Here is a 57,671-nt window from a genome sequence, read left to right on the forward strand (position 1 = left end):
GTTCATAATTGGCAATTTTTGCATTCGAATGAATATAAACATCAAACATCGATTCAGTATTTAGCCTTTAGGGAAGCGATTATTAAAAAAGACTTTAATACGGTAGCAACTATTACACAAACTGCAAAACTTAGTACCCATCAGACAAATATGTTGCTTGCAGCAACGATAGAAGATAGTCAACAATTGACGTCTATTTGGCAAAACAGAATAGATCCAACGCCACCAGAAACTCTTTATTCATTTACTGATTTACCATTAGCACAATGGCAAACATTAGCTGATAACGGCTTTGATTTTTCATTAAAAGACATGAAAAACAACGATATGTATTTTTATGCAAGTATGCATTCAAATGCAGCAGTTGAGTTTTTAATAAGCCTTGCAGTTGCGCATGATTTTTCTAAACCTGGGCTTGATATCCTTGACCAAGCACTTGAGCAAAGTTACAACACGCAAACCCTCGCTGACTATATGCCAAGTGCATTAAAACTAGTTAGCCAATATGAGCCTAATCACTTTCGTCGTGCTAAGCGACTTAAAGTGTTTACGCCTAATGTCTATAAAGAGCTTATTAAACTTGAGCCAAAGCTTGCCCCTAAGGATGGCACTCAAATGAATCACTACCAGTACAGCCCTTATTAAGCTCCCCTTTACCTATTCGAGCCGTAAATTAACCTATCTGTTTACGGCTCAGCCGCGTATAATACGCACTTTTTGTGGGGCGCAAAAAATTGAATATTATTACGCTAAGCGTTTTATCGCTTGCAATGTCGACTGATGCTTTTGCAGCTTCAATCACTAAAGGCAGTACGCTTAAAAATCCTCGCGTTTTAAGTGCAATCAAGCTTGGTTTATTGTTTGGCTGTATCGAAGCCATTGCACCGATTGTTGGCTGGCTGATTGGCAGTGCCGGTGCTGATTACGTTGAAGCGTTTGATCACTGGATTGCCTTTGTGCTGTTAGTGGGTCTAGGCATTCATATGTTACTTGAAAGTCGTAAAGATGACGATAATGAAGAGGAACTTGCTCCTAATAGTAAGCGCTCTTTTATTGCTACTGTGTTAACCGCCGTTGGTACCAGTATAGATGCGATGACAGTCGGTATCAGCCTTGCTTTCATGAAAGTAAATATTTACTTAGCTGCCGCCATGATAGGCCTAGCAACCACAATTATGGTTACCATAGGCGCACTACTTGGTAACGTAATGAGTGGCTGGGTTGGCAAAAAAGCCGAAGCAATCGGCGGTGTTGCACTTATCTTTATCGGCTGTGGCATCCTTTACAGCCACACCATGGCTTAACCTAATAGCTTATCAAACTCTTCTTTGGGCATGGGCTTATGAAAATAGTACCCCTGCCCAAACTCACAGCCTAAGTCGATTAAACTATTTAAATGCTGTTTTTCTTCAATACCTTCAGCCACTATTTGTAAATTCAAAGTATGCGCTAAGCTGGTGATCGTTCTAACAATGTCCATACTTTGCGTATCATTGAGCATATCTCTCACAAAAGATTGATCTATTTTGAGTACATCGACAGGAAAAAGCTTTAGATAAGACAAACTTGAATAACCCGTACCAAAGTCATCTATAGCAATAGTTAACCCCAAGTCAGCGAGCTTATTAAGCATGACTTTTATTTCATCAAAATCATGCATCAACGCGCTTTCGGTTACTTCAAGCTCTAACAGTTCACTGGCAAGCCCCGCTTGTTCAATGGTGTCAGCAACTAGATTACAAAAATTACCATCGGTAAACTGTTTTGCAGCAATGTTTACGGCAACCTTGATTTTATGCCCTTTATCGGCCCACTCTTTAGCCGCTTTACAGCTTTGCTTAAGCACCGATTTACCCAAGGCATGAATAAGTCCGGTTTCTTCAGCAAGGGGTATAAAATCCAGTGGTGAAATAAGCTTATTGTCGTTATCTCGAAGTCGTACTAAAGCTTCGACCCCCATGATCTTCCGGGTTGCGAGCTCTAGTTTCGGCTGATAAAACACCTCTATTTTATCTTGCTCAATAGCATTTCTTAACAGCTTTTCAACGCTTTGACCCTGCTTAAATTGATACTCTAAGTCATCGGAGTAATAGCAAAAACGGTTACGTCCCTGCTCTTTAGCACGGTACATTGCTGCATCTGCATGAGTCATCATCTCTTCTGCTTGAGTGGAGTCCGCAGGGTTAACACTCACACCCACACTAACCGATAAAGTATACTCTTGGCTATCAATACGAAATGGCTCATTCATGGTGTTAATAATATCGCTGGCAATGGCATCAACTACAGAGGCGCTCTTTACATCGGGTAATAAGATTACAAATTCATCACCACCAATTCTTGCCAATGTCGTATTAAGATCAATTAAAGACTCAAGCCGCTTTGCAACATCTTTTATGATTAAGTCACCTTGGTGATGCCCTAAAGTGTCGTTTAAGTACTTAAAGTGGTCGATATCAATCAGCATTAACGCTACATTCTTATTCATGCTACTTGCAACCTTACAAGCATGAGTGACCCTGTCGTGTAATAACACCCGATTAGGCAAATCTGTTAGCAAGTCATGATTTGCTAAATGACTCATTTTCACAGCCATCGCGATTGATTCACTGACATCATGAAACACAATAATACCGCCGATAATGTTACCCTCAACATCACGTATTGGCGCAGCTGAATCTTCGACCCTATAAACTCGCCCATCAAGCCCAGTTAATTGACTATTTAACGCCATAGCAACTATACGCTGCTCTTTTAAAGCAACAGATATAGGATTGACGAGTGTTTTGTTCGATGTTGCATCAACGAGCTTCATTACCTCTTCAATATGGCGCCCTTTTGCCTCTTCAACGTGCCAACCTGTTAATCGCTCAGCAATGGGGTTCATAAAGTTAATAATTGCATTATTATCCGTAGCAATTACGGCATCACCAATAGAATTAAGCATAACCCGTAAGCGTTCAGATTCATTCGATAACAGTTTTTTTGTATGAGTAATTGAAGTGATGTCCGAAAGAGTAAGAATAACACCTACAACTTCATGCTCTTTTATTCTTAAATTTATTTGCGCTCGAACATATTCAATTCTATTGCGAGGGCTGGGCAACTGAATATTTAAAACTTCTTGCTCAATTCCTTCAGTTAAGCAGCGATGAAAAGCCTAATATAATTCATCGGGTAATACATCTTTGGCGAAACAACCTAACATTTGCTCGCTGCTTTTTGAAAACCAATGGGCGGTTTCATCATTACTAAAGAGGTTTTCCTCTGTATTTGACCAGTAAGATATATACACAGGTACTTGCGCAACGAGTGTCGAAATATCATTTTTTGCAGCCAGTATTTGTGCTTCTTGGTGTTTAAGCTTTAATTGATTTTGCACTCTGAGCCGGCAAATATTTAAATCAACGGGTTTATGAATAAGATCAATTCCGCCGCTTGCAAAACTCTGATATTCAAAAATTTGCTCATTATGAGAGGTGACAAAAATCACATGACTTTGTACGGTTTTAGGGTTGTTTTTAAGCTTTTGACATACTTCAAAGCCATTCATGCCGGGCATTTCAATGTCGAGCAAAATCACATCGGGCTGAAAGAAAGCGGCTTTTTCAATGGCTTGAGCGCCATTATCACAACAAACAATTTCACCAAGATCGCTCAGCGACTCCGCCATTATTAATAAACTAGTTGGCTCATCATCAACAACAAGCACTTTGTTGTGTGAATTATTATGATGAGAAAAAAGCATATCCATCGCCCTCAGAATCTATACCTAAAAAAACTCTAGTCCTATCTCACCAGTCTCGCCAAAAAAAATAACTTTTTTTAAATTATTAAGTTGTAGAAAATCCCAGAATCCAGTCTATGCTTTATTCATCGCGTGGAGGGAATAGTTTGCAACCGGTAGCTAGTCGCACAGATTTAAAGCTAAATGATTCTGTTATTTTGATTGTTGATGATGAACCAATTAATACAACCGTAATAGAAAGTTTGCTCGCGCCCTTCTATAAAACGCACACCACAGATTGCGGTGAAAACGTGCTGCACCTGTGCGAAACCCTAAAACCTGATTTAATACTGCTTGACGTGATGCTTGGCTCCATGAGCGGTCTAGATGTTTGCATGCTATTAAAAAAACACTCCCAGTACAACGATATTCCGGTGATTTTTATCACCGCCATTATGGATCAAGATGACCAAAATAGGTGCTGGCAAGCAGGCGCCGTCGATTTTGTATCAAAACCGGTTTATGGCGCCACATTACTTAATCGCGTAAAAGCACATTTGACCTTAAAAAAACAAGCCGACTTACTCAAAAGTCTTTGTGAGCACGACAGCCTAACAGGTTTAAACAATCGACGATTTTTACAAAACACCCTTGATCAAAACATTCGTTTAGCCGTCAGAAACGATAATGCCCTTTCAGTATTAATGCTCGATATTGATTACTTTAAACAATACAACGACTCTTTTGGTCATCAACAAGGTGACGAATGCCTAAAACGTGTTGCTGATGAAATCAAAAAAAGTGTTAACCGCCCAACCGATACTACTATTCGTTATGGCGGTGAAGAATTTTTATGTGTATTGCCAGACACCGATATTCAAGGGGCACAATTTATTGCTCATAAGCTTTTGGCAAACATTCGTGAACTAAATATTGAACACCCACATGCAACCTCTGGAGTACTCTCTATTAGTATTGGTAGCGCAACATTTCCTGGGCATGAAGCCATCGACACTGACGAGCTAATTCGCTGTGCCGACAAAGCGCTCTATCAAGCCAAGCATCAAGGGAGAAACCGCTGTGTTTGCATACTTGCTGAACCCAGTTTTAGTTTTTAAGCTAAACCAAACCTTACTGTCGACTCACGTTTTCGGTATGGAGGGCTAAACCATGGATTACGAAGTATTACACCAGAAAAAAGCAACAACCTCTGAAGGACGCTTTTTAGTGCCATTAGCGATTGCTTTTATCGGCGCCATTATGTGCTCAGCAATCTTCTTTTTCGAGCTACAACTTCATAAAAATATTAATAACAGTGTTGCTGAACGACTGAGAGAATCAAGCGCTACCGCAGATGTGCAGATAAATGAGAGTATTAATAAATACAAAAACGATTTACAGTTTTTATACTCCACCCCACCCATAGCAGGGCTTGCAAGAGCCGCTGCGAACGATGGCAATGATCCGCTAGATAGCACCACCTCAAAGCAATGGAAAAAACGTTTAGAAACGATATTTGTCGCGTTTTTACAATCCAACGCAGAATTCGAGCAATTACGTATCATCAGTACGCAACAAGCAGGACAAGAACTGATCAGAGTAGACAGAGCTGCCGGTGGCATAGTTGTAAAAGCTGATAATCAGTTACAGGATAAAAGTGGCCGTGACTATTATCAGCAAAGTTCGCAATTGTCACTGGGTGATATGTATTTATCAGCAATAACACTCAACCGTGAATATGGAAAGCTCGACTATCCTTATAAACCTATGCTACGTATTGCCTTACCCATTTTTAATGAAAATATGCAGCGCTATGGGCTGATTATTGCAAACATTAACACCTCTCACCTATTTGCATCTCTTAATGCGATGGTACAAGCACCAAACTCATTGATCCTAACAGACAGCGAAGGCTACTTTTTAGTACACCCAAATGAAGACTTACGCTTTAGCCGCGACTTAGCGCCAAACAAACGTTGGGACTCAGTGTATAAATCTGAACCCGCCTATCTAGAAAATATACTCAGCATTAGCTCTAACCTTGCAAGCGGACAACAATACGAAGCATTAAGTAAACGCATTCCATTTACTGGAGATTTAGAAACAGGGTTTATAGATGCCCACATTATGCTTCCTCATTCTGAAATAAATGCGATGGAACGCGAACAGAGGATCAGCACTTATGCATTTTTGTTAGGCGTATCTGCTTTTTTGGTGTTTGTACTTGGATTTTTGCATCGAAATTTAAAGCGTAACCGCGAGCTTGCCGAGGCAAGAGCGGTATCTTCAGCCATTATTAGCGGCTCAAAAGATGCCATTATTGCAATAAGTGATATAGGTCTGGTGTCTAGTTGGAATAAAGCAGCCACTGAATTGTTTGGTTTTCAACGTGAACAAGTCTTAGGGGCAGATATAAACAAACTGAATCTATTTCCAAATATTAACATTAAAGAGGTATGTAACGAGGTTAAAAGCCGACGAAAGCAACATGAAATTGAAGTCGACTATCAGCAAAGCAATCAACACACGACTCATTTAGCACTCGCTTTTTCAGCTATCTTTGATGAACATCATCAACACAACGGCACAGCCATCCTCATTCGCGACACTACCGTTGAAAAGCAAGCGAGCGACAAAATTAAGCAAATAAATAACGAACTCGAAATTAAAGTCGCACAAAGAACTGCCCAGCTAGAAAAAGCCAGCCAAGTTAAAAGCGCTTTTATATCAAATATCAGTCATGAGATGCGAACACCACTAAACGGTGTTATTGGCACACTCAATTTAATAAAACGAGAGTCACTAAGTAATCAACAACAGCATTATTTAGAAATGACAGAGGTAAGCGTTAATAGCTTGAACGTACTTATTAACGACATTCTTGATTTATCAAAAATTGAGGCTGGCAAACTCGACTTGGACAAAAAAGCGTTTAACCCTATTAAGTTTTTTGAAAGCTTAAGTGGCAGCATGGCTGTTAAAGCACAAGAGAAAAACCTTGAATTTATTTTAGATATTGCCGATGTTGAGTACAGCTCGATTGTTACAGACCCTCATCGCTACTCACAAGTGATTACCAATTTAATTAATAACGCAATTAAATTTACTAAAACGGGCTTTATAAAATTTACCGCCACAAGCAAACGACTTAGCGATGATAACGTTGAGCTATGCTGCACAATTCAAGATACCGGAATTGGTATTGCGCCTGAAAACCAAAATAAATTGTTTAGTGCTTTTACCCAAGCCGATAATAGTGTTGCTTCACAATATGGCGGCACTGGACTTGGTTTATCAATATGTAAGCAACTAGCTAGTTTGTTAAATGGACAAATTTCCTTTGAATCAACTGAGGGGAAAGGCAGTACTTTCACATTTACCATTCAGTTAGACAGCCAAAATGTAGAAAAACGCCAACCAAGCAGCCGCTTAAAAGACAGCGTGTTTGCTGTGTCAGTTAAACAACCAGAGCTTGAACGAAGCTTAACAAAACTAATCTCTCATTGCGGTGGACAGCTCACGAATGTTGACCTAGAAAGCTTTGAGGTAAGCGATAACATGCCCTTTGATACGCTAATTTTAGAGCCTGGCAATCCGTTACTCGCAAAACTTGATAGCTTTACTGAAAATACCTATGACCATAGCCTGCCCTTTAAATTAGTGGTGCTTATAAACCCAACCGAACCACCACCGCAAGCTAAATTCTGCACCTTTATGCGCTTATCTAAACCTGTGCTTATCTCTGAGTTTTTACTTAAACTAGCTGATGAACGACTCATACAAGAGCAGCCTGCTCAAGACACAACACCACTTCGTCGCGAGACTGATACGCAAATTCACATAGATGTTGATATTGCAGGCGCAAAAGTGCTCATTGTTGATGATAACGATATTAATGCTGCAGTTGCCAAAGGCACATTAATGAGCTTGGCACTGCGCTTTGAAATGGCGTCGAATGGTCAGCAAGCCATTGAAATATTAGCAAGTGCACCTGAAGACGACCCATTTAACTGCGTGTTAATGGACTGCCAAATGCCTGTGTTAAATGGCTATGATGCTGCGGCACAAATACGCAAAGGGGCTGGTGGAGAGTACCATAGCGAGATCCCAATTATTGCCATGACAGCCAATGCCATGCTCGGTGAGCGTAAAAAGTGCTTAAATGCAGGTATGAGCGATTACATCACAAAACCAATCAGTGCCGATAAGCTCATCACCACTACGGCGAAATGGGTTGCATCAACGTACCCTAAACATCATACAGCGCCAAAAACGATTGCCGTGCCTGAGGTAAATCAGTCGCCCGCTATACTGCAAGAAGAGTTAATCGATGAAGAAAAACAGCATTGGAATCGCGAAGCTGCCCTCGGTCGTTTGATGAATAACGAGGTGCTATTAAACAAAGTGAGTAAAATGTTTTTAGAAAGCTCACATAAAAAAATAACGCTGCTAACACAAGCAATCAAAGACAAAGACTACCATGCGATTGCAACCACCAGCCATGCGCTTAAAGGAACCTGCGGCGATGTGGGCGCAGCCAAATTGCACCTGCACTTTACTGAACTAGAGGTACTGGCCGCAAGTAAGGGCAATACGCTAAAAGATATTCAACTTAAGCTACTCGAAATCGAAAAAGACTACGAGATTTTGTTAGAAATTTTACAAAAGCATACCGTAGCCAGGGTCGGCTAATTATATTAATAGCAAATAAATGGGCTTTGAAAATCAAAGCCCATTTTTCATTAAAGCGCCGCATATTTGTCTTCTAATTTTCATAAAGTGGGAGTATGTTTATACAAACCACTAAAGGAATGACGCTATGACCGCTAAAACGCTGATTTTCAACTTTGATGGCACAGGCAGCGAGCCTCGTGATGCTGAACAATTCAGCGCTGCACACTTCAAAGAAGACGCCAGTATTTCTAATATTCTTAAACTTCATTTACTTTTTGGTGGCGCACTCAATAGCGAACCCGAAACACCATTTCCAACCCAACTTAGCTTTTATTATCAGGGCATAGGCACCCAAGGTAGCCGCTTTCGACGTTTATTCAATCAAGCCCTTGCACCAAGAGGTGATGATGTTGCCAGCATTTTAAATCGTGCAATGAGCGACTTTAAGAGCTACTACACTGTGGGTGATAAAATACTTCTGACTGGTTTTAGCCGGGGTGCTGCACTGGCAAGGCGCTTTGCCAAATGTTTAGAGCCACTTATTAGTGATGATGTTTACTTATGTGTATTTGATACCGTTGCATCAATTGGTTTTTCAAAGGTAACAAAAGCAACCCGCGGTGCTGAGCATGTCATTTTTGAAAACTACACGCTAGCAAATAATGTTAAAGCAGCCCTTCATTGCGTTGCTCTCGATGAAAAGCGCCGTGCATTTGAACCGACACTTATAAATAAAGCACCGCACGTTCAAGAGATCTGGTTTGCGGGCGCTCATTCAGATGTTGGCGGCGGATACTATCGAGATGGTTTAGCCGACATTTGTCTTCGATATGCGATTGAGTGGCTTATTGAACAAACCGTAACGCTAAACCTGCTCACCAGCGCAGATATCAATTACAACACCTTATTACCTGAAGAGCACAGTAACCTCATCGCCCAAGATGATGTGACCGTTACCCCTGATCCGCTGGCACTTAGTCATCAGCAAAATTATTTTTGGTTTAACCCCCTGTTTAAACTAGTAGACCGCGAATGCTGTGTTCTGGTTGATAACGAACAAAGCACGTTCGCGCCAACCATTCATTACACCGTCGCAGAGCGCATTAACCGCCTAACAAGCTATCGTCCAGAGTCGTTAAAAAGCCTTCACTACGATGTGCTATACAATGATGAAACGCGCTTAAATTTTAAGGGATTAAGCCCGCATATTGCGCTTGATAAGCAAAATATGACGGTGCTGAGTATTGATGAGAGTAAAGATGTATTTGTGTATGGTGCCGAAAAGTACAACCACACAGGCTTAATGTTGGAGCAAGGCGGTACTTATCGCTTCACCCCTTACCCTGAGCAAACCTGGTATGACGATGGTATTAGCTGCGGTCCAGCAGGCTGGCATCGAGATAATATCCAACTTGGTGTAAAAGAAATTCCAATGGCCGTGCTAGAGCCATTTAGACGTTTACCACACGCACAATGGTTTGCACTGATTGGCGCTATCGATAACAACGACGATCACTTATTTGAGATTGCTGAGGGTGCCGATATTCGTATTACTAAATCTGGCGAATTTTGCCCTTTTGCCAACGACCTAAACCGCTTTTATGGGGCGAATGCGGGGCGGATTAAACTGCGCGTTACTCGTTTGGGTTAATTACTTAATTACATACCGAGCGGTAATTTCGATTATCGCTTGCTGATTTTTTAGAATAGCAGAATCAATAGCGGCTCTTTCTTCTGCTGACAAGTTAATTTCATTAAGCATTAGATGAACACTGTCATTGTGGACAATATAAGGGTAGATTTCGATACCCCGCAGTTTATTTTTTTGAATTAAATATAAACCGGCTAATTCATCATCAACAAAAAAATCGACTCGCCTAGCAACTAGCATAGCGAGGCGCTGGCGTAAGGACGCCACAGTAACGAGTTGTTCTTTGTATTTAGCTTGTTGAGCTAACTGAGTAAATTCTGGGCCATAATAACTACCGCTATTAGTCAAAATTACTTGCTGATGATCAAGCAGCCCTTGTAAGTCTAGAGCGTCTAAACGGTTATGGGGATACCAAAACAACCGCATCACCTCATTACGGTAAGGCTCTGAAAAGAAGCTAAATGAATCACGCTCTTTGCTATAGCTAGCAGCTGGCAACACATCAATTTTACCATGTTTTAGCTCAGCAAAACCGCGCTTTGAAGACGGCATAATAACGAATTTAGCACAAAAGCCCGCATCCTTTAGTATTAGGTTTACTATATCAATATCAATGCCAGTCAGCTGATCATTTTGGGTAAATGCATAAGGCGCCCATTGCTGACTAATGCCTACCTTTAAGGTTTTCTCACAACTAAAAGCAGAAGCACTTATTAAAGCAGTAAGAATTAATAACAGCACTTTTAAAACCATCAACGATGAAATGGTCTCCTCCCTTTCGGCATCGCAATGTGCCAAACTTGGAATTGAACGATTCAAGTAATAAAGCGAGGAGACCGAGATGAATATTACAACAGTTGGATTAGATTTAGCAAAGAATGTGAGTCATGTGGTTTGCTGTAATCAAGTAGGTAAAATTGTTAAGAAAAAAATCCTGAGAAGAAAAGAAATACTGAATTATTTTGCTCAACTAGATGATTGCCTAGTTGGAGTCGAGTCATGTGCCAGTGCACATTACTGGGCAAGAGAACTCGAAAAACTGGGGCATCGGGTAAAACAAATAGCGCCTCAACACGTAAAGGCTTATGTCAGAGGTAACAAAACAGATTTTAATGATGCATTAGCCATAGCCGAAGCTGTTGTGCGACCAGAAATGCGTTTTGTTAGAACAAAAACCCAAACCCAACAAGATATTCAATCGCTGCATGTACTACGCAAGAAATGTGAGCGAGACAGAACAGCGAATAGTAATGAAATACGAGGCTTATTGTATGAGTATGGGATTGTCATTCCATTGGGAGTACATAATGTTTATAAGGCCTTGCCTGAGTTATACGATAGAGAAGCAAATAATGGGTTGAGTGAGTTGTTCAAGGAATTATTGGAACAACACTATAAAAAGTTGTCAGAGCTTAAAGCGCACCTGGATGTTTATACTCAAAAAATCCATGACTTAAGTAAAGATGATGCCTGTGTTCGATTACAGAGTATTCCGGGTATTGGCCCATTGATTGCCAGTGCGTTTTATCAACATGTGGGCAATGGCAGTGAATTTAACAATGGACGAGCGGTATCAGCTTCCATAGGTTTAGTTCCGAGGCAACATAGTTCCGGCGGTAAACAAAATTTACTGGGTATCAGTAAACGGGGCGATGGGTATTTAAGAACCTTATTGATACACGGTGCCAGAGCCGTTATGCGAGTCAGTGCGAACAAAGATACGCCACTGGCAAAATGGATAAAGCGAATAGAGCAAACGCGAGGCAGGAACAAAGCTGCGGTTGCGCTTGCCAATAAGTTAGCTCGCGTTGGTTGGGCGATATTAAAACACGGCGGTCGTTACAACGATGATTTGGTAACGGCTTAACAATGAATAACGAGTTCACTTCAGAGGATTGCTGAATAAACATCAAGTGATGACAAACAGGTAAAACCGACATATCGAAAACCTGATAGGGCGTGTGAGTTTGATAAACTCGTGTCAACGATAAGGACGATATGTGCGAAGTTCATCGAGGCTCGAAACCAAAGTGTTTCAATTAAGAAGCCGGATATACGAACGCAAACCTATCCCTGTCAAAACTCATTGTTTATTCTTGCAATGTTGGAGGAGACCATATACAAGCTCTAGGTCATCCCAAGTAAGCACTTGAGTCGCACTATCAAAGCCCGGTTTTGTTAAATAAAACTGCCAAAAACTCGGGTTATGCGGCGTACTCGCTAAAAAGCGCACTAAAATATCGCCATTTGCATTAGGAATAACCTCACTGCGTTGCCAATGCGCTGAAGGTAAATCCATACCGCGTTTTTCTGGGTCGCCTGCTGCACATAGTCGGCCATCAGGTACACTTAGTTTAACTGCCGCAAGGTTTGTGTAATCAATGGTATTAGCCGAAAATTCAATGTCTTGCACAAACTGCACATGCCCTGCTTCAACAAACGCTGCTCGACAAGCAAGATTAGGAATACCCGTGCCATCAGCAGGCCACCAGTACCCGCCATCAGCATTACAAAATGCTTGGCGTGCCTTTGGGCTTTCTAAGAATCCGTGGGCATTCACATGGCTTGATGCACAGGCAATCAGCATGCTGGTTGCCACTGCCGATAAAGACAATGCCTTTGATTTCATTACTTTCATTGTTGTTCTCGCTGTAGAAATGCGGAGCAAAGTCCTTGCTCCGCTTAGTTGGTTAAAGCGTGCAACTCACCGTCCAGTCAGCAGATGTGCCTGGCTCTGTGCTCGTCCACCACTTTGCTTCGTAAATCACGTTGTTGTGATACATTAGGTCGCCGCCAACAGCATGGCTTGGATTACCAGCCCAATCAGTTTGCGGCCAATTTGGATACACAGGGATGCTCGCTACATCAACACCATTACAGCTTCCCTCGCCACCCGTACCACCACCGGTGTCACCGCCAGTATCACCACTGCCGGCAGTGCCATCCGGTAGCATTAGGTATTCGTATTTGAAGGCGTAGGTTTTGCCATTTTTCTCAATAGTGAAGTTAGTTGGCCCTGTAATTGGCATGTAGTACATAACTTGTGCTTCAACGGTTTCACCTGTGTTAAATGACTTTTCGATACCGCCCCACTCATTCACTAAAGTGATTGAAAAACGATGGAACTCATTTTCAAAGCCGCCGATATTATCGCCAGCCGCATTAGAGCCATTCGCTTCAACAGCCATACCGAGCTTTTCTTGTGCATTCCAATTTGATTTGAAAATCGCAGAGGTAGAAACGGGCACATCAAAGCTGATTTTCGCGCCGCTTAAGTCGATATCTGAGTTATTGGTGAATGCGAATGTAGGTGCAATTGGGTAGTTATCATCACCAATTGGGAAGTCTTTCACTACAAAGCTTACGTCAACAGCTTCGCTAGGAATGGTGAAATCGACATTGCCTTGATGCGTGTTATAAGCCACACCACTTTGGTTAAATTTATCGTAAGCAAGTGTTGTTAAGCTTGAGCCCATGAAGTACTCACCTTTCGCTGAGTCATAATCATAGTCACCGGCAAGCTCCCAGAACATGATGCCACCAAGGCCATTGTTGATAACATAATCAACTTTGGTTGCCATTGATTGCTCATCTTCGATTGATAAGAATACCTTTTTCTCTGCATTCCAAAGCCATGGAGCAACAGCTACATCATCGTAGAAACGTGTATAAGTTCCTGTTAATACATCGTCTGCATCGGTTTCTGGCGTTAGGCCATAGATTTCAAGGTAAGAAGGGTTAATGCCATTTTCGAGATTTTTCGCATGCCATAGTGGGTTCGAACCTGCTGGCATTTCTTCACCAACATCGTTCTTATCGTGCCATAGGTTATCTATGCCAAGTGCACCATTACCGCATTGGTTTTTCTCACCAACGCCAGTCCCTTTCGCACATTTTGATTGATCTGGCAGCGCTGCTTGGCCCCATAAACCATTAGTACCGCCCGACACATCTTTAAAGCCACGGGTGTAATATGGAATACCAATATTGATCCGACCTGCAGAGACCGCACCGCGGAAGTAACGCACAGCCCAATCCGTATTTAAGTAGCCAATACCTTCAAACTCAGCGGTGGTATAAACGCCCCATTGCGCTAATTCAGAATCAAGACCGGTATCAAACAAGGCTGCGTTATGGCCTACATGTGAATTCCATGCACCATGTAAGTCATAAGACATGATGTTAACGTAATCGAGATACTTCACGCTTTGGAATGTTTCCATACCACGTAATAAGTATCCTGAAGATGGCGAAGCAATCGTTAACAAGTAATGCTTACCAGCCTTTTCACCTGCAATATCAAGTTCTTCACGTAGTTTTTGCATCAATACACGATAAGAGGCATTAAGACCTGCGCGACGTGCATTAGAGATAGGAAAATCATCAGGGTGGCCTGAGTCATTCATTGACGATGGGTATTCGTAATCAATATCGACACCATCAAAACCGTAGGTTTCAATAAACTCAACAGCACTTTTCGCAAAGGCATCAATCCCCGCTTGGTTCACTGAGCCATCGGCATTAGTTGTCATCGTGTAGAAACCACCGCTATTTACGCGAGTACCGTCTGCACCAAAATAACCACCGGTTTCAGCCCAACCACCTACAGAGATTAAGGTTTTTACATCTGGGTGTTGTTTTTTAAATTTATTGAGTAAGTTAAAGTGACCTGTGTAACTAAAACTTGGATCCATTTCAGCGCCGGTAACGCCCGGCCAAGTCATGTTTGTCGCTGGGTTGCCAGCTGCATTTGGATCACCTATCGATACTTTGTTATTGCCATCAACATGCGCAAAGGCATAGTTAATATGGGTGATCTTGTCCCATGGAATATCATTAACTAAGTAACTTGGCTGACCATTGGCACCATTTCGCCAACTAGTAAAGTAACCAATAACACGGCGTGGGTGATCTGCGCCCATTTTCTCACGGCCATTTGCATCATATACGCTACAGTATGGGGTATTCACACCTGGGGTTTGATATAAGCCTTGCGGTTTACAATCTGTACCTGGTTCTGTTGCTTCAACAACATTAACAACTTTACTTTGTGTCCCCGTCGCGCCTTCGTTATCGGTCACCGTTAAGGTAAATGAAAATTGCCCAACTGCAGGTGCCTGCCAGGTATAACTTGAAGAAGCAGCACTTGCTTGATGAACTTCGGTGCTGTTTTCAGTTAACGATAACGCAGTTACTTGGCCATCGTTATCAGTGCCAGAAAGCGCAAACACCACACTGTCACCCACCGTTACTTGCGATGGCAGTGAGCTAAATTCAATGCTCGCCACCGGCGATTGGTTAACTGGCTCAACGTCATCAGACACACTCACTGAATGTGCAACGGCTGCAGAGGTTAGGCCTAAATCATCCGTTGCGACCGCACTAATCACATGACTGCCTTGGGTTGCTTGCCAGCTCGCTGAGTAAGGTGTGCTTGTCACAACACCCAGCGATGTTCCATCAACAAAAAACTCTACACTTGCCACGCTACCATCAGGATCAGCGGCAACCGCACTTATGACAACGCTGTCACTAATGGTAAATAAAGAACCCTCTGCGGGTGTTAAGCTGCTAATTTGAGGCGCTTGATTCTCATTGACAACGCTGTCACAAACACCCAATAAACGCCACTCTTGATCGACACCAGAAGTCTCCACAGGATTAGTTTGCGTCCACCACTTGGCTTCATAAGCGCTACCTTGTGCCTGAACCTGATCACCACCAACATGTGTTTGCCCTTGTTGCCACACTTCTAAGTTGCTGCAATCAATCGCAGCGTGTGCTGTAAAGCCATATAAACCCAGTGACAGTGCACTCAGTTTAAAAGCATTTTTTATTAATTTATGCGAGCTCATTCGCTCCCTCCGCCCAAAGTTTTATAACATTTATTTTACAAATCCAACTTTAAAGTAACACAAAGTGGTAGTTCGTCAAGTCCAAATCTACCTATAACAGGTAAAATAAACGCACTTTTTGGTGTATGATTTAGTTAGAACCACTAAAAAAGAATTAATTATTTTTATCAAAAAGCAAAAACGAGAATGATTCTACCGAGTAAAAATGAACATAAAATTAACAATAATTTAACCATGGAAAGCGCGGTACTTCTAGCTTGTATAAAAAACAAGCAACGCTTGTGTGAGGGTAGGCGAAAATAATTATCGTATCGATTATAGGTATATAACGAATAAATTAGTTTTCAGGTAAAAATTTCTATAAAAATTGAGTGAAAGTTATTCTTAACACAAATTTTAGTCGTAAAAAAAGCAAACACTCAGTGTTTGCTTTTCACAAAAATCCTATTTGATCACAACTTAATTAAGCAGCGATTAAATAGGACTCTCGTCCTGCATGTTTTGCCTTACGTTGATATGCACCTTTACCTTTTTTAGGTTTCTCTACTTTTGCGGTGAACAGCTTAGATGTCACCATTGCGGCGTACACATTATCGTTAATTACACCACGACCTGTATCAACTTGGCCTTGTGTGCGTTGTTTCTTTTTGCTCATTTTTTGCTCCTATTTAAAGTGTTGCGAGTATATACCTACCTAAGCGCTACGCAAGCGGTTTTTAAGAAAAAAACGATGATTTCCCCACTTATTTTGTCTTAAGCGCTTTTACTAAACACCATGCCTTGGGCGTTGTTTCCTAAAAGTTTGAACTATCTTGCCAGCCTGTGATCAGATCATCTATATCCTACTAGCCCGTGCAACAACAATGAGCAAAATCACAAACTGGTCTCACTATAATCAAGCCCTCGTTAACCGCGGTAATATTCGCTTCTGGTTTGACGAAAAAGCAACGCGTCATTGGTATAACGAATGTACTCACGGTGGGCGTGGCCGCTCTAATCATTTCTCTGATCTTGCTATTGAAACTTGCTTAACACTCAAAGCTGTCTTTGGCTTGTCGTTCAGGGCACTACAAGGGTTCACACAATCGGTATTATCTTTGATGAAGCTTCCGCTTGAAGCCCCAACCTACAGTTGTCTGTGTAAGCGCAGTGCTGAGTTGAATATTAAATTTCGCAGTAAAGTCCGCACCACTGGATTTGTAGATATTGTAGTTGATAGCACAGGACTTAAGGTGTTTGGCGAAGGTGAATGGCATGCACAGAAGCACCACGTAAAGGCAAGAAAAAAGTGGCGAAAACTGCACCTTGCGGTGGATGCCAACACGCATGATATTGTGGGGGCGCAAATGACGCTCAGTAACGTCACCGACGGCGAGACCCTCCAAGATTTGATAAGACCATTACGCCGGCGTATAGATAGAGTGAGCGCTGATGGTGCTTATGATAGCCGCCGCTGCTATGCAGAAATTACTGAAAAAGGCGCGATACCTGCTATCCCGCCGAGAGAGAATGCACGGCTGTGGACTGATAAGCATCCACGCAATGAGGCTGTCATGTTGTGCAATAAGTTAGGAATCGCACAATGGAAAAAGCTCAGTGGATATCATGTGCGCTCATTAGCAGAAACAGCGATGTACCGTTTTAAACAGTTGATGGGGGCTAAGCTAAATGCGCGTGATTACAATCGCCAGCTGGTTGAAGCGATGATCAAAGTGAAGGCGCTAAATAAGATCAACACCCTTGGTCTGCCTAAATATCAGTAAGTTAAGTGAGTTTGTTAGAGAGCTGTATTTGATCAACAAGGCCCATGCCTTGTTGTCATTTTTCTGACTAAATTCGTATTTTGATTGCATTCACTACCTAACTGCTGGCAAAACTAGCGAAAACAATCATAGTTAATTAAAAACAAACAGGATTACGATGACTGACTTTCTCCTAATAGCCTATATTTTCCTTATTGCAGGCATTATTGCCGTGCCTATCGCCAGCAAGTTTGGGCTTGGCTCAGTGCTTGGCTACTTACTCGCGGGTATTATTATTGGGCCAACACTGACATTTTTAAATGTTGATGTGATTGCCATCCAGCATTTTGCTGAGTTTGGTGTGGTAATGATGCTGTTTATTGTTGGCTTAGAGCTTGAGCCCAAAGCGCTTTGGTCAATGCGAAAACAGCTTATTGGTCTTGGTGGCGGACAGGTGGTTTTATCAGCCGCAGCCTTTACTGGTATTAGTTTAGCATTTGGTCATGCTTGGCAATCGGCACTCACAATAGGTTTAATTTTATCGCTCTCATCTACCGCAATTGTACTGCAAACGCTTTCAGAGCGCGGGCTATTAAAATCAGATGGTGGCCAAGCCTCATTTAGCGTATTACTCACCCAAGATATAGCTGTTATTCCTATGCTGGCGTTTATTCCATTGCTAGCTTTGCCAGAATTAGCACCCGTCATGGCAGATACAGCCCATGCAAGCGAAGACGGTCATGCTGGCTTAAGCTTAGTGGCGGGCCTTGAGAGCTGGCAAGCAGCACTGGTTACTTTAGGTATGATAGCGCTCGTCATTTTTGGTGGTAACTATTTAACCGCCCCCATTTTTAGATTTGTAGCACAAGCACGGCTTCGTGAACTATTTACCGCAACGGCTTTATTCTTTGTTATTGGTATCGCTTTGATGATGTCATTAGTTGGCTTATCACCTGCGCTTGGTACCTTTTTGGCAGGTGTAGTGCTTGCAAATTCACCTTATAAACATGAGCTCGAAAGTAATATCGATCCCTTCAAAGGGCTATTACTTGGATTATTCTTTATAACCGTTGGCGCGAGTATCAACTTTCAATTACTCGCAGATAACCTTACCACCATAATGCTACTAACCGGCGCACTGATTGTAACTAAAACAGTTGTGCTATTAATTTTAGGTCGTATTTTTGGTCTTAGAGGCGCCTCACTTTGGTTGCTAGCACTGGGGCTTGCACAAGCTGGTGAGTTTGGTTTTGTACTACTGGCTTACAGTGTGTCTAATAATGTTTTAGCCACAGCCGTTGCCGCCCAACTATTACTGGTTGTTACTTTATCCATGCTGCTTTCGCCAGGCTTATTTATTCTCTATCAACGTGTGATAGCACCACGCTTTATTTATGAACAGGCCAAGCAAAATGAAGAGGAATTTCCTGATGATAGTCATGTAGTCATTGCCGGCTCAGGAAGGATCGGAGGTCTTGTTGATCGTATATTACAAGCTGGCGGCTATAAAACCACTGTGATTGATTACAACTACAAGCAACTCGAAGCGCTAGAGCGTGTCGGTATTCGTAACTTTTTTGGTGATGCAACTCGACCTGACCTACTAAGTGCAGCAGGCATTGAAGGTGCTAAATTGCTGGTTGTCGCACTTGATGATGCAGAGCAAATAACTAAATTAGTCCGCTATGCTATGCAAAATTATCCGCATTTACATGTAGTTGCCCGCGCAGTTGATCGCCACCATGTTTACGATTTATGGGCTTACGGCTGTCGCGATATTATCCGCGAAACATATGACAGTACACTGCGCATGGGTCGCTCTTCCTTTGAGGCACTGGGTATTGAGCGAGAAAAAGCCCAAGAAATGATCAATATCTTCAGTGAGTTTGATAAAGAAATGCTACGCGAAGCCGCCGATGTCTACGAAATCGGCGTACCATTCGAAGAAAACCATGCCTATATCGAACGTATCAATAAAATATTCGATGAAAAAGAACCCGAAATAAAACATCAAATGCGCGAGATTTGCGAACGAGTTACAAGTAACTAGGTGCGAGGTTAGAGGGGCTAGGGACAAGGTACTAGGAGCTAGGTGTTAGGTGTTAGGTGTTAGGTGTTAGGTTCGAGAGTAAACGCGATATGAAATCGCTACTACAAATTTGATATCGTTTGTAGGAATGGCTTCAGCCATGAACTCTCAAACACCACACAAATGTAAAACGATTTGACGTAGCGCCATGCAAGCATAACGCCTACGTAGCAGTAGCTTTATGCCGCGACATTGGTGAGGAAGACCTGCTGACTTGAGATATGAGGTGTGAGATGCGAGAATAAACGCGATATGAAATCGCTACTACAAATTTAATGTCGTTTGTAGGAATGGCTTCAGCCATGAACTCTCAAACACCACACAAATGTAAAACGATTGGACGTAGGCGTGAAACTTGTTTCGCGCGCCATGCAAGCATAACGCCTACGTAGCAGCGGTTTTATTCCGCGACATTGGTGAGGAAGACCTGCTGACTTGAGATATGAGGTGTGAGATGCGAGAGGAAACGCGATATAAAATCGCTGCTACAAACTCGTTTCTCGTAACTTACCGAAATATAAGGTATTAAATAATGTAATAAGGAGTATTACAGTATGGAAACGCTTAATAAAAAGGAAAAGCTGCTATCTATTTTGTTCGGATTGGCAGCAATTATTAATTTAACTGTCGGTGTTAATTCGCTTATATTACAAAGTCTAAACTGGTTCGAATTCATTAGTTGTCTAGCAATTTCACTTATAATTTTAGCGGGTAGCTTAAACCCAAAGCTATTCTTTAAATCGCTAAAAAAATTATTTTCACCACACTTCACTTTAGAGCCAATAATAAACTCGACTGTCTACTACACAATTATAGTTGCAGGTTGGATTTTGTTATTTGGAAGCATTCTACTAGACAGATTTTGGAGTGTTTAAATGCAGGTGGAAACCCAAAAAAGTGCGAGAGAAACGCGATATAAAATCGCTGCTACCGGAGTTTTTCAAGTTAGTTGTCGCCTCAAGTTAAATTTTATGCCGCCCGCATTTCTTCTTTTTTCTCAGGGTTTAAATTTACTTCATTTATCATTGACCAGTCTCGTGACTTTCCTGACCAACGACTTGGGTTATTCAATTTAGCTGCGTCGTTTACCTGCTGACGCTTAGCTAATATTTCTTTATCTAAACCTGAATGACGTTGGTTTGGCGTCACAAATTTTATACCACTGTGTAGGTGCTCATTATTGTACCAATCAACGAACCCACTTACCCATTCTCTTGCTGCGCTTATATCTTCAAATGCCTTTTCTGGGTATTCTGGGCGATACTTTAACGTTTTAAATAACGACTCAGAGTATGGATTGTCATTACTTACTGACGGTCGACTAAATGATGGCACAATCCCTAACTCCTGTAATGTTGCCAGTAATGTCGCGCCTTTCATTGGGCTACCATTATCTGAGTGCAACGTGACTTGCTCGCGCTTTATTTGCTCCCGACTGCAAATATCCTTCATTAAATCTGCGGCTAATTCACTTAACTGTGTGTCGTAAACCTGCCAGCCAACAACCTTTCGACTAAAAATGTCCATCACTAAATATAAGTATAAAAATTGCCCTTTTACGCTCGTTGGTAAATAGGTGATATCCCAAGTGTATACTTCATTTGCACGCACTGCTTTCAATGCTCTTGGCTTTTTCATCGGCTTAGCTGGCTTTACTTTTTCTCTATGCGTTAATAAGTTATGTGCCTTCATGACACGATAAAACGAACTTTCAGACGCTATCCATATGCCCTTATCAAGCAGCTTAGGGACTATTTTACTGGCCGGTAAATGCCCATATTCGGCTGAATTAACCGTATTAATAATGCGCTGCCGCTCTAACTCTGTGAGACGGTTTGGCGGCTGTTTTTTCGTACTCGTCCGTTTGTCAGTCATATCGTCTGCTTCAATCCATCGCTGAACGGTTCTTAGTGTCAGTCCAAGTAACTCACATGCCTTTTCTTTCCTTGCCCCTGAAGCCTGTGCGTTTGTGATAAGCGTTATTAATTCATGTCGCTCAGTCGCTGTTGTTAATCGTCCTCGTTGAAACCCCAAAGTGCATCCGCTTTTTTTTTGAGCACAAGCAGAGCGGCAGTTTCAGCTAAGGCCTTATCTTTGCGATTCAGTTCTTTTTGCAGTTGCTTTATTTCTTGCTTAAGCTGTTTACTGTCTGACTTTACTGTTTTATTTGAAGGTGGTGTTACTAAGTCTTTCTTCCATTGCTGAATATGATGCGGATAAAGCCCTATATTACGGCAGTATTCATTTATGGCGGCTTCATCTAAACTTCCACACTCAATGACCGCGTTGAGCCTTTCTTCTAAACTCCAGTCTTGTGGTCGTTTTTCTGCTGTCATTTGGCTACCCGTCTGGTGTATTTCAAGTTGATGCTTTTTTGCCAGTGCTATCCAACGTTGTAACGTTGAATAACCGACACCTAAATCATCTGCAATATCTTCTAAGCGAACATCATCACATTGAGATAATGCTTTTTCAACAGCTTGAACTTTAAATTCTTGTGTAAATTGACGTCTCATTTTATTTGCCTCTGCTAAATGTTAGAGGCGACAACTATCCTGACACAGGGGGCTACAGACTCGTATCTCGCATCTCTTGTCTCATGTCTCGTATCGCACCTCGAAACACGCAAACTTTCCCCTTTACTCTCGCAAACTTCCCCTCTTTCCCCTCAATAACTATTTCAAAGCTTTACAGCCAATCGATTTGGATAGAAAAAGTCTTTACTATCAATGCATTTTATTTTGCTTATGTCTGTGTGCAATGGGTTGATTAAAAAATTGTATTCGTCAGGACATATGCTAGAAGGAACTTGAAGTACGGCTGCGTCCATCGATGCTAGCCAATCAGAACCTAACGCTTGCGTCTCTGTAATGTAGGGGTGATCATCCCATGCTTTTGGAAGTTCGCTAGCTACTAGCCTAATAATCTTGAGATCATCAGGGATTTGAATCGTTGTAATACTCAGGTTTGTACTTAAAATATCCGTTGTGTCATTCACTAATCGCTCAAGCATTGCTAAAGAGCGTGAACTTGCCGTATACACAATAGGTTTACCAACAAAATGCCACCGTCCTTGTGCATACAAACCACCCAGCCCAGATAACGCGTTAGCTAGATCATTATGTACTTTGGGTGCTATTCGGTAGCAAATCATTAAGCGGTAAACCCGTACTCAAGCCCTAGTATCACGCGTTTAATAAGCTCACGACCGCGGATTGTATGGATCACCGACTTTGGCTCTTGATTAGCAAATTGAATATTAGGGGTGCTAAGCCATTCGTTCCAGCGTTTAACATCACCAAAATAAGCAATCCCTTGTGACGAAATACGTGCCACTTCTAACGCATTTTCACTCAACTTGGCATTCAACCGCTTTCGGTCTTTACTATATCTTTCGAGTGTACGCATAGTGGTACCGATTGAGGCTGCTAAGCTATTAGCGTCCCAATTTAGCTCTTTAGCGAGTGATTTAATCGCACTGACTGTCACGCCTTGTGTTGCAACACTTATTTCATCAAGAGTATTTGAATTGATAGTCACTCGACCATCAGTCACCACACCTAAATAATCAGTTTCAACAGCATTCATTTTCCACCTCGCCAAAAAGACAACTGTCACTTATTATAGCGACAAATGTCGGATACTACAATTAAGCAAAAAAATAGCGCCTTGAGGCGCTATTTAAGTTTCACTTCAACTTAGGAATTAAAAACTAAAACTCAGTTTTGCGTAGTAAGTCATACCATCAAAACCATAAGGTAATGCACGAACAGGGTATTTGAATGCTTGATTAGTAATAAAATCAAGAGCTTCGTCTTCGCCAAGTTCGTCTGGGGTTACATCAAAGATATTATCAATACCCGCCGATAGCATCAGTTCGTCAGTTAACTGATAACCAAGGTTAACATCAACTAATACTGCTGACTCAACAGTGCTTGTGTCTTTAAACTCACCTGTAGGTGATAATTGATCAGGCAAACCAATGTGGTCATTACCAAAGTATTTAACGTCTGTTTCACCATAATAATTAAAGCGTAGCATGCTGTTGAAATCGCCACGATCGTATTCAAATGTTAACGTTGCACGCTCACCTGGTTGACCGTCTGTTAAGAAACTACGTTGTAAATCATCAAGGGCAATTGACTCAGGAATCCCTTCCGGTGCATTCACATCATCAATTTCAGTCTCGTTAATGTTACCTGCAAACGTTGCTGAGAAATTACCATCGTACAAATCAGTGCGATACGAAGCGATGATATCAACACCTTTGGTGGTTGAATCAACCGAGTTTGAGAAATAGTTAGCTTGCTGTGCCCCTGTTGCATTAAGTGCAGCGACAGCTTCGGCACTAAATGCCACATCATCCGCAGACATTAAGCTGCCAAGAGTAATTCTGTCTTTAATTGCAACATGATAAAAATCTACGGTCAGTGATAAATCGCTTGTTACGTTATAAACAAAACCTGCACTTAAGTTTTCTGAGCTTTCAAGACCGAGGTTATCAACACCCAGTGCTGAGGGGAAATCAGAGCCTGCTGTTGCCGTAAATGATTGCAGTAATACGCCACCAGCACCTAAATTTGTGGTGTAAGCTGTATACGCACTTTGTTGTAGAGATGGTGCTCTAAAGCCAGAAGAAATAGCACCACGAACAGCAAAGTCATCGGTAATTTCATAGCGTGTTGCGAGCTTACCAATGATGTCATCACCAGCATCAGAGAAGTCTTCATAACGAAGCGCTGTGCTTACTTGCCATGCGTCCGTGATCAGCGTTTCGGCATTTACATAAAATGCATAGCTGTGACGGCTCTCTTCATTTGACGCTTCAGGGCGCAAACCGTTATATGCCTGGAAACCACACTCAGCGAATACGCTACTGTCGTTTACCGCAGGGTATGAAGTATCTGAATTAGCTAAACCACACGCATAAGAGGCTTCTTCGCCCGGCACGATCTCATAGTTTTCTTTACGATATTCAGCCCCCACAGATACATATAAAGGCTCGCTGCGGCCAATATCGACAATACCATTGAGGTCTGCATTTATAGTCGTTTGGTCAAATCTAAAACCCCCTGAGTACCCGCCGTTAGGGCCTGCATTTGCAACAATATCAGCATCGCTTGCATCAGGGTTATTCGCCACATATTCAGCAGCATACGACGCATTTAGCGTGTTTTTAGATGTGAAATCATAGCTATTTTCACCATATACGGCAGATACGTCATAGCTCCAATCTGGAGTTAACTCACCGCGCAGTCCAAGTGAAAACGAAATATCTTCGGCTTCGTTATCTATGCGAGGTAAAAAGCCATCGCCATATACTTGCACAACGTTCTTCGCTGCTTGGTCAAAATTACGGTAAAAACCATTACCTAGCGCAGTACGGTTTGAGTATCCGCCAAATGAGTAAAGTTCGGTCTCACCAAAAGGTAACGCCATATTATAAAACACAGAGGTAAATTCGCTATCAGCATTACCTTGTCCCCAGCGAACATCATCAGATAGCGTCCCAGCGGGCACATCAACTGAGCCACCAATATCACGCTCTGCGCGGTTGGTGCCATCCGCATCACGGTATTCCAAAGAAAAGTTAATGAAACCGCCTTCATCGCCTAAGTCGAAGCCACGGTTTAAACCCATTGAAATAGTGTCACCATCGCCTTCACCCGTGCTACCAGCTTGCACATAGCCCGTTGTAACACCGGTTGAATCGTTTAACGATAAGTTGATAACACCGGCAATCGCATCAGAACCATATTGCGCAGCAGCACCATCACGAAGTACTTCAACGCCTTTTAACGCAGTAAGAGGAATCGCATTCATATCGGTACCCGCAGCACCGGCACCTACAGTACCATTTAAACCAAAAATAGATTGGTTATGACGGCGTTTGCCATTGATAAGCACTAACGTTTGGTCTGGCTGTAAACCACGAAGAGTCGCAGGTCTAAATAAGTCAGAGCCATCTGACACTTGCGTACGAGAAAAGTTAAATGAAGGAGCCGTCGCTTGCAGACTTTGGCCCAGTTCAGTGAAACCACCTTTGTTTAAGTCGTCAGCATCAATCAAATCAACCGGCGATGTTGATTCGGTAGCCGTACGATTGGCAACTCGTGAGCCTAATACTGAGATTTGTTCGATGTTTTTATCTGCTTTAGCAGCAGATGCTTGCTCTGCTGCCTGCACTGAAGTCGCAGAAACAGCCACACTAACCGCAACGGCCAGCATACTTAAAGAATGTGTTGTCATGTGTATCCTGTTGATATTCCGGCTTTCCTTAAAACAAAAAAACGCCCCTTTTGGAGAAATTAAGAAAAGCACTAAGCACGTGTTGTTGATTTTAGAAATCACGATTTTTGAAAGTTAACTCAAGCCTGCGAGTTAACTCTTACATAACATCCTATCAACAAATACACAAAAGGGAAGAAAAATAAGGTACGACTTAGGTATAAACATTCCCATTTGTAGTATTAATAGGACTTTACAAACAGAAATTATTCGTTTTTCAGTAGAAATAAGCAAAATAATGCAACTATCAGCTTATCTCTACTGAGAAGGGAAATGTTTACTGATCTTGCTCAAGCATCGCCAGTTTTTCATCTTCAAGCATTAACGCCATAGTGGCAATCTCAGATAAGCTCTCGTCTAGCGCATTAAAGAAGGTGACAAACCCTTCGCCTAGTTTTTCTGGTTCAGGGTGATTTGCCAGCGCCTGATCCCACATCGCGAAGGTCGTTAGTAAATCGAGAGTTGCTTCAAAATTATCAATAAACAGCTGACCATCTTCGCTTTCATTATCTTGCTGATCATCAGCTTTAAGTAAAAATTGTAAGTCGCTGTGCCAAATATCTTGGTTCACAATATACGCCGCAATATAGCCGCTACAAAAGTCCTGCAATGCTTGGCTTGGCTCATTGCTGTTTACTTCATTTGGGTATAATTCTGCTAAGATTTTCTTTTGTTCAACTTGTGCTTCGGTGATGTTATCAAGCAATTCAATCATCGCATCGCGAGGCTCTGAATCTGTCATTAAAGTGTTAAACACCGACTCATCATTGTCAGCAATATAATTTGCTAATTCTGATTCCCCAAAAAACTCTGAGCAGGCCAATAGACCAGACATATAGCCAAGCACTTGGTCCAAACTAACTTGATTAGTCTCGCTTTGACTCGCGAGGTAGTTTTTAAACACATCCGAACTTTGTTGATTTAGCATATTGAGCCTTTGCATGTTGGTTTGCTATGGGTGTATTCCTACCCTAGCGAATTCACAAATTTTTGCAACAACTGAAATACTGTCAGCTAGTTACAGTTTTCCTGACCTGACTTTGCACAGGAAACACGCAGCTAATTCGTGTGCCCATTCCTTCTGTACTTTGAATATCAATACAGCCTTGATGTTCATGCACTATGGCATACACCATGGTCATCCCCATGCCGGTGCCTTCTCCAACAGGTTTTGTGGTGTAAAAGGGATCGTATATTTTCGCAATGGTTTCTTCTGACATGCCGGCGCCATTGTCTTCAATATCTATATAAATATGCTGTTCGAGCTCATATACTGCAACAGATATTTCAGCATTTGATTTTTGATTATCACAGGCTTGTTTTGCATTAATTAGGATATTGACTATCACTTGGCTTATTGCAGGTAAGTTACACCAACTTTGTGATATAGGGCTGTACTGGGTATGTAAATTACAATCACGCAGTTGGTTTGCTAATAGTTTTACGGCACTTTTTACTGCATCTGTCATATCAGCAAATTGCTTGTCGTGACCTTTGGGCCGCGAAAAATCTAATAAATTAGCAACAATTTTACTGATCCTTTGCAATCCTTGTGAGGTATCGCTAATTAAGTCAGGTAGCTCTTCGGCTACAAAGCGAAATGAATGCAATTTATTTAGCTCAGTTAATTGCTTACAGAATGTTACTTTATCGGTTTCACTACAAGCAAACTCATCGCACACAGCGAGCAAATCACTAAAGTAATCACAATAGTTTTTTAAACAATCAACATTACTGATGCTATATGCAAGCGGGTTATTTATTTCATGCGCAACCCCTGCGCAGAGTGTTCCTAAAGTAGCCATTTTTTCAGCTTGAATAAACATGGCTTGATGGTGTTTTAAATCAGCAATTTTTTGTTCAAGCTCACTGTTTAATGCCACTAAAATCCTGCTTTTATCTGCAAGCAATTGCTCAGCTTCTTCTCTGGCCGCTTTTTCTAATAAGTAGGCTTGCTTAAAGTCATCCATTTTCATCTCAAACTTTATTTGTCTCTTTTAAAACCTAGCACAAGGCTGGATTTAAGGCTATGTTATTGATTAACGATGATTCACAGTAAAGCGCTATGGCTGAAAAAGTTAGCAAACAACATATTCAGGTTTTATGCATCGATGATGACGAAATCGTCTTGCGGACTCTTTTGCGATTGTTATCAGCGAATAACATCACTGCAAAAGCCTGTGCAGATCCACTTGAGGGACTAAAAATTTTAGCTACCTATAGTTTTGATGTGATTATCTGCGACATGCGAATGCCAAACATAGATGGCGCTGACTTCTTTGCGCAAGCACTCAATATAGACCCTGAGCCTCAACGGATTTTGTTAACTGGTTACTCAGATATCGACAACACTATTGCTGCGGTCAATAAAGGTAGGATCCATGCTTACATTCAAAAACCTTGGCAAAATGAGTTACTGCTGCGCAACATCAGTGATGGCATAGAAAAAACCTCATTAAAGCGCCAAAGCAAGCAGTTAGAGCAAAAAATAAAAGCGCAAAATAGCCAGTTAAAAGAGCTAAACAACAACCTTGAGCAAATGGTCGAAAAACGCACTCTACAAATTCGAAAAGTGCTCAAACAACTAGAAGAAGTAAACGAACGTGAAAAACACGAGCATCGCAGTACCTTTGAGATTTTATATAACTTTATTAATGCCAACCCATACCTTGATGGTATGCAAGCACAAAACATTGCCACTACCAGCAAACAAATTGCTGAACATCTTGGTTTAGATAAAAAACATATTGAAATGGCAGAAATGGCAGGCTACCTAGCACAAATTGGCTTGCTTGCCATGGAGCCAGAGCTTTATAAAAAGCCAACCAGAGAGCTTACAGAGAACCAAAAAAAGTTATTTTACACACACCCTAGTACCGCTCAGCTAATGCTAATGCCCGCTCCCCATTTACATGATGTATCTGAAGCAATTTATTACCAATTTGAACACTACAATGGCTCCGGCACACCTAAGGGTTTAAAAGGTAAAGAAATTCCAATTACGGCAATGATATTAGCTGTAGCGCGTGATTTTTGGCAAGCAATTGCTCATATCACAGTAAATGACAACAGCCGTTATGAAAGCGCACTCGATCAGCTACAATTATATAGCGGTACTCACTACCATCCAAAGATTTTAGAAGTGTTAGGGAGCCTTAAAATCAGCTGTGCTAGTGATCAAAAAGTGGGCACTATGAAGATTCTCACGGCACAGGATCTTAAAAAAGGCATGGTACTCGGCCATGCACTTAGAAGCTATGACGGTATCTTGCTTTTACCAAAAGGGCATGTGTTCGGTGCCAAATCAATTGCTAAGCTACAACAACTTGAAACGAAAAAACCAAATCCTTTCAGAATCATGATCAAAAATTAGCGAATAAAGTGATCACATATTCAGCTTACTTCGTTACAATGTGATTTATATTACGATTACTTCTAAAGGAGCACTCAGTGTCGCGATTTTCCGCCATAACCGATAAGCCACATGATGGCCGATTCAACAAAAAAACGGGCATTTTATTGACCAACTTAGGTAGCCCAGATGCACCTACTACCGCGGCACTTAGAACTTACTTGCGCGAATTCTTATCAGATCCTCGCATCGTTGAGATCCCACGTTTTATTTGGATGATCATCCTTTATTGCTTTGTACTTACTTTACGCCCAAAACGCTCAGCGGCACTTTATAAAAGTATCTGGACTGAAAACGGCTCACCATTGACTCACATTACCCGAGAGCAAAGCAAAAAGCTGGCAGCCCTTTTAAAGGAAAAAGGACACCAAGACACCGATGTAGTTATGGCGATGCGCTACGGTAACCCATCAATCGAAGCTGGCCTTGAAGAGCTTCGCGAAAAAGGCATCACACGCGTTATTGTGCTGCCAATGTACCCGCAATATTCAAGCACCACCATTGGTTCAACGTTTGATGCGGTATCAGATGTACTGCGTAAGTGGCGCTGGGTACCAGAGCTTCACTTTATTAATGGTTATCACGATAACCCTATATACATTGATGCTTTAGCTGCTAGCATTAGCGAAGATTTAAATGCCCACGGCACACCACAAAAGCTAGTGTTTTCGTACCACGGTACACCTAAACAGTTTTTAGAAAATGGCGACCCATACTATTGCTTTTGTATGCAAACTACTCGTTTAGTTGCCGAAAAACTTGGGTTTGAGAAAGACTTTGCTGTAACTACATTCCAAAGCCGTTTTGGTAAAGCAGAATGGTTAAAGCCTTACACTGACGCAACACTTGAAAGCTACCCTGCTGAAGGCATTAAAGATATTGCAATCATCAGCCCTGCATTTAGTGCCGATTGTCTAGAGACATTAGAAGAAATAGAAGGTGAAAATCGCGAAATTTTTGAACATGCAGGCGGTGATAAATACCGTTATATACCTGCATTGAATACCCGTGATGACCATATCAATGCCATGTTTGAAGTGATAAAACCATTACTTAAATAACGAAAGGCCCCAGCAAATTTGGGGCCTTTTTTATTATACACTGCCTTGCGACTCGACAACTAAAACTCGCGCTTCTCCCTTAGGCTTTGCAACATGCTCCGTGCCAACACTGGCAAAAAAGATATCCCCTGCATTGAGAAGCTCAACGCATACTTCACCATGCTGCTTATAAAGCATTTCGACCTGACCACTTAACACCACAAAAACTTCTTCACCATCATTGATATGCCATTTGTAAGGTTTATTTGTCCAATGCAAACGTGTTGTAATACCTTTCATATTGGCAATATCTAATGCCCCCCAAGCTCGATCAGCTGTGAATTCGCGACTTCGTATAACTTGCATCGTTTAAATCCCTCAATCTTTACGAGTCATAACCAAGGTCACCGTACCTGCAACAATTCCCCAAAATGCAGAACCGACCGAGAATAAAGTTAGGTTTGAAGCTGTGACTAAAAAGGTCACGATAGCGGCTTCGGTATAATACGCCTCAGTTAATGCTTGCTGTAAGCTACTGGCAATGGTTGCAAATAGGGCAATGCCTGCCAACGCCAAAATCAATGCCTGTGGCAAGCTTGCTACCAAACCAACTAGCGTAGCTGCAAGGAGCGCCATAATAATGTAAAACACACCACCAGCAATGCTTGCCCAATAACGTTTGCTTGGGTCTTTATCCGCCTCAGGGCTCATACAAATGGCAGCGGTGATGGCCGCAAGGTTAATGGCATAGCCACCAAATGGCGCAATAATCACATTTAATAGCCCGGTAACATTTAAAGCGGCCGACACGGGTGCTTTATAATGGTGTGCTTTTAACACGGCAATACCTGGTAAGTTTTGCGATGTCATAGTCACAATGAATAGCGGCAAACCAACGCTTATCATAGCGTTAAGATCAAACTCAGGAGCAATATAAGCAAACTCGCTCATTCTCCATTGCCAACTAGTTGTATCTATTTGACCCGTTAGGCCTGCCATTAAAAAGCCAGCCACAACCACGGCAAGCATAGCAAAACGCGGGAAATAGCGTTTCCCGCACAAATATACGGCCACCATTAAACCAATCACTAAAGGTAGCTCGTTCATAAAATTAAATACACCAATACCAAAATTCACCAGCACGCCAGCAAGCATGGCACAAGCTAGTTGGCTTGGTATCTTATTCATCATTTTTTCGAATATGCCAGTAATGCCAGACAAAAACACCAGCACCGCAGAGAACATAAACGCGCCAACAGCTTGATTTAAGCTATACCCTTGGGCACTTGAAATAAGTAGTGCCGCACCAGTTGTTGACCAAGCGATAAGAATGGGCACTTTATAATAATAAGACAAAGCAATTGAGCTCAACCCCATAGCAAGACCGAGCATTAGCACCCAACTAGCAACTAAATCAGGCGTGCCACCTAAAACCATAACAACCTGATAAATAAGCGCTATTGAGCTGGTAAAACCAATAATAACGGCCACTAACCCCGCAGTTGCTCGACTGATGAGCTGACTCATGTACACATACTCCATGGCAATTAAAAATCTACCATATCCTATGATTTGCTAAATGGCACTGTACACTTTTGTAGTATTTTAAGATTTGATTACTATACAGATGAGACAAAAAAGGCGTGTTAGTAACACGCCTTCTACAAAATTAAACCACCTCTAAACAAGGCTCTTTGACCACGGTAGGCTTATCGAAAATACCTAAGCGAATGCGAATAAAGTGCAAAATTTCTTTGGCTACATCAATACCCAGTGCACCTTCTAAGCCTTCAAAACCTGGGCTTGAGTTTGCCTCACAAATTTTGAAGTGTTGCTCATCAAACAATAAATCAATGCCCGCTACATCAAGATTAAGTACGTTAGCAGTTTGTGTAGCAAGCCATTCAATTTCTGGTGTAATAGGGAATGACTTACCTGTACCACCGGCACTCACATTGGCTTTAAAGTTTTTACCCTGCGAGTTACGCTCCATACACGCGACAGCACGGCCACCGATAGTAAGTACTCGCAAATCACGGCCATGGCTGGACTTAACAAACTGCTGTAAAATAATGTTTGCTTGTGGATTTGCAGCCTCAATAAGCTGCATTAAGTCATCAAACTCTTCTTTTGATTTTGATAAAAATACGCCACTGCCCTGCGAGCCTGATAAGGTTTTAATAACCACAGGAAAGCCAATTTGCTTTTCAACTAAATCAATATTCACTGGGAACTTAACCAGCATAGTATTTGGCGTTGGTAAATTACACTCAGCTAGAATTTGCTGCGCGAACAGTTTGTCTTTAACTGTTTCAATTGATTGCGAGCTATTTACACAGTAAACACCCAAGCGCTCAAGGTGGCGAATAATCGCCAGCGCAAAATACGTTGTACTTGCACCCATGCGAGGAATAACAAAATCTGGTAGTTGTACTGACTGGCCATCAATTAAAATACTTTTACCATCTTCACGAGTGATAGTGAGATCAAATTGATCAGGCGAATAAACCTGTAACTCTATACCCTCTTCTTTTGCTGCCGCAAGTAAACGTTCTACTTCATAGGTTTCTTGCTTTAACAAACCTTGGCTATCTTTATAAATGATCCAGCCGCGCATGGTCGGTACCTCTAATCTTGGAGTTTCAGTGACAAAAAAACGCGGATTATGCTCAGCATTAGCAATCGAGTAAAACAAATTAATTTTATCGACACGATAATAAAAGCAACTACTTACTGATTATCTATTGACCAACTTGTTAACTTAAGGTAAAAACTAACAGTAAGTTAACATAAAAACCCGTAAGAGAAACATGTGAACAGGACGCTTGCATTAATCTTTATTTTGCCGCTTACAGCCTTTGCACTGAATGAATGGCATATTCAAAGTGATGGTTTTAAAACAAAACCCAGCACTCAGCAGTTTGTTGCCTCTTACAAAGCTGAAGCAGTTCAAATAGCCCCGCAGCCAATTGTGAACTTAACTGCGCCCCTTAACCAGTTATCTGACCGCGCACACGATTACCTATATAAACAAGGCCGTTTACCCGAACAGTTAGCAAACACCGCATTCAGCGAGTTTGATTTAGATACCCTTAAAACCTTACAACCCGGCGATAACTTTATTTTAGTAATAGACGAATATCTTAGTTACACCGTAGAGATCAGTAACATTATAGAAGCCAGTAATGGCGATAGAAGTGTGTTTGGGAAGGTCAATGCTCATGCTAAAGCTGACTATCAAGCGGTGATGACCCTCACAGAAAATACCCTACAAGGCCAATTTGATGCCAATAACCAAAGTTATAAATTTCAAAGCCATGGTGAATATGGCTGGGTGACAAAGTTATAGGTTACGAGTTTCGAGATGCGAGATGTGAGATATTAGTCTGTAGCAGCGATTTTATATCGCGTCAAAGAGCCTAAATCCTAGCGCCCAGCGCCAAACGTTTTCACTTGTAGGCGTGAAACTTGTTTCGCGCGAAATAAATTTCACGCCTACGATATCGTATTTAACCTTGGCAAGGTCAGCCACAAACTAAATTAAAACTTATGACTTAAAGCTTACAGCTTCCTTTCCCCTCACAGCTTTTCAACTACCACTGGGAATAAACTTGCGCCGTCACTATCGATTGGGCTTAAAATCTCAAGCCCAAGGATTTTGGCGATAAGCGGATATACATCTAAATTACTTACTTCATCTACACGTAGGCCTTGTTTAAAGGCAGGTCCGTTGGCAATAAAAGTTGCAGCCATATCTTCGCTATAGGCATAGCCATGAGTGCCCAAATAGCCTGCCATTTTACTATCAGTGAACACACGAGGTGCATCGGTTTGCAAAATAATATCGCCAACTCGCGGGCCTTTATTATAGTGATAACCACGCTTTTGCTGTTCAGTTAGCACGATGTAACGACCCTCAGCCGCTTTTGCGAGCTTTTTACTAAACCCACTGATGTCGGCTTTACTATCTGGTTTTGCATAATATAAAACACGTGGACCGGTGTTTTGCACTATAAAGTTTTCGTCTTGAGGTAGGCTATCAATTTTAATACTAAGGTTTGGATCAACAGACGCCATACCATGATCAGACACAATCACTAGATTAATGTTTTCATCAAGCGCTTTTAAGCGGCTAGATAAATCCGCCATTAAACTATCTAACTTTTGCACCGCATCATAGGTTTCTTTAGCATCAGGACCAAACTCGTGTCCCATGCTATCTACCAGCGAAAAATAACTGATCACCAAACGTGGGCGCTGTGCTTTTGGCAAGCTTAACCACTGAATAATTTGATCAACACGCTTTTGGTAATCACTGTGTTTAGAATAATGATAAAAGTAATCAGGCAGCATGCCGTTAAAGCGCGCATCTGACTCAGGCCAAAAGTAGGTTGCTGCTTTTAATCCTTGCATTTGTGCGAGGTTCCAAAGCGGAATGCCACTAAACCATGTACTATCGTCTTTCCCTTTACCCATTTTGTAGCAATCGTTGCGCTCAGTATCACAAAAGCGGTTTTCAACAATGCCATGATTAACAGGTAATAAACCGGTGATAATCGACAAATGATTAGGGAAAGTTTTGGTCGGATAAACAGGGCGCATTTTAGTTGCTCTAACGCCCTGCTCACTGATTGCTTTTAAATGTTTTGCATGGTGTTTTTCAATGTAATCCCAACGAAACCCATCTATCGAAATAAGTACGACCGATTGTTCTTGCTCCGCTTTTACTATCGAGCTGAACGCTAATAAACTTGCTAAAACTAATTGCCAAATACGCATGCGAAACCCTTTTTAATTCAATTTGTTGATTTGCTCAGTGACTTTATCAAACTGTTTTGAAAATTTTGTGATCATGCTTTCTAGCTTTTTCACACTACGTTTTAAACGTGAACCATTTACTTTAAATCTGTCACTTCCGACATCATTTCTATACAGCCAAAAGGCTTTCCTTTCTAATTAAAGATAATAAAGAAGTGCGTAAAACTGAATAATATATGAATAAAGGTCCTTATTTAAAGTAATAACTTTAATAAAAATGGATATTTTAATTTAAGATACAAGCTGTTAGATTTAATTTAATAACTGGCAAAATTTTGCTAACAACACGCAAAAGCCCGATTTTACCGCTTTGTGGGAATGAGAAATGATCGATTTTGGTAAGAAAATAACTCCAGCACGCGAAATGCGTTCTACCAATAATTTACACACTGCGCTTGAAAGTGATCGGGGCCGCATTATTAACAGCGCTGCAATTCGCCGCTTGCAACAAAAAACCCAAGTTTTTCCACTCGAACGCAACGCCGCAGTGCGCTCAAGACTAACTCACTCGCTTGAAGTACAACAAGTAGGCCGTTTTATAGTACAAACAATTTTTAATAAGCTTAGTGATGCAAAACAAAAAGAGTATGGCCTAGCGGGGCTTGAACGACCGCTTGAAAGCCTAGTAGAAATGGCGTGCCTAATGCACGATATCGGCAACCCGCCATTTGGTCACTTTGGCGAGGCAGCCATCAACCAATGGTTTGAAAAACACTTAGACGCACTAACACCAGAGCGCTGTAAAGGTATTGGCATTAGTGTGATCTTTAAACACCTAGCACAAGACATCAAAAGCTTTGAAGGTAATGCCCAAGGTATTCGCATAATTCATTCATTACTATCACTAAACTTAACCTACAGCCAAAGTGCCGGAATTTTAAAATACACCCGCCCGGCCAGCATGACGAAAAAAGACAGTCCGCAAGATAAAAATTACCTGATGAAAAAAGTGGGTTATTACTTTAGCGAAAAACCTTTTATAGATGCACTGCAAACTGAGCTCGAAATTGAGCAATACTGCCGTCATCCTGCTAGCTATATTATGGAAGCTGCCGACGATATTTCGTATTGTTTAGCCGATATTGAAGATGCCGTAGAAAAGGGCATTATTAGTGTTGAATCGCTATGTGAAAAGCTAAAAGATCAATACACCCGCACACTCACTAACCTAACCATTAACGATACTAAGCACAGTGACTTTGCCGAAAAAGCGATTGATTATGCATTAAGTAAAGCTCAAGAGCAGCCCTACAATTTTAACAGTGAGTTTTTTATCTATCTGCGAGTTACTTTGCTACACCCATTGGTAAGTTACGCGGCAGACCGGTTTATTAATAATATAGAAGCCATTTATCACGGTGATTTTAATCAGGCTTTATTAGAAGACCGCAGTCACTTGCACGCCGTTACGCTCACTTTAAAACAGGTAGCTTTAAAGCATGTATTTTGCCACAAAGAAGTAGAGCGATTAGAGCTGCAAGGTTACCGTATTATTAGCGGTTTACTCGATTGCTATAAACCTTTACTTACCCTTGATGCAGAAGCTTTTAAGCGTGTTTTAAGAGGCGATCAAAACTATTTAATTGAAACACGCCTAGTTAAAAAGCTGTCTAATAAACATTTAAATAGTTACCAAAAAGCCATTGATGCCCTAAAAGCCGAACCAGATCATTTTGCCGCCTACGAATTTTATTATCGCTGCCGCCTAATTCAAGATTATATCAGCGGTATGACCGACCAATTTGCTTACGACGAATACCGTGCGCTCATGGTAATTGATTAGCTAATACGAATAGTCGTAATTTGTTAACCTAATGTGGATAAATTACCCGTCTCAGCTTAGAATTAATTAACTGTCGGCTCATCAATTAAACCTTACTGGTCTGAACTTATGCCAATTATTAGAACAACTTTTTGCTTATTACTCCTAAGCTTAAGCTTTACGAGTAAAGCGCAGTACAACGAAGCTATGTGTATTTTGTTAAAACAGCAAATGCACGAGTATCGCTTTAATACCAGCAATAAGAACTACCGATCTGCTGCCAGAAACTATGAAAAAAACTGTAAAAATCCCACCCCTGTAAATAACGCAGCTGGCTTTGAAAAACTAGAACAACAAACTAAAGAAATCGTTCCTGTTAATTCAGCGACAGCAGCCAACCCTAATGTACATTCTGGTGCAATTCTAGCTACGCCTGAAGAAGAGACTACACCAGCTGTTGAGCAACCTTCTGAAATCAACGAACAGCAAACTCAGCCAGAGCAATTAGCTGCAGAACCCCAAGTTCAAGAGCCTGTATCACAGCAACAGCAAATAGAGCAAAGTTCAACACTTGCAGAGCAAACAGAAATGCCAGCAAAAGTTGATCGAATTACGATTTCTGATGCTCCTGAAGAACCTGTAGTAGAATCAACTACCAACCCTGCAATTCAAGAGCAAGCTGTTGCAGTTAAACCCCAAAGTGCTGAAGCTGAAACAGCACCTGCTGAAAAACCAGTTGAACCTGAAACAAAAGTAGATTCGGCGCTAATACCTATTCCGACGCCAACTCCAGCTCCTATTCCAGAAAACAATGATAGCTCTTCAAGCTCATTATTTATGCCAAGCCTAATTGTGTTGTTGGTGCTACTTGTTGCAGGTTTAGTGATTGTGCGTATTCGTCAAAGCAAAAAAGCAGACGAAGACTCAGAGCTTGAACAAAGCTTGATGCAAGCTAAAGCATTAAAAGCCGCAGCAGAAGCGCAAGCTGCCGCTGAAAAAGAAGCTGAAGAGTTAAAAAATGCAACTGCCGCCGTGCTTAGTGAAGAACAAGATCATCCGCATGCGGACAACAATATAGTACCTGACAATGCTTTTTCGGCAATCGAAACACAAAGCAGTGATGAACTATCTGAACTTATGCACTTTAGTGCACAGCATGATACAGACGAGCAAGAATCTAAAACATCAGCAGAACCTGCTCCTGCAGATGATTTTGCTAATGCCCATCAATTTAAAGATCTTGAACTTGGCTACGACGAGAAAAACACGCATGATTCTGAAGATGACTTTTTAGATGAACAACGCGAGCTAGAGCAAGAGCTTAAACTCGCAAACCTTTCTTCATCGTTCACCGTTAACGAAAAAGTAGATACTCAATCTGATGACGTTCAGCAAGATGAACCGGCCTTAGGAGATCAAAGCTTTACTACATCTTCTTTCGGTTTTGATGAATACTCAACTAAAGAGCCTATCGCAGAAGACGAACCACGAATCACTGAGACCCAGCCATTTGAAGAGCCAGAACTAGAGGCTCCTGAAATAACTGAACTTGAGCAACCAGAAATAGAAGAGCCTAGCTTTACTGCATCTTCATCGTTTGGTTTTGATGAATATTCAGCTAAAGAGCCTATCGCTGACGATGAGCCAGTTTTAGCTGGGATAGAAAAGCCTGAAAAGCCTCAAATTAGTGAGCTTGAGAAACCAGAAATAGAAGAGCCTAGCTTTACTGCATCTTCATCGTTTGGTTTTGATGAATACTCAACTAAAGAGCCTATCGCTGACGATGAGCCAGTTTTAGCTGAGATAGAAGAGCTTGAAAAACCTGAAATTGACGAACTTGAAAAGCCAGTAATTGAAGAGCCTAGCTTTACTGCATCTTCATCGTTTGGTTTTGATGAATACTCAACTAAAGAGCCTATCGCTGATGATGAACCTGCAAAAGATGAGGTACCTGAGTATGACTTATCTTCATTAATGGATGATGATTTATCTTTTACTGATCATTTCACTGAACAAGATCAAACAGTCACTGCACCAAATACAACAGCTGATCAAGACGATATTAGCGATGATGATTTAGCTAAAGCTTTACAAGCACTTGAGCAAGAGCTGCAAGATGAACCCGCTTCATTTAGTTTAGAGGAGCAGACACAGCCAATTGAAGAAACGGTTGATGTTTCTAAAGAGTTAAATGACGACGATGAGCTTAAAGAAGCTGATAAAGAGTTAGAGCAACAAGATGATAAGCCACATAACCCATTTGCCAACTTATCACTTGACCCTGCTTGGGATCCTAGTTCAGACGAGAAGCCTGTGATTGAAAGCAAATCCAAACAGCCAAAATCACAAGCCTTGATTGACGCAGAAGAGCGCGCCAAACAGTTTAAAACGGATGAGTGATAAAGTTACGAGTTACAAGGAGAAAGTTACAAGTTTCGAGGCTAAAGCCCGTAGGACTGGCTTTAGCCGGGAATTGTCTTAAGTTACGAGGGAAAAGTAGCGAGAAATGAGATGCGAGTCTGTAGCAGCGATTTTACATCGCGTCCTAGCGCCTAAACCCTTACGCCTATGCTTCCCCCGTAGGCGTGAAACTTGTTTCGCGTCTGAATATAGAAAATTTGAAAAGGTTTACATGGATTATGTTTGATTCTATTCGGCACTAAAGTACCTTATATGGACTCCTCCTATTGCACAATACCCTTCGTTAATTTTGTCAGACTGCGTGCTTATATGCGGGCTCATAATGAGGAGCTACCTCGGCCCTTTGATGTATTCGCGCCCTTGTGCCTCTTCTCCTACTCGGTGTTTTAACACGCCAGGTACTTTACAGGCTATCAAGGGTGGGTCTAACCGCTTAACGCAGGTTCTTGGTCAATACTGTTGTTTCTGTTATCGAAGGCTAAATATTAATTTGTCAGTAGCATTGGTTCATAACTCGTGCCCTTTTTCAGCATGGCATACGCTGTCCTAACTGTTTTATTTGCTAACGCAATGGCGGCGCACTTCACACCGCGTCTTTCAACTAATGCTTTGAGCCATTGTTCTTTTTTCGTTTTTGGCTCTCGATGCTTTAACTGACTGATGACTGCTCTGGCTCCGAGAAACAAGTGGCTCCGTAATGTTATCTCGCCACGGTATTTGGCTATATGACCTATTCGTACTTTTCCACCACTTGAGTGCTGGCGCGGGGTGACACCAACATTGGCTGCCGCATTACGTCCACTCGTAAAATGGGCTGTGTCACTTAAGCTTATTAATAAACCAACCGCTGTGATAGGCCCGACACCCTCAAGTGCCAGTAAGCGTTCACATTGCTCATCTTGTTTTACTAAACCTATCAGTAACTCATTTAATGTTTCTTTTAATGTTGATTGCGCTTTAAATAATTCATAGCACTGAGCTATACACTGCCTTAAACCAGCGGTTAATCCATTATCGCTATCTTCTAGAATCTCAGGGATAGCTTGCCTAAACGCGCATTCTGACTGCTTGATTACAATTCCAAATTCAAGTAACAGGCCCCTGACTTGATTAGCCAACTGCCGTTTTTGCTTTTCAGCTAACGCACGCATTCGCTCGATTGATTGTAAGCTTTGCTGTGCTTGTGTCAGTGATTTACACGGGCGAACATTGGGTGAGAAAGAAGCCGCAGCTATTGCAATGACATCATTTGCATCCGTTTTCTGGCCAACTCTAAATGCTTTGACAAATCGAGGGTCTAGAATCACGACTTCATGACCAACACTACGCGCTTTGCGTGCCCAATAATGAGCACCGCCACATGACTCCATGACAACTTTACAACGAGGTGACGTAGTGAGTATGGTTAGTAGCTCTTTTCTGCTCACCGCTTTATTACTTTGTAGTTTTTGATGAAAAAACTTACCGACTTGAAAAACATTTTTTGCCAAGTCGATACTAATTAGGTTAAATTTTGACATGTATGGATTCCTTATTGGTAAAAGTAATTGTCCAATCTCTTTATACCGTACTCACCCTATTTGGGGGAGGAGTCCATACATCTCCTACAAGACCTCCTACAATTGAAATCAAGCTCGTAGCAGCGATTTTACATCGCGTCCTAGCGCCTAGTTCCTGCGCCTTTCCCCTCGCTAACTAAATACTCACTTAACCACTGGCCGTGGGCGCATTATCCAATGAAACACAAATATCAAACCAAAAAACACCAGTACAGCTAAAACACACAACACAATAATGTTAGTTGGTAAAAACGAATCTGTACCATAACTGTAGCGCTTTAGCTCTTGCTCCATACTAATTTTTGCGCGCTCAGCTTTACTGGGTAATACAAACTCATGAAAAGGGTCAGTAGGCTTTGCTTCTGTTCGGGCAAGTTGAGCATTTTTTTGCTGCCATAACATATCAAACTGCTGAAACTGAACTTGCTTATTTTCAAAGCACGACTCTAGATTTTGCAGCTGTAGTGAGCGAGCAGCACAACGTGGCGGCATAACATAAAAGCGCTCCCATGCAGCTTGTTTGCTAATGTAGGCTTGCTCAGTTAATGGCTCTGCCAAAGTGTTTTCAAGCTCATTAATGTCAGGGTTATACAAAGACGATTTAAGCTCTGCTATTTGCTCTTCACTAAAGCATGTTTCAGATATTCGTGCCGACAAGCTTTGGATGCGTTGTTTATAAGCTTCAATTTTGTCGAGAAGATTGGTTTTGCGCAGGGCTATTTGTAACTCTACACGTTCTGCATGCATAGATTGGCAAGCTTCTGAAGGAGTTGATTGCTGCGCACAGACAAAACTAGGCAACAACAACGCTGTTGTCATTAAAATCCGTTTAATCATTAATTTACGTCACTGTAAAAGTTAGGGGTACAGATTAGCAGTTTCTAATAAAACTGCAAGAAATCTGCGCTAAACCCACCTAAAAGACTGATAAATTACCAGTGCAAGCTTTTACATATCCCACGAGCAATACTTATTAAAAGTCTTCAGATTGATTATTTCCACTATCAAACTGCTTATCATCCATAGCAAACTGCTCAAGCAACCAAGCTTTAAACAGCCGTACTTTTTGCCATTTAAAATGATCGGGCGGCGCAGCAAGGTAATACTTAAATTGGCATTGATATTCAAAGTTTGGATAAATCTCTAGCTGACCAAGTTGAAGTTGAGTTTCGATTAAGCGCCGTCTTACCAATGCAATACCCTGCCCCGCTAACGTGGCTTGAATAACCAATGCTGCGTTATCGATTTCAAGTGCGGGGAGCGCATCTGGACTGACAGCTAGTTGCTGAGCCAAAGTTAACCAGCCTCTCTCTGCATCTGGGCACACATCTTTAATTAATTTTTGTGCCAGAACCTGTGGTTTTAGGGGCTTATGAACATCAATGGCACCAGGTTTATAAGCCAAAAATAGGCTGTCGTCACTGATAAGCTCACTATGCAAACCCGGGTAACTACCTTGCCCAAATCGAATACCTAAATCGACCTGTCCAGATGAAAAGTCAGCAAGTTGGTCACTAGGCTCTATACGCACTTTGATATTGGGGTATTTGTTTTGAAAATCGCTAATACGACCAAGTAACCAGCCACTGGCGAAAGAAGGTAACACAGTTAAGTTTAACGTATTTGGGTGGCTATCTTGACTAACAGCCTGTACACCAGCCTGCAAATGACTAAAGCCCTTAAGTACATGGGGCAAAAGTTGTTCGCCTTGGCGAGTTAGTTCTACATAGCGGGTATGACGAGTAAATAAACTGCAATCAAGCTGTTGTTCTAACAGGCGAATTTGTTGACTAACCGCAGCTTGGCTAACAAATAATTGCTCTGCCGCGAGCTTAAAACTACCTAACTCTGCCGCGTGCTTAAAGTACCAAAGGCTTTTTAATGGAGGTAACTGCATACGCATTCATGGTTAATAAAAACTTAAGCATAGGTAATTTTTAATCGTTTGTCAGTAGTCGTAACACAAGTAATACTCATACAGCCAACCGCAACAAGACAAGGACAACCACCATGAAATACTTAATTATTTTATTACTTTTGTGTGCCTCAAGCTTTAGTTATGCCAATCAACCGGTAATAACGCAGCTTGATACCGATGAAGGCTACCCTTATAAAAACTTAATTCAAAAAGTAGAACGAGTAGAAATTCGTTATGTAGAAAACACAAATTCGGTGACCTGCAAAGTCAATGTGCAAACTCTGCACAACCAATACATGGGCAAAGAGCATACTGTCTCAGCCAAGCTGTTTGCAAAACGCCCAATGGCCGCTTGTTTAACCCGAAAAAAAGCCAAGCAAATTCTCTATATGCTGTAACCCTTTCAACCTTGTTAAACTAGGCTACGAATGCAGTACTTCCCCAGTAGCCTAGTTTTTTTACCTGTCGGCGTGAAATATGTTTCGCGCACAACATTTTATAAAATGTCCAAATCTATTATTCACAAAGAGAAGTGAACGAGAAGACAATGAGATACTAAATTAAGCCAATTAGTTAATTACCTCTAAAGCGCAGCGTCTCTTATCCTCTTTGCGAGTATTGGCTTTTCTCTGTGTAGCGCGCAGCCCCCTGTGTCAGGATAGTTGTCGCCTCTAACATTTAGCAGAGGCAAATAAAATGAGACGTCAATTTACACAAGAATTTAAAGTTCAAGCTGTTGAAAAAGCATTATCTCAATGTGATGATGTTCGCTTAGAAGATATTGCAGATGATTTAGGTGTCGGTTATTCAACGTTACAACGTTGGATAGCACTGGCAAAAAAGCATCAACTTGAAATACACCAGACGGGTAGCCAAATGACAGCAGAAAAACGACCACAAGACTGGAGTTTAGAAGAAAGGCTCAACGCGGTCATTGAGTGTGGAAGTTTAGATGAAGCCGCCATAAATGAATACTGCCGTAATATAGGGCTTTATCCGCATCATATTCAGCAATGGAAGAAAGACTTAGTAACACCACCTTCAAATAAAACAGTAAAGTCAGACAGTAAACAGCTTAAGCAAGAAATAAAGCAACTGCAAAAAGAACTGAATCGCAAAGATAAGGCCTTAGCTGAAACTGCCGCTCTGCTTGTGCTCAAAAAAAAAGCGGATGCACTTTGGGGTTTCAACGAGGACGATTAACAACAGCGACTGAGCGACATGAATTAATAACGCTTATCACAAACGCACAGGCTTCAGGGGCAAGGAAAGAAAAGGCATGTGAGTTACTTGGACTGACACTAAGAACCGTTCAGCGATGGATTGAAGCAGACGATATGACTGACAAACGGACGAGTACGAAAAAACAGCCGCCAAACCGTCTCACAGAGTTAGAGCGGCAGCGCATTATTAATACGGTTAATTCAGCCGAATATGGGCATTTACCGGCCAGTAAAATAGTCCCTAAGCTGCTTGATAAGGGCATATGGATAGCGTCTGAAAGTTCGTTTTATCGTGTCATGAAGGCACATAACTTATTAACGCATAGAGAAAAAGTAAAGCCAGCTAAGCCGATGAAAAAGCCAAGAGCATTGAAAGCAGTGCGTGCAAATGAAGTATACACTTGGGATATCACCTATTTACCAACGAGCGTAAAAGGGCAATTTTTATACTTATATTTAGTGATGGACATTTTTAGTCGAAAGGTTGTTGGCTGGCAGGTTTACGACACACAGTTAAGTGAATTAGCCGCAGATTTAATGAAGGATATTTGCAGTCGGGAGCAAATAAAGCGCGAGCAAGTCACGTTGCACTCAGATAATGGTAGCCCAATGAAAGGCGCGACATTACTGGCAACATTACAGGAGTTAGGGATTGTGCCATCATTTAGTCGACCGTCAGTAAGTAATGACAATCCATACTCTGAGTCGTTATTTAAAACGTTAAAGTATCGCCCAGAATACCCAGAAAAGGCATTTGAAGATATAAGCGCAGCAAGAGAATGGGTAAGTGGGTTCGTTGATTGGTACAATAATGAGCACCTACACAGTGGTATAAAATTTGTGACGCCAAACCAACGTCATTCAGGTTTAGATAAAGAAATATTAGCTAAGCGTCAGCAGGTAAACGACGCAGCTAAATTGAATAACCCAAGTCGTTGGTCAGGAAAGTCACGAGACTGGTCAATGATAAATGAAGTAAATTTAAACCCTGAGAAAAAAGAAGAAATGCGGGCGGCATAAAATTTAACTTGAGGCGACAACTAACTTGAAAAACTCCGCTACACAACAAAATCAACAATACGCTCTAATGGCTCATTACAATTTTTGGGATAACACTGGCACAAGTTTAGGATTTAAATCTCTTAAGCAAAGCTTACAAGCACTAAAAAACCCGCTATTACAACACGAGTTATCAGAAGTGATTACGCTTTTAATAAATCGTATTCACCAACAAGAAAGTGATTTAACGTGCCTCCCTAATCACGCAATAAAATTACACAGCCGTTACACTCGCCAGCAAATATTAGCTGCATTTGGTGCACATACGTTTGATAAAAAATCGACTGCACGTGAAGGCGTATTAGAGTTCAAAAAACAAAATTTAGAATTACTTTTTGTAACTCTCAACAAATGCGAGAAAACCTATTCGCCAACAACGCTATACCATGACTTTGCGATCAGCCCCACTCTGTTTCATTGGCAAACGCAAAACAGCGCCCGACCAGAACACGGCCGCGGTCTAAGCTACATTCAGCACCAACAAACAGGCAAAACCATCTTGCTGTTTGTACGTGAACAAAGCAAAGATGAAAACGGCCGAACCATGGGATTTGTGAACTATGGCGAGGTTAAATATCAAAGCCACAGCGGCAGCCAGCCAATGAACATAACATGGGAATTAGTAAGCCCCATGCCAAGCGAAATGTGGCATGAAGCAGGGAAGTTAGCGGTTGGTTAAAGCATTAGCTTAAAGAATCATATTTGTACTTTGTCTGCGCGACTAGATCTAACGCGTGGACATTTTTACTTCCCGCCAACTCGAACCTATCCTTTGCTAGCCAGAGTTTAGCGCCATTGCTGCTGGCAACTTGGTATGCCCAGTTGCTTACTGCAAGGGATTTGTCTACATCACAATGAAAATAGCGAGTTAGTTCATCAGTGAGTAGCTGGCTGTGACGATCTAGGTTTTGATCTTGCCAACGTTCACGGTGCAGCTGGGCTGCTAAAAAGTCGCGTTTGCTGTTATTACAACTTCTATGGGCAGCAACAAAATTATGACCTAAATCGTTAGCGTAGCGGGCAAATGGAATAAAGTGATCAACTTCTATCGCGCTAGTGAGTGGCTTTTGACAATAAAAGCACTGGCCTTTTTGTATTTCGACTAAAACTGGTTTTGCTTTGTTAAGTGCTGCGCGGTCGAAACCAAATAAAAAGTCATGCAGTTGGCTTTGCGGGCCAATAAGTGCTTGATTGTGCTTAATGCTTTGAATCTTTTGTAGCCATGCATTTTTAGCTAAATAGACAACTAAATCGTAAAAGCGTCTAAAACAAGCGGCTATGCCTGCGTTTAGAGTGATATAGCTTTTTCCTTTTGTGTGCGGATATAAAAAGCATTCTTCTTGTTTGGCGAGAATTTGTAAGCGCCACAACGGGCCTGTTTTTAAAGTGTCTAAAGCTGCTTTGTAAGTAGTGTGCCAGTAAGGGCTTAATTTGAGCTGGCGTAAGCTACGAATATTGTTTTGCTGGCACTCATATAGCACCGCAATTACTTTTGATTGCGCCCCCGAATTTTGTTTTAGTAAAGCACTTTCACCACTGTGAGCAGAAGAAAATGGCACTGCATGGTGCCAATAAAGCTCTATTAACTTTTCAGCAAGCTTAGCAAGATCAATGTTTAACTCGCTAGCTTCATACATCATTGGCTGCTCAACACAAACATCAGCTAACGCATGCAATAGTGCAAACTTATAGGTAGCACTAAAGTCGCCTTCCATCAGCATGCGCTGAATGTATGCAATAAAATCGAGTTGCTGCTGCATGGCCATCATCAATCAAGCCTTGTATGTACTTTTGAATAGTGCATTAAAGTTCATGAACTGTTCCCTGTTTACGCCGATTTATTTGCCATTTATGCTCATAACGCATTGTTGTGGCTTGAATATTGGCTATTTAGTTTAGGAACAATCTAGCATGAAAAGCTATTGCAAATATAGGATTTTAGGTAGAGTCACTCTTTAAAACCCATACAATATTGGGAGAATTGCGGTATAACCTGCTATACCGCATTAAACTACTATATCGTTCTTCTATGCAGAATGGCGTTTAGCCATGTTTCTGTGGCGCGCTCTGGGCGTTGATCGGCGCTTTGCCATGACTTGAGAATAAACAGGTCGGTGTTTTTAATAATGCTCTCAAGGGCTTGTTCGTTTAGGTCGGTAAATTCACGACCGTTATGTTCGCGCTCGCCGTCGCCGTATTTAAACGATACATACACGATGCCTTGTGGCTTTAATGCGCGGGCAAGGTTATTGAATGGGTTGGTAAAGTCGTTTTTTGCTACGTGAATAAGGCTTGCGCAGCACCAAATGCCGTCGTATTTGGCAACGTCGTTTAGCTCTTGAAAACTGCTTACTGCAACGTCTTGGTTTAAGTATTCTGACGCCAGCTTTGCCATATCTGGACTGATATCGAATGCATCTACGCTATAACCACGCTCTTTAAAGATGAAAGCGTCGCGGCCAGAGCCACAACCGGCATCAAGTAAAACGCCTTTTTTTGGGATCAGCGGTAAGAATTCGTCGTAAAGTTCATTGAGGTCTACATCGAGTGTGGCATCTACAAATGCTTGTGCATTTTGGTTGTAGTATTCGACGGTTTTGGATGCCATTTTACTTCCTTTATATTGGCAAGGTTGCTTGGTGCTAAAATATCATTAAAGCTAGGTACTAAAAAGATATCAAATTGATTTTAAGTATTTTTAGCGAGAAATTTTTATATATTCAAGCGTAAGTAACGAAGCGCTGTATTGAAGAAATAATACTCACAAAGAGGATAAGAGACGCTTCGCTTTAGAGATTACAAAACAAGTATTAGTCTATTTCGAACGCTCATTGTCTTCTCATTCACTGTTCATTATGCAAAAAGATATTTGAACCACATAGTACATAGAGGCGCTATGCGCTGCATAGAGAAGGTAATTTCACAAAGAGATTATGAGACGCTGCGCTTTAGAGCAGTACACTTTAATATCTTCTTATCTTCCTCTGTGCTCTCTGTGTCCTCTGTGGTTAGAAAAAGATCTAGTAGGTCTATGAAAACATACGGACAGTAAATACGATAAATCCTCACTGTCTTCTCATTCACTTCTCTTTGCGCGAAAAACAAAAGCTGAGCGCTACACAGAGAAAAACTTCAGTTACGCATTTTCCCTATAGTTTTATACTTTTAACTCAACAACATTGCACAATTGGCAATTTACTAGCACTATTATGTATTAAAAAGACTTTAGTCTGAGGTAAGCATGCACGACAAGCAAACTCATTGCCAGCCTACTGGTTGCAATAACTGTAAAGACAATTTAGAACTTGGCTTTGATTTTACAATGGCTTTTCAGCCAATTATTGATTGCACCGATAAACACATTTTTGGCTATGAGGCTTTGGTTAGAGGGCCTAATAATGAGTCGGCTTATTCTGTTATCTCACAAGTTAACGATGAGAACCGCTATACCTTCGACCAGCTTTGTCGCATTAAAGCTATTTCGCTTGCAGCTAAGCTGAAGCTTGATTCGATTTTGAGTATTAACTTTTTACCTAACGCGATTTACAAGCCTGAGCGCTGTATTAGAACAACCCTTGAAGCTGCTAAACAATATGGCTTTCCGGTAGAACAAATTATGTTTGAGTTTACCGAGGTTGAGCAAGTTGAAGACAGTTCACACATCAAACGCGTGATCGAATATTATCAATCTCTGGGGTTTATTACCGCAACCGACGACTTTGGTTCTGGGTATTCGGGTTTAAACTTATTGGCTGATTTTCAGAGCAATATTATTAAACTGGATATGGAATTAATTCGTGATATTCACTTTAATAAAGCGCGCCAAGTTATTGTTAATCATTGTATTGCTATGTTTGAAGAACTCAACATAACCGCCCTTGCCGAGGGGATTGAAACAGTTGAAGAATATCAATGGTTACGCCAAGCCGGCGTAAGTTTGATGCAAGGGTATTTCTTCGCCCGCCCGGGGTTTGAGAGCTTGCCAGAAGTTGATTTTAGTAAGTTTGAGTAAGTAAGCACAACGAGAATCGAGTTGCGACAAAGCAAGAGCTTTCAGACGCGTGAAACAAGTTTCACGCCTACATGTAGCAGCGGGTTTATCCCACGTCATTAGGTGCTAGGCTCTAGGACGCAATGTAAAATCGCTGCTACCTCGAATCTCGTAACTTTACTCTTTCCCCTTGTAACTTGCTAACTTAAGGCATTTCCCGGCTAAAGCCAGTCCTACGCGAGAAACATTAGGTTTTGGGCGCTAGGCTCTAGGTCGCGATGTAAAATCGCTGCTACCTCGAATCTCGTAACTTTACTCATTCCCCTCTTGTAACTTAAAACTCGCAACTTTATCCACTTTTAGTCCCTTTTTTAGTGAAAATAGCGACTTATTCGTTGATGTAGTTACAAATTATCTGTAACTTGTGTCGCCCATTTCGCTACGCACGACTATAATATTAAGTGAAATCAACATTTCCATACTAAATACTAGGGATACACAATGAAAAAACTTCCTATTGCATTGGCTCTATGTGCTGCTTTTGTGTCTGCAAACACAATGGCAGAAGTTCGCATAAACGGCTTCGCTTCAATTGTCGGCGGTAAAGCCCTTGACGACAACGCAACCCTCTATGGTTACGATGATGATATTTCGTTTAAAAACGAAAGTATGTTCGCATTACAGCTCTCCGCTGACTTACAAGAAAAGCTAAGCGCTACAGCACAAATTGTGGCTCGTGGCAGTGATGATTTTGATGCTGAGTTTGAATGGGCTTATTTAACCTATGAGTTTACTGATGAGCTACAAGTCAGTGCGGGTAAATTACGCGTTCCTTTTTATCGCTATTCAGACTTTTTAGATGTTGGTTACACTTACCGTTGGGTTCGTCCGCCACAGTCTGTTTATAACTTACCATTTTCAACGTATGAAGGTATTAGCCTTTTACACAATACGCAATTAGGCGATTGGGACTCAACAGTCCAAGTTATCTACGGTAGCTTCGATGGCAATATTGCAGTGGTATCTGTTAATGGCGATACAGAACTTAACGATATTGCAGGTATTAACTGGACGATGAGCTATGACTGGTTCAGCGCCCGTGCTGCATATTTTGTAGCAGATACAAGCATTGCCATTGAAAACGACACTGACGCGGGTATTGCGCTTAATGGCCTAGAGCAAACACTGAGAGCCGCAGGTTTTGTTGATCAAGCAGATGATATTGCTGTAGACGAAGATGATGGCTCTTTCTTCGCAGTGGGCTTTTCGATTGATTACAACAACATTCTGTTTGACGCTGAATACACTGAGTTTGAAGTAGAAAACAGCGCTCTTGCTAAACAAACTCAATACTATACATCTGTTGGTTACCGTATGGATGAGTGGATTGTGCACTTAACTTACGAAAATAACGACGACAAACACGATAGCAACCGCTATAACGCACTACCTACAGTACCTGCTTTAAATGCCGGTATTAATCAGGTTCTTGAGGGCGTAAAAGCGAAAAGCAATGTGTATACCATTGGTACTCGTTATGACTTCCACCCATCAGCCGCTTTAAAAGTGGATTTCAGTCGCTTTAAAGATGACATTTCAGATACAGAAACCGACGTTGTTGCTGTTGCTGTTGATTTAGTTTTTTAATTGGAGTTCATGATGAAAAAATTATTAATCGCTACAGCGGTCACCTTATGTTCGCACGCAGCTTTTGCTGACGTTGCTGTAATTGTGAACCCTGCAAATGGCAATGCTATTGATGAAGGTACAATCAAGAAGATTTACCTCGGTAAAGCAAAATCGTTTGATGATGGCACGAAAGTAAACCCGGTAAACCAAGACGGCAACAGCGTAAGCGATGAGTTTAACGATAAGGTGGTTGGCAAGTCGAGCAGCCAGCTAAACGCTTATTGGTCAAAACTGGTATTTACAGGCAAAGGCACTCCACCTGAAAAACTTGGCAACGATCAAGCTGTTATTGACTTTGTTGCTACCAACAGCGACGCCATTGGTTATATTGATGCTGCAAAAGTCACAGACAAAGTAAAAGTGGTTGGTACTTTTTAAGTACCAACTCCTGATAATAAAAAACCAGGCATTGCCTGGTTTTTTATTCGCTTAAATTACTCAACTTTAAATTTTGCAGTGGCGTCGAGTAATGAATCAGATAAGTAATGAAGGTTCTTCGCGACATCACGCACCGCCGACAATGAGTCCATCGTTTCTTCAAATGACATATGCATGTTCGACACATTTTCGACTACCATGCTCGCAACCGATGTCTGCTCTTCAGTTGCTGCTGCAATTTGTGAGTTCATACCGTTAATTTCTAAGATCTGTTCAGAAATCTTATCAATAGACTGCCCAGTACTTTCAGCAGCCTCTGCATTATTTGTAGCCATGTCTCGTGCTGAATTCATCGCATTTACAGCATCACTTGCCGCAGTTGTTAAGGTAGAAAGTAGCTCTCTGATCTCGTTTGTTGAATGCGATGTTCTAGAAGCCAGTTCACGCACTTCATCTGCAACAACCGCAAAGCCCCGTCCTTGTTCACCTGCACGCGCGGCTTCAATAGCCGCGTTTAGCGCTAGTAAATTAGTTTGTTCGGCAATTGAGGTGATCACATTTAAGATTTGCGTCACATTTTTGGTGTCATTAGCTAGTTGATTAATCGTTGATGAAGCTTGATTTATTTCTTCACTCAATGTGCGAGATTCGGTTACAGAGCGCTGTATTTGCGTTTTACTCTGCTCAACCTCTCGCTCGGCTGTTTGCGCAGCTTGTGATGCGTTTGCCGCCGAATGAGAGATATCAGCAACACTTTGACGCATTTCTTCCATCGACTGCTTAACAATATCAGCATCTGATGTTTGTTTAGTTGTCGCGCGTTCAGCTCGCTCCATACCTTGCACTAGTCGCGTTGAGTTCTCCATTAATGGTTCACAAACAGCTATTACTTCAAGTACCGCAGCTTTTAACAGTTGAATAAACGCGTTGAAGTTAATCGATACCTGACCAATCTCATCTTTTGCATGTACTTCAAGTTGCGTGCTTAACGACCCTTTACCATCTGCTAATAGACGTAAGTTATTTGCTGCAGCACTTGCTGATGAGCCAATTCCACGAGCAATCCAAATAGAGGTAACAATTAGTAAGATCAGCGATACAACAGACACTACAAGCATTAAATTAAGTGCGTTATCTGAACGAGCTTTAGTTGCTTGAACCAGCTCAAAAAATCGATCATCTGCGCGAGTTTGTGATTGTTTAAAGCCTGCTAGTACAGCCTCATATTGCTGTGTTTTTTGCTGTGCTTGCTGCTGAATTTTACTGAAATCGGCAGTACCATCGATCATTGAGGTTGCAATGCTCGACGAGGTTTGTGCGTAAAGCTCTAATTGTTTTTTGGTATCGGCATGCACATAGCTGTCGTTAATGCTGATGATATTTTGTAGATTTTCATTAATCGTTTTATACGTTTGCGCAGCACTATCAACTAAGTCTGATTCACCAAACGTGACCGCTTGAGTGTATAATTCATCTAGTTTTTCAAGTAGCGCAACGTTTGCAGATGTAAGTTTAACTACCTGATATGACGATTTCTCTAGCTCGTCGAGCGAGATTTTGTTGTCATTCATCGCTATAAAATTAGTTACTACTATGATCACGAATGCCGTTATAGCAATGCATGTTATGGCGTGTATTTTTTTTGTAATGCTCAAGTTATTGAAAGAAATACCTGCAGACATTGAATCCACCTCTACTGTCATATTACTTAGTATTATCGCCCGATTTCCCTAAAGTATTAACTATATTTATATATTTTCAGGTTTTTTTTCATATTTGTTTCATTTGTAGGAAGCGGGACTTGATGAAAAAAGACAATATTCACAAAAACGGAACTGTCAGCTTTCAACCATAAGCCCCAGACGCGCGAAACAAACATTAGACGCAGGGCTTTAGGTTCTAGGTTCTAGGCTTTAGGTTTTAGGACACGATGTAAAATCGCTGCTCCCTCGAATCTCGCAACTGGAGACTCGCTAACTAATACTTTTCCCGGCTAAAGCCAGTCCTAAGGGCTTAATTGTCGTAACTTTACTCTTCCCCCTTGAAACTTTCTTCTTTTTAATAGCGTTCTTTGGGGCTGATCTGTATAATCCGCGGCCTATTATTTACCCTATTGCTTGTTTATTTTCGCAGTTGCTGCGCCCATAACCCTGTCAGTATTTTTCTAGGAACAATTCGTTGATTTCAACCGCAAATATCACCATGCAATTTGGTGCAGAGCCCCTTTTTGAGAACATTTCAGCTAAGTTTGGTAACGGTAATCGCTACGGTTTAATTGGCGCAAATGGCTGCGGCAAATCAACCTTTATGAAAATTTTAAGCGGTGCGCTTGTTCCAACCTCTGGCAATGTGTCGATTGCTCCGGGTTTAAAGCTAGGTACGCTAAGTCAAGACCAGTTTGCGTTTGAGCAATACACAGTGGTTGATGCAGTGATCATGGGTGATGCAGAACTTTGGAAAGTTAAACAAGAACGCGACCGTATCTATTCACTACCAGAAATGAGTGAAGAAGACGGTATGAAAGTAGCTGAGCTTGAAAGCATTTTTGCTGAAATGGATGGCTACACAGCAGAAAGCCGTGCAGAAGAAATTTTGCTCCAAGCGGGCATAGAACAAGAGTTTCATTATGGTTTAATGGCAAACGTTGCGCCGGGTTGGAAACTACGTGTGTTATTAGCACAGGCACTGTTTGCAAACCCTGATATTTTGCTACTTGATGAACCAACCAATAACCTCGACATTCATACCATTACTTGGCTAGCTAACGAGCTTAACCAGCGTAAGTGTACGATGATTATCATCTCGCACGACCGTCACTTCTTAAACTCGGTATGTACTCACATGGCCGATATCGACTACGGTGAGCTTAGAATTTACCCTGGTAACTACGAAAAGTGGATCGAAGCTTCAAGCTTGCAGCGTGAACAACTGCTTGCTGAAAACGCAAAGAAGAGCGCTGAAATAGACGAACTACAAGAGTTCGTAAACCGCTTTGGTGCTAATGCATCAAAAGCAAAACTAGCTAGCTCTCGTGCTAAGCGCATGGATAAAATTAAACTTGATGAAGTAAAAGCATCAAGTCGTATTAGTCCATCACTACGTTTTGATGAAGGCAAAAAGATGTATCGCCAAGCGTTAGAGCTAACTAAATTAGGTCATGGCTTTGATGGTGAAACCCTGTTCAGTGGGGGTGAGTTATTACTTGAAGCTGGCGCTAAGCTTGCAGTTATTGGTGAAAACGGTGTCGGTAAAACTACCCTTTTACGCTGCCTTGTTAGCGAATTACAAAGTAATGAAGGCGTAGTTAAGTGGTCTGAAAATGCCAGCATTGGTTATTGTCCGCAAGACAGCAGCAAAGACTTTGATAACGACTTAACCCTATTCGATTGGATGTCGCAGTGGCGCACAGCTAAGCACAACGATTTAATGGTACGCGCTATGTTAGGCCGTTTACTATTTACCGCAGATGACGCTAACAAAAAAGCGCGTAACTGCTCGGGTGGTGAAAAGAACCGTCTATTGTTTGGTAAGTTAATGATGCAAGACATCAATGTGCTAATTATGGACGAGCCAACCAACCACATGGATATGGAAGCCATTGAAGCACTCAATAACGCATTAAAAGATTACCAAGGCACGCTGATTTTTGTGAGCCACGACCGTGAGTTTGTATCTTCATTAGCGACTCGTATCATCGATATTAAAGACCAACAACTTATCGATTTTCAGGGCACGTTTGACGAATATATGGACCATGTTGCGCAACAAGCGCAATAACCCCTTCTTCGAAAAGGTGAGCAAGTTAGCTCACCTTTTTTGTTTACGTTCAGTTATATATTCACTTTACTGAATTACCCATTTTAGGTAACTTAAATTTCTTTGACTTCAATAGAACAATAAATTTAAGGGACCTAAATGAAAAAGCTCCTCAGCGTATCGGCACTGACTCTGGCTCTAACAGCCTGTGGTGGCGGTTCATCAACAGATAAAACGCCTGATGTAAAAGTAGAGCAAAATACTGCACCAACGCTTTCTGGCTCGCTCACTCTCTCTACTAAAGCACTTGAATCAGCTAATTTAGTTGTTGATTTAAAAGATGAGCAAAACGACAGTGTTACTACAACGATTATTGATAAGCCAGAGTGGCTAAATGTAACCACCAGCAGTAATCAAGTAACTTTTAGTGCACAGCCAAGCTTATTCGAAGTAGCTAACCATGCTTTTACTGTGGAAGTCTCTGATGGTAAAGCAAGTAACCAATATACCCTAACCATTAATGTTGCCGAAAACCGTGCAGCATGGCAACCGATTGAGCTTAGCAATAGCGAAGTGATGGGTAATTGGCAATCAAGCGATGGTAGCGTAAAGCTGGCATTTGCTACTGAAGATGCCGGGGTGATTGCTCAAAATGGTGAGTTAAGCCGTTTTGATTGGTCGAATCCTGATGTGATTGCATTAAATACCCAAGCGATTGATTGCTTGCATGAGTGTAATCAACAAGCTCTTCTTGAAATGGAAGTGTTGGCTAAGCGCGATGATGCTATTCGTGTTGAGCTTTTTAATGTTTCAACCGATAAAGGCGAAGTAGTTACCCTTTTTAAATCCAATACAGAGCTTAGCTCTGCGTATTATGCTGATATGGATCACACTACTTTTCACACGGTGAATCATTTAAATACCGAAGGTGAAGAGAGCTATTTTGAAGTATCGATAGCAAGCTATATTCCGACGGCTTCAGGCAGTACCACATCATTCCCTTATGCAGAGTTTTCGGCGACCTTACAAGGTAAAACGTTAACGATTAATGGCGACAAATTTCTTACGAACACCTATGCAAATCAGCTAAATAAAGAAGGCTACGAGGTGAATGTAGAGTTTGACCTTAACCTCGTTAATGCCGAAGTTGTTGCGCAGTTCGATGATTTTGCGGTGCTAAAACTACAACATGTTCTTAGCTATCATGATGAAGCTGACGCTGCGAATATTATTAAGTCAGAAGAGCTAACTGAAGCTATGAAGGTGAAAACGTCGGTTGTTGCATTACAAAAACTGACACCTATTGCGGTTCCTGATCTTAAAGTGGGTAAAACATATACTGGTCGCTTAAATAATAAAAATTCAGATACAGGCGAAGGGTTAACGATTCGTTATTTACCAACATTTTTCACCATCACAGCAGCCAACACTGCAACGGTAACATTCAATACGCCAAGAAGTACTGACTCGTTCAAGTGGCATTACAACTTAGACAATAATGGCGAAACCGTTAAGGTAACCGGCAATGGCCTAGATACCAGCTTACAATTTTTCACTCTGCCTGATGGTAAAACACTCATGGTGCGCGAGCGAAATAAAGAAGAGCGTCAGGCTCGCTTAGGGTATGAATTCATGGAAGTGATTGATGATTCAACCATCACTCTTGATGACTATAAGCACCTATTTAGCTACTTACGTCAAGGCTACACCAGCGGTAACCTGAAAACATACTGGTTTATAAATGATGATGGTAAAGGCAGCTTTTATTATGCTGATCAATATGGCCTTGAAAACAGAGCTAACTTTACGCCAAATACCTATTGGCAATTTGAAGCTGATAACAGTATTAGTTTTGCAATGATGTCTCAGTGCCCAAGTGCAGTTGATTACTCTAGCTGTAAGGATGATGTGTTAGGCGATGATGAAAATTTATATGCTTCTTTAATTAATTTTAAAATTATTCATAAAGATGCAGATAAATTCATTTTCGACCGCCTGTTTTGGCAACGTATCTATAACTACAGCGATAAAGAAGTTGAAGAAAACATATACCAAAACAGTTATTGGTTAGGTATTGAGAAGTAAAAGCGCTTTCAGCTATCAGCCTTCAGCGGTCAGCCGCGCGAAACAAGTTTCACGCCTACATGTAGCAGCGGGTTTATCCCGCGTCCTTGGTGCTAGGCTTTAGGTTCTAGGCGCTAGGACGCGATGTAAAATCGCTGCTACTTGTTCGGCGTTAAAACGCCTCCTACATCTCGCAACTTTCCCCTCGCATCTCGCATTTCGCATTTCGCATTTCGCATTTCGCATTTCGCATTTCGTAACTTTACTCTTTCCCCTCCTAACTTTCCCCTTGTAACTCGCTAACTTCTTTAAATAAAAAAGGCCACACAGTTCAGCTGTGTGGCCTTTGTACTTAACGGAATTTTAAATTAGATATCGAAGCGGTCGGCGTTCATTACTTTCACCCATGCGTCGACAAAGTCTTTTACAAAACGTTCGTTGTTATCGTCTTGTGCATAAAACTCTGCGTATGAGCGAAGGATTGAGTTTGATCCAAATACTAAATCAACGCGCGTTGCTGTCCACTTAGTTACACCTGTACTGCGCTCAATGATG

The 57,671-nt window shown here is 41.5% G+C and carries 42 protein-coding genes and 2 pseudogenes (2 of these 44 cut by a window edge); 21 read left to right on the plus strand and 23 right to left on the minus strand.

Annotated features, from left to right (window positions below):
• Together J8Z25_RS18890 and J8Z25_RS18895 are read left to right on the plus strand one after the other, a co-directional pair.
• On the plus strand, positions 1 to 645 hold the 3' end of the coding sequence (locus tag J8Z25_RS18890; RefSeq protein ID WP_250662378.1) for a hypothetical protein. 1,485 nt of this gene lie to the left of the window's left edge; 645 of the gene's 2,130 nt are visible here — the last part of the coding sequence; the start codon falls outside the window, past its left edge; it ends in the stop codon at positions 643 to 645.
• An 89-nt stretch (positions 646 to 734) separates the two neighbouring features.
• Complete coding sequence (locus tag J8Z25_RS18895) at positions 735 to 1,304, plus strand: manganese efflux pump MntP (RefSeq protein ID WP_130052927.1); 570 nt, start codon at positions 735 to 737, stop codon at positions 1,302 to 1,304.
• On the opposite strand, the gene J8Z25_RS18900 is transcribed toward J8Z25_RS18895, so the two are convergent.
• Both J8Z25_RS18900 and J8Z25_RS18905 read right to left on the minus strand, forming a co-directional pair.
• Positions 1,301 to 3,106: a putative bifunctional diguanylate cyclase/phosphodiesterase gene (locus tag J8Z25_RS18900; protein ID WP_284693417.1), complete on the minus strand. Its 1,806-nt coding sequence runs from the start codon at positions 3,104 to 3,106 to the stop codon at positions 1,301 to 1,303. The genes J8Z25_RS18895 and J8Z25_RS18900 overlap by 4 nt on opposite strands.
• 54 nt (positions 3,107 to 3,160) lie before the next feature.
• Positions 3,161 to 3,748, minus strand: coding sequence for a response regulator (locus J8Z25_RS18905; RefSeq protein ID WP_250662380.1), 588 nt, complete (start codon positions 3,746 to 3,748; stop codon positions 3,161 to 3,163).
• 146 nt (positions 3,749 to 3,894) lie between these two features.
• On the opposite strand from J8Z25_RS18905, the gene J8Z25_RS18910 reads away from it, so the two are divergent.
• The 3 genes from J8Z25_RS18910 (at position 3,895) to J8Z25_RS18920 (ending at position 10,052) form a co-directional block, all read left to right on the plus strand.
• Entirely contained in the window at positions 3,895 to 4,845 is a 951-nt protein-coding gene (locus tag J8Z25_RS18910) for a GGDEF domain-containing response regulator (RefSeq protein WP_250662381.1), read from the plus strand.
• 52 nt (positions 4,846 to 4,897) lie between these two features.
• On the plus strand, positions 4,898 to 8,419 hold the full coding sequence (locus J8Z25_RS18915) for an ATP-binding protein (RefSeq protein ID WP_250662382.1): 3,522 nt from the start codon (positions 4,898 to 4,900) through the stop codon (positions 8,417 to 8,419).
• A gap of 127 nt (positions 8,420 to 8,546) precedes the next feature.
• Positions 8,547 to 10,052, plus strand: a complete 1,506-nt coding sequence (locus J8Z25_RS18920; protein WP_250662383.1) for a phospholipase effector Tle1 domain-containing protein — start codon at positions 8,547 to 8,549, stop codon at positions 10,050 to 10,052.
• On the opposite strand, the gene J8Z25_RS18925 is transcribed toward J8Z25_RS18920, so the two are convergent.
• Complete coding sequence (locus tag J8Z25_RS18925; RefSeq protein WP_250662384.1) at positions 10,053 to 10,793, minus strand: substrate-binding periplasmic protein; 741 nt, start codon at positions 10,791 to 10,793, stop codon at positions 10,053 to 10,055. It abuts the gene before it with no gap.
• A gap of 100 nt (positions 10,794 to 10,893) precedes the next feature.
• Between J8Z25_RS18925 and J8Z25_RS18930 the strand changes: the two genes are divergently transcribed.
• Positions 10,894 to 11,919 carry an IS110 family RNA-guided transposase gene (locus J8Z25_RS18930; RefSeq protein ID WP_250659740.1) on the plus strand — a complete coding sequence of 342 codons (1,026 nt, stop codon included), beginning with the start codon at positions 10,894 to 10,896 and terminating at the stop codon, positions 11,917 to 11,919.
• 252 nt (positions 11,920 to 12,171) lie between these two features.
• On the opposite strand, the pseudogene J8Z25_RS18935 reads toward J8Z25_RS18930, so the two are convergent.
• The 3 genes and pseudogenes from J8Z25_RS18935 to arfA all read right to left on the minus strand — a co-directional run.
• Positions 12,172 to 12,690 (minus strand): annotated as a pseudogene (locus J8Z25_RS18935) (lytic polysaccharide monooxygenase auxiliary activity family 9 protein); the annotation flags it as partial.
• Positions 12,691 to 12,742: 52 nt separating this feature from the next.
• Positions 12,743 to 15,907, minus strand: a complete 3,165-nt coding sequence (locus J8Z25_RS18940) for a glycosyl hydrolase family 18 protein (RefSeq protein WP_250662053.1) — start codon at positions 15,905 to 15,907, stop codon at positions 12,743 to 12,745.
• A gap of 463 nt (positions 15,908 to 16,370) precedes the next feature.
• Positions 16,371 to 16,562: an alternative ribosome rescue factor ArfA gene (arfA, locus tag J8Z25_RS18945; protein ID WP_054563243.1), complete on the minus strand. Its 192-nt coding sequence runs from the start codon at positions 16,560 to 16,562 to the stop codon at positions 16,371 to 16,373.
• Positions 16,563 to 16,770: 208 nt separating this feature from the next.
• Between arfA and J8Z25_RS18950 the strand changes: the two genes are divergently transcribed.
• Positions 16,771 to 17,670 carry an IS5 family transposase gene (locus tag J8Z25_RS18950; RefSeq protein WP_250661049.1) on the plus strand — a complete coding sequence of 300 codons (900 nt, stop codon included), beginning with the start codon at positions 16,771 to 16,773 and terminating at the stop codon, positions 17,668 to 17,670.
• Positions 17,671 to 17,827: 157 nt separating this feature from the next.
• Entirely contained in the window at positions 17,828 to 19,699 is a 1,872-nt protein-coding gene (locus J8Z25_RS18955; protein ID WP_250662054.1) for a monovalent cation:proton antiporter-2 (CPA2) family protein, read from the plus strand.
• 1,008 nt (positions 19,700 to 20,707) lie between these two features.
• Here the strand turns inward: J8Z25_RS18955 and J8Z25_RS18960 are convergent.
• From J8Z25_RS18960 to J8Z25_RS18985, 6 genes are all read right to left on the minus strand, one after another.
• Positions 20,708 to 22,254, minus strand: a protein-coding gene (locus J8Z25_RS18960) for an IS3 family transposase (protein ID WP_250661090.1) whose coding sequence is annotated in 2 segments (ribosomal slippage) — positions 20,708 to 21,774 and positions 21,774 to 22,254 — 1,548 coding nt in all. Because the reading frame shifts where the segments join, the coding sequence is not laid out codon by codon here.
• A 164-nt stretch (positions 22,255 to 22,418) separates the two neighbouring features.
• Positions 22,419 to 22,892: an RES family NAD+ phosphorylase gene (locus J8Z25_RS18965; RefSeq protein ID WP_250662055.1), complete on the minus strand. Its 474-nt coding sequence runs from the start codon at positions 22,890 to 22,892 to the stop codon at positions 22,419 to 22,421.
• Positions 22,892 to 23,326: an Xre family toxin-antitoxin system antitoxin gene (locus J8Z25_RS18970; RefSeq protein ID WP_119853251.1), complete on the minus strand. Its 435-nt coding sequence runs from the start codon at positions 23,324 to 23,326 to the stop codon at positions 22,892 to 22,894. The genes J8Z25_RS18965 and J8Z25_RS18970 overlap by 1 nt, the downstream gene beginning before the upstream one ends.
• Positions 23,327 to 23,443: 117 nt before the next feature.
• On the minus strand, positions 23,444 to 25,987 hold the full coding sequence (locus tag J8Z25_RS18975) for a TonB-dependent receptor plug domain-containing protein (RefSeq protein ID WP_250662056.1): 2,544 nt from the start codon (positions 25,985 to 25,987) through the stop codon (positions 23,444 to 23,446).
• Between the two features lie 316 nt (positions 25,988 to 26,303).
• Positions 26,304 to 26,954: a UPF0149 family protein gene (locus J8Z25_RS18980; RefSeq protein ID WP_167657362.1), complete on the minus strand. Its 651-nt coding sequence runs from the start codon at positions 26,952 to 26,954 to the stop codon at positions 26,304 to 26,306.
• 82 nt (positions 26,955 to 27,036) lie between these two features.
• Positions 27,037 to 27,996, minus strand: coding sequence for a sensor histidine kinase (locus J8Z25_RS18985; protein WP_167657361.1), 960 nt, complete (start codon positions 27,994 to 27,996; stop codon positions 27,037 to 27,039).
• Positions 27,997 to 28,091: 95 nt separating this feature from the next.
• Here J8Z25_RS18985 and nosR point away from each other — a divergent pair, with 95 nt between their 5' ends.
• Together nosR and hemH are read left to right on the plus strand one after the other, a co-directional pair.
• Entirely contained in the window at positions 28,092 to 29,399 is a 1,308-nt protein-coding gene (nosR, locus tag J8Z25_RS18990) for a response regulator c-di-GMP phosphodiesterase, NosR family (protein ID WP_250662057.1), read from the plus strand.
• Between the two features lie 77 nt (positions 29,400 to 29,476).
• Positions 29,477 to 30,499 carry a ferrochelatase gene (hemH, locus tag J8Z25_RS18995; RefSeq protein WP_130052945.1) on the plus strand — a complete coding sequence of 341 codons (1,023 nt, stop codon included), beginning with the start codon at positions 29,477 to 29,479 and terminating at the stop codon, positions 30,497 to 30,499.
• Between the two features lie 33 nt (positions 30,500 to 30,532).
• On the opposite strand, the gene J8Z25_RS19000 is transcribed toward hemH, so the two are convergent.
• From J8Z25_RS19000 to J8Z25_RS19010, 3 genes are all read right to left on the minus strand, one after another.
• Entirely contained in the window at positions 30,533 to 30,844 is a 312-nt protein-coding gene (locus J8Z25_RS19000) for a cupin domain-containing protein (RefSeq protein WP_167657359.1), read from the minus strand.
• A 12-nt stretch (positions 30,845 to 30,856) separates the two neighbouring features.
• Entirely contained in the window at positions 30,857 to 32,005 is a 1,149-nt protein-coding gene (locus J8Z25_RS19005) for a benzoate/H(+) symporter BenE family transporter (protein ID WP_250662058.1), read from the minus strand.
• 142 nt (positions 32,006 to 32,147) lie between these two features.
• Positions 32,148 to 33,095, minus strand: coding sequence for an ATP-grasp domain-containing protein (locus tag J8Z25_RS19010; protein ID WP_130052947.1), 948 nt, complete (start codon positions 33,093 to 33,095; stop codon positions 32,148 to 32,150).
• A gap of 195 nt (positions 33,096 to 33,290) precedes the next feature.
• Between J8Z25_RS19010 and J8Z25_RS19015 the strand changes: the two genes are divergently transcribed.
• Positions 33,291 to 33,827 (plus strand): protease inhibitor BamI-like protein, encoded by a 537-nt coding sequence (locus J8Z25_RS19015; protein WP_250662059.1) that lies wholly within the window; start codon positions 33,291 to 33,293, stop codon positions 33,825 to 33,827.
• 230 nt (positions 33,828 to 34,057) lie between these two features.
• On the opposite strand, the gene J8Z25_RS19020 is transcribed toward J8Z25_RS19015, so the two are convergent.
• On the minus strand, positions 34,058 to 35,257 hold the full coding sequence (locus J8Z25_RS19020) for an alkaline phosphatase family protein (RefSeq protein WP_130052949.1): 1,200 nt from the start codon (positions 35,255 to 35,257) through the stop codon (positions 34,058 to 34,060).
• A gap of 364 nt (positions 35,258 to 35,621) precedes the next feature.
• Between J8Z25_RS19020 and dgt the strand changes: the two genes are divergently transcribed.
• Together dgt and J8Z25_RS19030 are read left to right on the plus strand one after the other, a co-directional pair.
• Positions 35,622 to 37,079, plus strand: coding sequence for a dGTPase (gene dgt / locus J8Z25_RS19025; RefSeq protein ID WP_130052950.1), 1,458 nt, complete (start codon positions 35,622 to 35,624; stop codon positions 37,077 to 37,079).
• Between the two features lie 108 nt (positions 37,080 to 37,187).
• Positions 37,188 to 39,458: a hypothetical protein gene (locus J8Z25_RS19030; RefSeq protein WP_250662060.1), complete on the plus strand. Its 2,271-nt coding sequence runs from the start codon at positions 37,188 to 37,190 to the stop codon at positions 39,456 to 39,458.
• Between the two features lie 506 nt (positions 39,459 to 39,964).
• Here J8Z25_RS19030 and J8Z25_RS19035 read toward each other — a convergent pair.
• The 3 genes from J8Z25_RS19035 to J8Z25_RS19045 all read right to left on the minus strand — a co-directional run bounded on the left by J8Z25_RS19035 (position 39,965) and on the right by J8Z25_RS19045 (position 42,935).
• Entirely contained in the window at positions 39,965 to 40,999 is a 1,035-nt protein-coding gene (locus J8Z25_RS19035; RefSeq protein ID WP_250661092.1) for an IS110 family RNA-guided transposase, read from the minus strand.
• Positions 41,000 to 41,182: 183 nt separating this feature from the next.
• Positions 41,183 to 41,875, minus strand: coding sequence for a hypothetical protein (locus tag J8Z25_RS19040; RefSeq protein ID WP_250662061.1), 693 nt, complete (start codon positions 41,873 to 41,875; stop codon positions 41,183 to 41,185).
• Positions 41,876 to 42,011: 136 nt separating this feature from the next.
• Positions 42,012 to 42,935: a LysR substrate-binding domain-containing protein gene (locus J8Z25_RS19045; protein ID WP_250662062.1), complete on the minus strand. Its 924-nt coding sequence runs from the start codon at positions 42,933 to 42,935 to the stop codon at positions 42,012 to 42,014.
• Between the two features lie 113 nt (positions 42,936 to 43,048).
• Between J8Z25_RS19045 and J8Z25_RS19050 the strand changes: the two genes are divergently transcribed.
• The 3 genes and pseudogenes from J8Z25_RS19050 to J8Z25_RS19060 form a co-directional block, all read left to right on the plus strand.
• On the plus strand, positions 43,049 to 43,354 hold the full coding sequence (locus J8Z25_RS19050; protein WP_130052954.1) for a hypothetical protein: 306 nt from the start codon (positions 43,049 to 43,051) through the stop codon (positions 43,352 to 43,354).
• 298 nt (positions 43,355 to 43,652) lie between these two features.
• A protein-coding gene (locus tag J8Z25_RS19055; protein ID WP_250661090.1) for an IS3 family transposase occupies positions 43,653 to 45,199 on the plus strand; the annotation gives its coding sequence in 2 pieces (ribosomal slippage) (positions 43,653 to 44,133 and positions 44,133 to 45,199; 1,548 coding nt in all).
• A 40-nt stretch (positions 45,200 to 45,239) separates the two neighbouring features.
• A pseudogene (locus J8Z25_RS19060) lies at positions 45,240 to 45,917 on the plus strand (DUF3427 domain-containing protein); the annotation flags it as partial.
• Positions 45,918 to 45,921: 4 nt separating this feature from the next.
• Here J8Z25_RS19060 and J8Z25_RS19065 read toward each other — a convergent pair.
• Positions 45,922 to 47,010 (minus strand): HNH endonuclease, encoded by a 1,089-nt coding sequence (locus tag J8Z25_RS19065; RefSeq protein WP_250662063.1) that lies wholly within the window; start codon positions 47,008 to 47,010, stop codon positions 45,922 to 45,924.
• Positions 47,011 to 47,252: 242 nt separating this feature from the next.
• The gene (locus J8Z25_RS19070; RefSeq protein ID WP_250662064.1) at positions 47,253 to 47,846 is read right to left on the minus strand and encodes a class I SAM-dependent methyltransferase; all 594 of its coding nucleotides are present in this window, start codon (positions 47,844 to 47,846) and stop codon (positions 47,253 to 47,255) included.
• A gap of 633 nt (positions 47,847 to 48,479) precedes the next feature.
• Between J8Z25_RS19070 and J8Z25_RS19075 the strand changes: the two genes are divergently transcribed.
• The 3 genes from J8Z25_RS19075 to J8Z25_RS19085 all read left to right on the plus strand — a co-directional run bounded on the left by J8Z25_RS19075 (position 48,480) and on the right by J8Z25_RS19085 (position 51,296).
• A complete protein-coding gene (locus J8Z25_RS19075) occupies positions 48,480 to 49,250 on the plus strand; it encodes an EAL domain-containing protein (RefSeq protein ID WP_250662065.1) in 771 nt (256 codons plus the stop codon).
• A gap of 480 nt (positions 49,251 to 49,730) precedes the next feature.
• A complete protein-coding gene (locus tag J8Z25_RS19080) occupies positions 49,731 to 50,876 on the plus strand; it encodes a porin (RefSeq protein WP_130052963.1) in 1,146 nt (381 codons plus the stop codon).
• Between the two features lie 12 nt (positions 50,877 to 50,888).
• Positions 50,889 to 51,296 carry a type 2 periplasmic-binding domain-containing protein gene (locus J8Z25_RS19085; protein WP_130053041.1) on the plus strand — a complete coding sequence of 136 codons (408 nt, stop codon included), beginning with the start codon at positions 50,889 to 50,891 and terminating at the stop codon, positions 51,294 to 51,296.
• Between the two features lie 56 nt (positions 51,297 to 51,352).
• Here J8Z25_RS19085 and J8Z25_RS19090 read toward each other — a convergent pair whose 3' ends face one another.
• On the minus strand, positions 51,353 to 52,978 hold the full coding sequence (locus J8Z25_RS19090) for a methyl-accepting chemotaxis protein (RefSeq protein WP_250662066.1): 1,626 nt from the start codon (positions 52,976 to 52,978) through the stop codon (positions 51,353 to 51,355).
• Positions 52,979 to 53,474: 496 nt separating this feature from the next.
• Here J8Z25_RS19090 and J8Z25_RS19095 point away from each other — a divergent pair, with 496 nt between their 5' ends.
• Together J8Z25_RS19095 and J8Z25_RS19100 are read left to right on the plus strand one after the other, a co-directional pair.
• On the plus strand, positions 53,475 to 55,073 hold the full coding sequence (locus tag J8Z25_RS19095; protein ID WP_256854096.1) for an ABC-F family ATPase: 1,599 nt from the start codon (positions 53,475 to 53,477) through the stop codon (positions 55,071 to 55,073).
• A 138-nt stretch (positions 55,074 to 55,211) separates the two neighbouring features.
• Positions 55,212 to 57,137 carry a hypothetical protein gene (locus J8Z25_RS19100; protein ID WP_250662067.1) on the plus strand — a complete coding sequence of 642 codons (1,926 nt, stop codon included), beginning with the start codon at positions 55,212 to 55,214 and terminating at the stop codon, positions 57,135 to 57,137.
• A 347-nt stretch (positions 57,138 to 57,484) separates the two neighbouring features.
• Here the strand turns inward: J8Z25_RS19100 and katG are convergent, their stop codons facing one another.
• On the minus strand, positions 57,485 to 57,671 hold the end of the coding sequence (katG, locus tag J8Z25_RS19105) for a catalase/peroxidase HPI (protein WP_250662068.1). Its footprint extends 1,991 nt past the window's final position; only the last 187 of its 2,178 coding nucleotides appear in the window; its start codon lies off the right edge, out of view; its stop codon occupies positions 57,485 to 57,487.

It is taken from the genome of Pseudoalteromonas sp. SCSIO 43101, assembly GCF_023650775.1.
Taxonomy (GTDB): domain Bacteria; phylum Pseudomonadota; class Gammaproteobacteria; order Enterobacterales; family Alteromonadaceae; genus Pseudoalteromonas; species Pseudoalteromonas apostichopi.

Bases quoted from the DNA above. Each gene is read 5' to 3' on its own strand.
- J8Z25_RS18905 (WP_250662380.1), bottom strand. From the start codon at position 3,748: ATGCTTTTTTCTCATCATAATAATTCACACAACAAAGTGCTTGTTGTT.
- J8Z25_RS18915 (WP_250662382.1), top strand. From the start codon at position 4,898: ATGGATTACGAAGTATTACACCAGAAAAAAGCAACAACCTCTGAAGGA.
- J8Z25_RS18920 (WP_250662383.1), top strand. From the start codon at position 8,547: ATGACCGCTAAAACGCTGATTTTCAACTTTGATGGCACAGGCAGCGAG.
- J8Z25_RS18930 (WP_250659740.1), top strand. From the start codon at position 10,894: ATGAATATTACAACAGTTGGATTAGATTTAGCAAAGAATGTGAGTCAT.
- J8Z25_RS18940 (WP_250662053.1), bottom strand. From the start codon at position 15,907: ATGAGCTCGCATAAATTAATAAAAAATGCTTTTAAACTGAGTGCACTG.
- arfA (WP_054563243.1), bottom strand. From the start codon at position 16,562: ATGAGCAAAAAGAAACAACGCACACAAGGCCAAGTTGATACAGGTCGT.
- J8Z25_RS18950 (WP_250661049.1), top strand. From the start codon at position 16,771: ATGAGCAAAATCACAAACTGGTCTCACTATAATCAAGCCCTCGTTAAC.
- J8Z25_RS18955 (WP_250662054.1), top strand. From the start codon at position 17,828: ATGACTGACTTTCTCCTAATAGCCTATATTTTCCTTATTGCAGGCATT.
- J8Z25_RS18965 (WP_250662055.1), bottom strand. From the start codon at position 22,892: ATGATTTGCTACCGAATAGCACCCAAAGTACATAATGATCTAGCTAAC.
- J8Z25_RS18970 (WP_119853251.1), bottom strand. From the start codon at position 23,326: ATGAATGCTGTTGAAACTGATTATTTAGGTGTGGTGACTGATGGTCGA.
- J8Z25_RS18975 (WP_250662056.1), bottom strand. From the start codon at position 25,987: ATGACAACACATTCTTTAAGTATGCTGGCCGTTGCGGTTAGTGTGGCT.
- J8Z25_RS18980 (WP_167657362.1), bottom strand. From the start codon at position 26,954: ATGCTAAATCAACAAAGTTCGGATGTGTTTAAAAACTACCTCGCGAGT.
- J8Z25_RS18985 (WP_167657361.1), bottom strand. From the start codon at position 27,996: ATGGATGACTTTAAGCAAGCCTACTTATTAGAAAAAGCGGCCAGAGAA.
- nosR (WP_250662057.1), top strand. From the start codon at position 28,092: ATGGCTGAAAAAGTTAGCAAACAACATATTCAGGTTTTATGCATCGAT.
- J8Z25_RS19000 (WP_167657359.1), bottom strand. From the start codon at position 30,844: ATGCAAGTTATACGAAGTCGCGAATTCACAGCTGATCGAGCTTGGGGG.
- J8Z25_RS19005 (WP_250662058.1), bottom strand. From the start codon at position 32,005: ATGAGTCAGCTCATCAGTCGAGCAACTGCGGGGTTAGTGGCCGTTATT.
- J8Z25_RS19010 (WP_130052947.1), bottom strand. From the start codon at position 33,095: ATGCGCGGCTGGATCATTTATAAAGATAGCCAAGGTTTGTTAAAGCAA.
- J8Z25_RS19020 (WP_130052949.1), bottom strand. From the start codon at position 35,257: ATGCGTATTTGGCAATTAGTTTTAGCAAGTTTATTAGCGTTCAGCTCG.
- dgt (WP_130052950.1), top strand. From the start codon at position 35,622: ATGATCGATTTTGGTAAGAAAATAACTCCAGCACGCGAAATGCGTTCT.
- J8Z25_RS19030 (WP_250662060.1), top strand. From the start codon at position 37,188: ATGCCAATTATTAGAACAACTTTTTGCTTATTACTCCTAAGCTTAAGC.
- J8Z25_RS19035 (WP_250661092.1), bottom strand. From the start codon at position 40,999: ATGTCAAAATTTAACCTAATTAGTATCGACTTGGCAAAAAATGTTTTT.
- J8Z25_RS19040 (WP_250662061.1), bottom strand. From the start codon at position 41,875: ATGATTAAACGGATTTTAATGACAACAGCGTTGTTGTTGCCTAGTTTT.
- J8Z25_RS19045 (WP_250662062.1), bottom strand. From the start codon at position 42,935: ATGCAGTTACCTCCATTAAAAAGCCTTTGGTACTTTAAGCACGCGGCA.
- J8Z25_RS19050 (WP_130052954.1), top strand. From the start codon at position 43,049: ATGAAATACTTAATTATTTTATTACTTTTGTGTGCCTCAAGCTTTAGT.
- J8Z25_RS19070 (WP_250662064.1), bottom strand. From the start codon at position 47,846: ATGGCATCCAAAACCGTCGAATACTACAACCAAAATGCACAAGCATTT.
- J8Z25_RS19075 (WP_250662065.1), top strand. From the start codon at position 48,480: ATGCACGACAAGCAAACTCATTGCCAGCCTACTGGTTGCAATAACTGT.
- J8Z25_RS19080 (WP_130052963.1), top strand. From the start codon at position 49,731: ATGAAAAAACTTCCTATTGCATTGGCTCTATGTGCTGCTTTTGTGTCT.
- J8Z25_RS19085 (WP_130053041.1), top strand. From the start codon at position 50,889: ATGAAAAAATTATTAATCGCTACAGCGGTCACCTTATGTTCGCACGCA.
- J8Z25_RS19090 (WP_250662066.1), bottom strand. From the start codon at position 52,978: ATGTCTGCAGGTATTTCTTTCAATAACTTGAGCATTACAAAAAAAATA.
- J8Z25_RS19100 (WP_250662067.1), top strand. From the start codon at position 55,212: ATGAAAAAGCTCCTCAGCGTATCGGCACTGACTCTGGCTCTAACAGCC.